The sequence below is a fragment of the Streptomyces tirandamycinicus genome (genome assembly GCF_003097515.1).
GTDB lineage: Bacteria > Actinomycetota > Actinomycetes > Streptomycetales > Streptomycetaceae > Streptomyces > Streptomyces tirandamycinicus.
Genome location: NZ_CP029188.1, coordinates 7,183,088 through 7,240,758, shown reverse-complemented (window position 1 = coordinate 7,240,758; position 57,671 = coordinate 7,183,088). Strand labels below are relative to the sequence as shown.

Genomic DNA, 57,671 nt, shown 5'->3' with positions numbered 1-57,671 from the left:
CCGGCGCACCATGCGCACGTCCAGGTCGCCCGGCGGCGGGAGCACGACCTGCCCGCCGCGCAGCAGGGGCACCCACAGTTCGTAGGTGGAGACGCCGAAGGCGTACGGCGCGAGCGCCAGGACGCGCCGGTGCGCGCCGCCGTCCCAGCCCGAGTCGTCGACGAGGCCGAGCACGCCGCGGTGCGTGACCGCGACGCCCTTCGGCTCGCCGGTCGAGCCGGAGGTGTGCATGACGTACGCGAGCCGGTCCGGGCCCGTCGGCACGGCGGGGTCCGCGGCGGGGTCCGTGGTGGGCTCCGCCGGCGTGTCCGCCGCCGGGAAGACCACACTGCGGGTGCGCGGCAGGCCGCGCAGGCCCATCGCCTCGTCGGCGAGCAGTACGGGGGACCCGGCCCGGTCCAGGGTCTGCTGCATGCGCTCCGGCGGGTGGGCGCTGTGCAGCGGCAGGTAGCAGGCGCCGGCCTTGAGCGCGGCCAGCATCGAGACCACCACGTCCGGCGAGCGCTCCATGAGCACGGCGACCGGGTCCTCCGGCCCGACACCGGACCGCAGGAGCCGGTGGGCGAGCCGGTTGGCCCGCTCGTCGAGCTGACGGTAGGTCAGTGCGGCGGCGCCGCAGGACACCGCCACCGCGTCGGGCGTCCGGCGCGCCTGGGCGGCGAAGCGTTCGTGAATCGAGGTGGAGACCATGTGTTGTCCAATCAGCTCGTCCCCGCCGATCGCAGCCCGCACGACACGGCCTGACGGGTCTGCCGGAACGCTCACACAGCCGGATCCGGGCGTGCATCTCCTGTATTGCCGTCCGAGCCGGTGGCGTGCGGATCCGGGTCACCGGCGCCGGGCGCCCCCCAACACCGCACGGCAGAAGATGGCGCGGCATTCCGGCCATGCCCATGCTGAACGAGCCATCCAGACACAGAGGAGCTCTCCGCAGTGAATCCCAAGCGGGCCGCGGCACCGGCCCACCAGACCAAGCGTGTCGGGGGACTTGACGGTGTCCGCGCGCTGTGTGCCCTCGGTGTGGCGGGTGTCCACACGTCCTTCGCCGCCGGAGTCATGGGCGCCTACACGATGCCGCCGGGCAACGAGGTGCTGGCCACCCTGCTGGCCGGTCTGCGGCCGCTGGCACTGGGCCCCTTCTTCGTGCTCTCCGGCATGCTGCTCTACCGGCCCTTCGCCCGCTGGACCCTCACCGGCGCCGACCGCCCGCGGATCGGCCCCTTCCTGGCCAAGCGCCTGGCCCGGCTGTGGCCCGCGTACGTGCTGCTCGCGCTGGTCTGCGTGTTCCTGCTGAACCTCGACGCCGTCGACGGACCCTGGTACGTCCTGCGGCCGATACTGATGCTCCAGGTCTACGACTACACCTGGATCGCCGGCATGGACCCCGCCTGGACCGTTCCGGCCGAGATGCAGTACTACCTCGCCCTGCCGCTGCTCGCGGCGCTCATGCACCGGCTCGCCAAGGGGGTGAGCGACCCGGTGCGCAAGGCGCGCCGGATGATGGTCCCGCTGGCCCTGGTCACGGTGGGCTCCGCGGTGTGGACGTACTACATCCACCGGCCGGAGATGGGCGTCTACCCGGAGGAGTACTGGTGGCCGCTGGCCGTGGGCGGCGCGTTCGCCCTCGGTATGGCGATGGCCGTCCTGCACGTCCTCGCGGAGATCAAGCCGGACGACAAGCCCGCCCTGTACCGGGTCGCCGGCAACCACCCGCTGCTGTTCTGGGTCGGCGCACTGGCCGTCTACGCCTTCAACTGCACCCAGCCGTTCGGCCGCCCGGGCTACGGCGACTACGAGGGCGTGGGTCTCGCGCTGACCCAGTACTTCCTGCTGCTGGTCTTCTCCTACCTGATGGTGATGCCGCTGTCGATCCCCGGGGCCAAGTCGCGGGTGGTCGACGCGATCGTCGCCAACCCGGTCTCCCGGTACCTCGGCCGGATCTCGTACGGCATCTATCTGTGGCACTTCGCGATCATGTACTTCTGGTTCGAGACCGGCAGCGTCTTCGGCACCCAGCCGGCCCTGATGCACCAGCTGCGGGGCACCATCGGCTTCCCCGAGCTGATGTCCGCGGTGCTCGTCGGCAGCATCCTCGCCGCGACCGTCAGCCACTACCTGGTCGAGCGTCCCATCGTGAACGCCGTCGGGAAGTGGGCCGCCCGCAAGGACCGCCCGGCGACGCCCGCCGCCGGTTCGCGGGACGCCTACACCGTCGCGGGACCGCGCTGACCGGCGCATCCTCCACGGGACCGGAGCCCGGGGGCCCGACGGCCTCCGGGGCTCCGCCTGCCCGCAGTCCGGACTGAGCAATTCCGAAGATGCGCCGGCCCCTGCGCGGTACGCAGGCTGGACGGGTCACACCACCGGACATCCGGTTGCGCACGCCGGCCTCGAGTCTCAGGAGAACAATGAACACGGTCCAGTCCGCTGACGGCACAACGATCGCCTACGACCGCTCGGGCGAGGGCGAACCGCTCATCCTGGTGGGCGGTTCCTTCAGCGAGCGCGCGCATCCGACCATGACGCAGCTGGCCGGGGAACTGGCCCCCCACTTCACCGTCTTCAACTACGACCGCCGCGGCCGCGGGGACAGCGGCGACGCGGCCGAGTACGCCGTGGAGCGGGAGATCGAGGACCTCGCGGCGCTCATCGCCGAAGCCGGCGGCTCCGCCAGGGTGTTCGGCCTGTCGGCCGGTGGCGCCCTGGCGCTGAAGGCCGCCGCCGCCGGTCTCGGCATCACCCAGGTCGCCCTCTACGACCCGCCGTTCGTCGTCGACGAGACCGGCCCGCGCCCGCCGGCCGGCTTCACCGAGAAGCTCGCCGAGCTCAGCGCCTCGGACCGCCGCGGCGAGGCCGTCGAGTGCTTCATGGTCGAGGGCATGGGCGCACCGGCCGAGGCGGTCGCCGGGATGAAGCACGCCCCGTTCTGGGCGGGGCTGGAGGCCCTGGCCCACACGCTGCCCTACGACACCACGATCCTGGGCCAGGACTTCGCCCTGCCGTCCGAGGAACTGGGTTCCCTCTCGGTGCCGGTGTACGTGGTCCACGGCGGCGAGGCCGACGCGTGGCTGCAGGCGTCGGCGAAGGCCACCGCGGAGGCGATTCCGGGTGCCCAGCGCCACACCCTGGCCGGCCAGGGCATCGCCGTCGACCCGGCCGTCCTCGCGCCCCGGCTGAAGGACTTCTTCGCCGGCTGACCCGCGCCGCCCGGCCGGAAGACGGCCGGGCACGCCGGAGGAACGCGCGGCAGCGCCCGGGGAGTGGGGCTCCACGGGCGCTGTCCCGCGTCCGCGATCCCGCAATCCCGCAATTCCGAAGATGCCCCGCGGATGAACACTCGGGACGATGGACCGTCCCCGCCGCGCGGCCGCTCCGCGCGAGGCCGCGGCACGTCCCCTGAAGGAGAACCCATGCGAGCAAGGCTCGAGCGATGTGCCGCCGTGCCCGGCGGCCGTCGCGGAAAATGGCTGGTCCTCGCGACCTGGCTCATCGCGGTGATGGCTTTCGGCGCGCTGGCCGGCAAGCTCGGCGAGGTCCAGGACACCAGCGCCAACGCCTTCCTGCCGCGGGGCGCCGAGTCGGCCCTGGTCAACACGGAACTGGAGAAGTTCCGCACCGACGAGCTGGCTCCGGCCGTCGTCGTCTACAGCACCGAGGGCACCCTCGACGACCGGGTCCGCAGCGAGGTCGAGGCCGACCGCGCCGCCTTCGCGAAGGTCGCCGCCCAGGGCGAGCAGGTGTCGCCGGCGGTCGAGTCGAAGGACCGCAAGGCCCTCATGGTGGTCGTGCCGCTGCTCAACGACGAGCAGGCCGAGGTCGCCGACAGGATCGAAGAGCTCCGCGGCATCGCGGACGCCCAGGCGCCGCCGGGGCTCGACACCCAGGTCGGCGGCCCCGCGGCGTCCATCGCCGACGCGTTCACCGTGTTCGGCCACCTCGACGGCACGCTGATGATGGCCACCGGCTTCATCGTGGTCGTGCTGCTCCTGCTCACCTACCGCAGCCCCGTGCTGTGGCTCTTCCCCGCCCTCGCCGTCGCCTTCGCCTCGGTGCTGACCCAGGCGGGCACCTACCTGTTCGCCAAGTACGCGGGCCTGCAGGTGGACCCGCAGAGCTCGGGCGTCCTGATGGTGCTCGTCTTCGGTGTCGGGACCGACTACGCGCTGCTGCTCATCGCCCGCTACCGCGAGGAACTGCACCGCCTGGAGGACCGTCACGAGGCGATGAAGGCGGCCCTGCGCCGCTCCGGCTCCGCGATCCTCGCCTCCGCGGGGACCGTCGCGGTCGGCCTGGCCTGCCTCGGCTTCGCCGACATCAACTCCTCCCGGTCCATGGGCCTGGTCGGCGTGATCGGTGTCGCGTTCGGCTTCCTCGCGATGGTCACGATCCTGCCGGCGCTGCTGGTGATCGCGGGCCGCTGGGTGTTCTGGCCGCTGGTGCCGCGCCACGGCGCGGCCCCCCGTGCGTCGCGCCCGATCTGGGAGCGCGTCGGCAAGAGCGTCGCGGCCCGGCCGCGCCGCTCGTGGATCGCGTCGCTGGCGGCCACCGGCGCCCTGGCCCTGTGCGCGCTCGGCCTCGACATGGGCCTGAGCCAGACCGACTGGTTCCAGACCAAGCCGGAGTCGGTCGTCGCCCAGGAGAAGCTCTCGGCGCACTTCCCCTCGGGCGCCGCCGACCCGGCGACGATCATCGTGAAGACGGCGGACGCGGACGAGGCCACCCGGGCCGCCCAGGGCACGAAGGGCGTCGTCGAGGTCACCACCGCCGCCCGCACTGCGGACGGCGAGCTCACCCAGCTGGCCGCCGTCCTGGCGGGAGAGCCCGACAGCGAGGCGGCCAAGAGCACCGTCGAGGCCCTGCGCGAGAAGATCGACGGACCCGTCGGCGGCACGGCCGCCCAGGCCCTGGACAAGGAGACCGCCACCGCGCGCGACCTGAAGGTGGTGGTCCCGCTCGTCCTGCTCGTCGTCCTGCTGGTCCTGGTCTGGCTGCTGAAGTCGCTGGTCGCCCCGCTGGTCCTGCTGGCGACGGTCGTCGTGTCGTACTTCGCCGCACTCGGCGCCTCGAACCTGATCTTCGAGAACGTCATGGGATACCCCGGCGTCGACTGGACGATCCCGCTGCTGGGCTTCGTCTTCCTCGTCGCGCTCGGCATCGACTACAACATCTTCCTCATGCACCGCGTGAAGGAGGAGGCGGCCGTGCACGGTCACGACCGGGGCGTCCTGATCGGGCTGAGCAGCACCGGCGGCGTGATCACCTCGGCCGGTCTGGTGCTGGCCGCGACCTTCGCGGTCTTCGCCGGGCTGCCGCTGGTGGCCATGGCCCAGATGGGCTTCGTCGTCTGCATCGGCATCCTGATCGACACCTTCCTGGTCCGCACGGTCCTGGTGCCGGCGCTCGCACTCGACATCGGCCCGCGCTTCTGGGCGCCGGGCGCCCTGTCCAAGGAGCTCGCGGCCCGGGAACCGAAGGCGTCCGCGCGCGCGGAGGAGCGTGAGCTCGAGAACGTGTGACCACCCGTCACCCGCCGGCGCCGCCGCCCCCGCAAGGCCGGGGACGGCGGCGCCCCGTCGTTCCCGGGCCCCGAGTCAGCAGCGCAATAGGGGAGATGGCCGCTCCACGTCCGTCCGCGACGATGAGGGGCACGGGCCGACGGACGCCCGCCGACAAGGGAGGACATGCCGTGTTGAGCGACGAGGGCGGTTCGGCCGCCAAGCTGTGGTCCATGGCGAGCCTGGGCACTCCGATGGCCGTACGGGTGGCGGCGACCCTGCGCATCGCCGACCACCTCGACGCGGGCCGCCGCACCGCGCCGGAACTGGCCGAGACCGTCGGCGCGCACCCCGGGGCACTGGACAGGCTGCTGCGCTACCTCGCGGTCCGGGGCGTGCTGGTGCGCGACGACGCCGGGCGCTACGCGCTCACGCCGCTGGGCGAGCCGCTGCGGGAGGACCACCCCGCCGGGATCCGCGCCTGGTTCGACATCGAGGGCGCCGGCCGCGGCGAACTGTCCTTCGTCGAGCTGCTGCACAGCGTCCGCACGGGGGAGGCGGCCTTCCCGGTGCGCTACGGGCGCGAGTACTGGGAGGACCTGACCGCGGAGCCCGGCCGCGCCGCCTCTTTCAACAAGCTGCTGGGCGAGGACGTGGCGGTGCGGGCGCCGGGTGTGGTCGCCGGTTTCGACTGGGCGGCGCTCGGCCATGTCGTCGACGTCGGCGGCGGGGACGGCTCCCTGCTGGCCTCGCTGCTGGCGGCCAACCCGGCGCTGCGCGGCACGGTCGTGGATCTTCCCGACGCAGCGCAGGCCGCCAAGGAGCGGTTCGCCGCGTCCGGGCTGGGGGAGCGCGCCGACGCGGTGGCCGGAAGCTTCTTCGACCCGCTGCCCGCGGGCGCCGGCGGCTATGTGCTCTCGCTGGTCCTGCACGACTGGGACGACGAGTCCGCGGTCGCGATCCTGCGGCGCTGCGCCGAAGCCGCGGGCGAGGGCGGCTCGGTCCTGGTGATCGAGTCCATCGGCGCCACCGGGGACGCCCCGCACACCGGAATGGACCTGCGCATGCTCTGCGTCTACGGCGCGAAGGAACGCGGCGTCGCCGAGTTCTCCGCGCTCGCGGCTGCGGCCGGTCTCGACGTCGCAGCGGTCCACCCGGCCGGCCCGTCGGCGATCATCGAGCTGACCGTCGCCCGATGAGCCGTCACACCGTCGCTCCCGCACCGACCCTGCGGGACGCCTTCACCGCCCTGGGCACGGCCCGGGGACGCCAGGACCCCTACCCCCTCTACGAGGCGATCCGGTCCCACGGCGACACGGCCTGGCTGAAGCCGGGCCGGCTCGTCGTCGTCGGCTACGAGGAGTGCGACCGCGCGCTGCGCGACACGCGTCTGCACGTCCAGGACGCCGCGGGCTACGACGCGACCTCGCCGGGCTGGCGCGACCACTCCTCGCTGCGTGCCTTCACGAGCTCGATGCTCTACAGCAATCCACCGGACCACGCCCGGCTGCGTGCGGTGGCCGGCTTCGCGTTCGCCCCGCCCAAGATCCGCCGGCTCCGGTCGGTCATCGAGGGGATGGCCGACCGGCTCCTCGACCGGATGGCCGCTCTCGGCGTCGGCGGATCGCCCGTGGACCTCATCGCCGAGTTCGCCTCCCGCCTTCCGGTCGCCGTCATCAGCGCCCTGCTCGGGTTCCCCGAGGAGGACCAGGTGTGGTTCCGCGACATGGCCTCCACCGTCGCCGTCTCCACGGACGGCTTCGGCGACCCGGCCGCCCTGGAACGGGCCGACCGGGCGATGGACGAGATGACCGCGTACTTCACCGAACTCGTGGACCGGCGCCGCCGCGACCCTCACGACGACCTCGTCACGCTCCTGACGCGCGTCCACGACGGCGATCCGCGCCGGCTCGGCCACGACGAGCTCATGGGCACGCTGATGGTGCTGCTCACCGCCGGGTTCGAGACCACGAGCTTCCTCATCGGCCACGGTGCGATGCTCGCCCTGGAGCGGACCGCCTTCGCCGGACGGCTGCGCGCGGAATCGGACTTCGCCCCGCGCTATGTCGAGGAGATCCTCCGCTTCGAGCCGCCCGTGCACGTCACCAGCCGTCGGGCCGCCACCGACACCGAGCTGCTCGGGGCCCCCGTTCCGGCCGGCACCCGGCTGACCCTGATCCTGGCGGCCGCAAACCGCGATCCGCGGCGCTTCGCCGACCCCGGCCGCTTCGACCCGGACCGTCCCGACAACAGGCCGCTGAGTTTCGGGGCCGGCGGCCACTTCTGCCTGGGCGCCCCGCTGGCCCGCCTGGAGGCCCAGATCGCGCTGCCCCGCCTGTTCGCCCGGTTCCCGCGCCTGGCCGCGACGGAACCGCCGGTGTACCGCGACCGCTGGGTGGTCCGCGGCCTGGACACCTTCGCCGTCGCCGTCGCCGGCTGAGCGCCGGGCAGGCCGTCACCGAGTGCGCCGACCCGGGCGTCCCCGGGTGCTGCCGCCGGGCAGGTGCGCGGCGAGGCACGCCGGGGGCCCTGCCTCGGGTGAACGCGAACTTCCGGGTTCTGTCTCGGAAGCCGCACGCAGCGGCCGAAGGCGCCTTCGAGGAGACGGCGTCCGGACCGCCGTCCGTGGGCACGGTCAGCGGGCCGGACGGCGTGACGGCACGGCGGCCGGGAGTGCGGTGGAACCGCTGCCGGCGTCGACGGCGGCAGCGGGGTCCGGGCACGGGATCCCGCACGGCCGGAATCCTCACCCGCCACGGAGCCCCGCCATTCCCCCCTCCGCAGCGCCCGGTTCGGCATCGGTCGCCGAGGCGGCCCGTGCGGGATCCCATTACCAGTTCCGCGCCCGGCGGTCCATCCAGCACTTACGGAGATGCCCCGATCAGTGGCGAGACATGACGATCTAGGGGAGTCAACGGGGCCGGGAGCGGCAGGGGAACCGCGCCGCGAGGGTCCCCGCTGGCGACGGCCGGATCCTTCGTAAGGAGACACCTCGTGACAGCACGGCTGAAGATCCTCGCCATCAGCGGATCGGAACGGGACGGTAACACCGTCGACGTCCTTCGGCACGCGGCCGGGACCGCAGAGGCGCGTGGTGCCGAATTCGAGATCGTCGAGCTGCGCAACATCCGGATGGAGCGCTGCGGCCCCTGCGGCGACTGCAACGACCGCCCGATGCCGTGCGAACTGCGCGACGGTGTGCCCGGCGTGGTGCAGAAGATGATCGAGGCGGACGGGATCGTCTTCGCCGCCCCGGTGCACGGGTTCGGCACCGCGAGTCTCATGCAGACGTTCATCGAGCGCGCCGGTGTCGGCTACCTCCGCTTCGACCGGCCGCTGAGCAACAAGGTCGCGGGGATCGTCTCCGTCGCCCGCCGCTACAGCGCGGGCGAGGTGTGGGCTCAGCTGACCGTCAACGCCCTGCTCAACCGGATGATCCTGGTCGGCAGCGGGTTCCCCGCGACGGTGCACGCCCTGCACCGGGGCGACGCCCTCAGGGACGACGAGGGCCTGAAGAACGTCTCGCGCATGGTCGACCGGATGGTCGACATGATCCAGCTGCTCGACGAGCACCGGCGGCTGACCGGACGCGACGACCTGCTGCCCTCCGGTGACGTCAACGAGCGGGTCGGCCTGGCCCTGAACGAGCGCAACCCGAACGAGCGCAACCCGAACGAGGAGTACCTGAACGAGGGGAACCCGAACGAGAGGAAGGTGCCGGCGTGACCACGGCACCGGTGGCCCCCGCCCCCGAGAGCCCGGACCCGGACGGCTTCCTCGCCTCGTACCGCGGCGTCAGCCGCTCCTTCTACGACTCCTCGCTGACCGACGCCGAACTGGCGGGCTGGCGCGGCGAGCGGCTCACCCGCGTCCTGCGCCACGTCACCGAGCGCTCGCCGTTCTACCGCCGCCATCTGGCGGGCGTGGACATCGCGGCCGTCACTCCCGACGACCTGTCGTCACTGCCCTTCACCACCAAGGACGACCTGCGCCGCGAGATGTACGACGTCCTGTCCGGCCCCGTCTCCGAGGCGAGCATCTACTACGAGACCAACGGGACCACGGGAGCGGCCACTCCGTGCCCGCGCGGAGCGAAGGACATCGCCACCTCCAACGCCGCCGTCGAGGAGTCCTGGCGGCGCCTGTTCCGGGCCCACTTCGGCGACCGCATGCCGGTCGTCGGCCTCATGGGCCCCTCCGAGCTGTACGCGTTCGGCGACGTGTTCACCGCCGTCGCCGCGTCCCTGGGCGCCTGCCACGTCAAGATCTGGCCCGAGTCGCCCCGGGTGGGCTTCCGCAAGGCGCTGCGCCTGATCGAGCAGCTCGGCGTCGAGGTCGTCGTGTGCGCGCCGGCACTGTGCCTGAGCCTGGCCAAGGCCGCGCTGCACTACGGCTACGACCTCGCCCGGCTGCCGGTGAAGCTGTTCCTGGTGCTCGGCGAGATCTGCACCCCGCAGTTCGCGGACAACGTGGCCACCGTGTGGCCGAACGCCGTGGTGCGTCCCGCGCTGTACGGATCGCAGGAAGCGCTGTGCATCGCCACCGGAGCCGACAACGGCAGCCTCCACCTGTCGGTGCCCAACTACCTCGCCGAGATCCTCGACCCGGACAGCGGGGCGGTGCTCGGTGACACCGGCGAGGGCGAACTCACGCTGACCATGCTGGTCGACGGCATCAAACCACTGATCCGCTACCGCACCGGAGACCTCGTCCGCCTGACCGCCGCACCGCCGGGAGCGCCGCTGCCCGGACCGGTCGTCGAGGTCGTCGGACGGGTCGCCGACCGCATCCCGCTGGGCAGGACCCTGCTCCACCCCGGCGAACTGGAGGCCGCGATCCTCACCGGGGTGCGCGGCTGCCTGGGCTACCAGGTCGTCGTCGACCACGCGTCCGACGGCGGCGACGACATCACCGTCCGCATGGACCTGGTGCCCGGATCCGCCGACCCGGACGCCACCGGCGCGGCCGTGGCCGACCGGCTGCGCGCGCTCACCGGTGCCGCGGTCCGCGTCGTCGTCGACAGCGCCCTCGACCCGGTGACGCACACCGGCTCGTTCGTGAGCTGGAAGGCCGCCCGGGTGCTCGACCTGCGAACGGCCCCCGACCCGGCGGCAGAAGCCGCCCGGCAGGTCGCGCACCGCTACGCGATCACCACCTGAACCCGAAGGACCCCGAGATGACCGACCCGCGCCCGGCGCCGGCCTCGATCCGTGTGACGACCCGGACGCACACGCTGCCGCCGGTCCCGATGCTGCCCGCCTACCGCAGTGTGACCGCACGCTTCGGACCCGACGAGGTCTACCTGCTCGAATCGGCCGGCGGGCCGATTCGCGACCGCCGCTACCAGGTCGTGGGCTTCAAGGCGCTGCTGTCCGTGGCGGTCACCGACGGCGTCGTCCGCGTCGAGGGCGTCCCCGCGCTGCGCCGGCCGCTGCTGGAGCGGATCCGGCCGCTGCTCCACGAGGACGCCGGCGGTACCCTCCGGCTGCGGACCCTCGCGGGCCTGTGGCCGCTGCTGCGCGCCGCTCAGGCGCTGTTCGACGCCGAGGGGTCGTCCCACCGCTTCCGGTTCGGTTTCCTCGGCTACTTCGGCTACGACACGGTGCGGTACGTGGAGGAACTGCCGTACCTGATCGAGCAGCGGCCGGACCTGCCGGACGTCCAGATCGTCCTCCACCAGGGCTGCGTGGTCCGCGACCTCGCCGACGGGCGGACCGAACTCCTGCTCCACGAGTCCGACGCCTGGCCCCCGCTGGCCGCACCGGAGATCACGGCCCTGCTGGAGCAAGCCGAGCACACCCACCCGGAGCCCGACGCGGACACCTTCCCCGAGTCGGCGGTGAGCGACGACACCGACCCCGAGGCGTTCCGCCGGGACGTCGGACGCTGCCTGGAGCACATCGCGATCGGCGACATCTACCAGGTGCAGATCGGTCACGAGCTGGCCATGCGCTCCGACGCCGCGCCCGTCGAGGTCTACCAGCGGCTGCGCCGGCGCAACGCCTCCCCGTACATGTACCTGGCCAGCGTGGGCGGCCAGTGCGTCATCGGTGCCAGTCCGGAGCTCTTCGTCCGCATCGAGGACGGCGTCGTCACCATGCGGCCCATCGCCGGGACGCTGCCGCGAACCGGCGACGACGAGGCGGCGGCGGAGCGGCTGAGCTCCGACCCGAAGGAGATCGCCGAGCACACCATGCTCGTGGACCTGTGCCGCAACGACATCGGCCGGATCGCCCGGGCGGACTCCCTCGCGGTACCCGACGAGTTCGTCGTCGAGCGCTACTCCCACGTCCTGCACCTGGTGTCGACGGTGGTCGGGCAGGCCGAGCCGGACAAGGACGCGTTCGACGCCGTCGCCGCCCTGTTCCCCGCCGGGACCATGACCGGCACACCCAAGATCCGCGCCATGGAGATCATCGAGTCCCTGGAGCACAGCCGCCGCGGCCTGTACGCCGGGGCGCTCGGCCTCATCGACGTCGGCGGATACACCAACCTCGCGCTCTGCATCCGCACCCTCTTCCACCGCGACGGCGTCTACCGCACCCGCGCCTCGGCCGGCATCGTCGCCGACTCCGACCCGGCGAGCGAGTGGCGCGAGACGCTCGCCAAGATGAGCGCCGCCCACTGGGCGGTCACCGGAAAGGAGCTGCTGTGACGACCTTCTCCGCCGGGGTGGCCGTCGCCCGGCCACGGATCCTGGTGGTCGACGCCTTCGACAGCTTCGTCGACATACTCCGGCAGTACCTGATGTCGGCCGGAGCCGATCCGGTCATGGTGCGCTCCAACGCCCTGCGGCCGGAGGACATCGGGGCGACGGGCACCGACGCCATCCTGCTCGGCCCGGGCCCCGGACATCCGGACGACTCCGGGCACGTCGAGATCGTACGGGCGTTCGCCGGCAGCCTGCCGCTCTTCGGTGTCTGCCTCGGCCACCAGGCCATCGGCCGCGCCTACGGGGCGAGCGTGGTTCCGGCGCGGCGGCTGATGCACGGGAAGGCCAGTCCCATCGAGCACGACGGGAAGGGACTGTTCGCCGGACTGCCCGCCCGCTTCGCGGCGACCCGCTACCACTCGCTGATCGTGCCGCAGAAGACCGTGCCCGACTGCCTGGAGGTCACCGCGCGGTCCGCCGACGACGGCTATGTGATGGGCCTGCGGCACCGGACGCTGCCCGTCGAGTCCGTCCAGTTCCACCCGGAGAGCTTCCGCACCGACCACGGCATGGTGATGATCTCCAACTTCCTCCACGAGGTACGCGCGTTCTCCGCCGCGGGGGCGGGGGCGCGGGCCGCCTGAGGCAGGGCGCGGAAGACCGCACACGTCGAGATGCACCGCCCGCGACGGCCGTGATGGGCTCGGCGGCGTCGGTGTCGCGCACCACGGAGGCGTAATGGAGTACTGGAACGGCAGAGCGGAGACCATGCCCCGCGAGGAGCTGGAGCAGTGGCAGTGGCGCCGGCTGCGGCGCGCGCTGGACCACGCCCGGCGCAACTCTCCCTTCTGGTCCGAGCGGATTCCCGACGGCATCACCTCGATGGCCGCGTACACGGAACGGATGCCGCTGCTGTACAAGGCGGACCTCCTCGCCTCGCAGCAGGCGGCACCGCCCTACGGCACGTGGCCCTCGCTCGATCCCGTGCACGGTGTGCGCCACCACCAGACCAGCGGCACCAGCGGCAACCCCCCGGTGCGTACGTTCGACACCGAACGCGACTGGAAGTGGATCACGGACACGTTCTGCACGGCCCTGTACGGCAACGGCGTGCGCTCGCACCACAAGGGCCTGGTGGCCTTCGGCTACGGCCTGTTCGCCGGGTTCTGGGGCATGCACTACGCCCTGGAGCGCATGGGCTGCACCGTCGTCCCGGCCGGCGGCCTCGACTCGAGGACGGTGGTCCGGCTGCTGGTCGACTACCGGATCGAGGTCCTCGGCCTCACCCCGAGCTACGCGATGCGCCTGATCGAGACGGCCGGCGAGATGGGCGTGGACCTCACCCGCGACGCCGGTGTCCGGGTCGTGCTGGCCGGCGCGGAGCCCCGCTCCGACTTCACGACCCGGACCATCGAGCAGGCCTTCGGCGCCCGTGTCTTCAACGCGGCCGGCACCACCGAGTTCGGCGCGGTCTTCATGTTCGAATGCCCCTCGCGCCGTGGAGCCTGCCACATCAACGAGCCGACGGTAGTCGAAGAGGTGCTGCACCCCGAGACCAAGGAGCCCGTGGGCTACGGCGAGGAGGGCGTCCGGGTCACCACCGGGCTGTACCGCGAGGGCATGCAGCTCTTCCGCCACTGGACCGAGGACGTCGTGGTCAAGCGGCCGTACCACGACTGCGGCTGCGGCCGGACCTGGGACTTCCTCGACGGCGGCATCCTGCGGCGCGTCGACGACATGCGCAAGATCCGCGGGGTCTCCATCACCCCGGTGATGATCGAGGACGTGCTGCGCGGGTTCGCCGAGGTCGCCGAGTTCCGCTCGTCCATCCGTACGGTCCGCGGGCTCGACACCATCCACGTCCAGGCCGAGGCGGGCGGCGTCACCGGCGAGGCGGCGCGGGAGCTGTGCGCGCGCATCGCCGAGGAGTTCAAGCGCGAGATCGGCATACGTCCGCAGGTGGAGCTCGCCCCGGCGGGCAGCCTGCCCCGAACGAAGTGGAAGGCGGCACGGCTCCATGACGAACGACACCTCGCTCACGCCTGAGCAGGAGGGCCGGCTCCTGGAGAGCTACCGCACCCTGACGGACCTGGCGCGGACCTGCCGCACTCCGGCGGTGCTCGCGGCGCTGCGCGGCGCTCTCGCCGAACTGCGCGTCGCCCTCGACGGGTCGGGGGTGGAGCTGGAGGACTACTACTCCCACGCGCCGGCGGCCGGCGCCCGCGCGGCCTGAGACTCCGTCGCCACCGGCGGTGTTCCGCCCGGCGAAGGCCGGGACACCGCGGGGCGTCCGCGGATCAGGGTGCCGCGGGGCCGCCGGCCGCGGCCCGGTGGGCGCGGCCGGCCGGCGCGGGCGAATCCGCCCCGGGTCGCCGCACGCCGCGTCCGCCGGGCGTGCCCCCTCACGATCTGTGGTGGTCTGTAACCGGTGGACTGATCGGTGGAGTTGCCCGGATCGCCGGAAAGGAGCCCGGCCCGATGTCGAGCAGTGCCCTACGGGCCGCGAAGGGCTGGTCAGGTCATTGTCCGACGCCGATGATGGGCTCATGGCTGAAGACGCTGAGGACAGGGGCGCAGAGGACCCTTGGGAGTTGCGCTGGAGGGCCGTGCCCTTGCCCTGGTTTCTCGAATGCGGGGGATTTCCTTGCCTGGTGCTCGCGCCGCTGACCGTGGTGCTCGCCTTCTTCTCGGCGGGCTGGGCGGTCATGATCGGCGCATTGAGCCTCTGGTGGATCGCCTACTCGGCCCGGTACTGGATCACCGTGTGGCGGTCGGTGGTCGAGATACGGGTGGGGTCAAGAGACCATGGACGGCTGCTGTTGCGGCAGCGGTATGGGCGTACCCGCACGTACCCGCTGACCGCCGTCACCAGCCTGCACCCGATACAGATCGGCAGCATCTCCTGGGCCCTCGTGGGGCCTGGACAGGACGACGAGTACACGGAGGAGGACGAACTGGTGCTGCGGCTGGAGGTGGACGGCGCGGAGTACACCACGTACAACACCCCTTGCACGACAGCCGCGATGCAACCACTCATCGCGGCGCTGCGCCACGCCTGCCCGGAGATGATCGTACACAAGACCGAATCCCGCAGGGCGACCTTCGTTGACGTCGAGCGGGGCATGTCGCCCGGCTGAGTGGTCTGGAAAGCACTGTCGCTGCCGGAGATGGTCACGGTTGTGGGTGGCTTGCGGTGTTCCCGTTGGCGATGATCGGGGGAGCGAGGCGGATGGTGTTGGGCTGCTGCATCCGGAGACGTATGGGCTCGGGCTTTCCGACCGCTGCCCTGCGTCGGCTGCGGAACCCCGGTCCGGCGATGCGCTCAGACTCCACCTCGCACCACCAACGTCACCAGGCTACGAGCCAACATGGTCGATTCTGGCCCCTGCTTCGGCTTGCGGTGCCCGGGGCCACCAACCGGTCCACCAGTTACGGAACGTCACAGACCACCGGATCTGAAACAGCTTCATAGTCGGTATAGCCGACCTCTCCTCCGGCATAGAACGTGGCGGGGTCGGCGGCGGTGAGCGGGAGGTCCTCCCGGTAGCGGCGGACCAGGTCCGGGTTGGCCAGGAACGGCGTGCCGAAGGCGACCAGGTCGGCGTCCCCGGTCCGCACTGCCGACCGGGCGCGCTCGAGGTCGTAGCCGTTGTTGGCGATCGACACGCCGGCGAACCGCGTCCGCAGCGCGCGGTAGTCGACGGACGCCGTCTTCGTCGCCATGTCTCCCTCCAGGATGTGCGCGTACGCCAGGCCGCGGGGACCCAGCCGCCCCAGGAAGTACCCGAAGTGGCCCTGCGGATCGGAGTCCGACATCGAGTTGAAGCCGTTCTCCGGCGTCAGGCGCACACCCACCCGCTCGGCGGGCCACTCGGCGCACACCGCGTCGAGGACCTCGTCCAGCAGGCGCATGCGGTGGGCGGGACTGCCGCCGTAGGCGTCGGACCGGTGGTTGCTCCCGTCCCGCAGGAACTGGTCGATCAGGTAGCCGTTGCCGGCGTGGACCTCGACACCGTCGAAGCCCGCCTGCCTCGCCAGCCCGGCGGCGTGCCGGAACTGCGCCACGATCCGGGGCAGCTCGTCGTGCCCCAGTTCGCGGGGCGTCACGAAGTCCTGCGGGCCGGTGTAGGTGACGGCCTGGCCGGCGGGCCGTATCGCCGAGGGGGCGACGGGCGTCGCGCCGTCCAGCAGGCTCGGATGGGAGACCCGGCCGCAGTGCTGCAGCTGCACGAAGATGCGGCCGCCGTCGGCGTGCACCGCCTCGGTCAGCCGGCGCCAGCTGCTCACGTGGGCGTCGGTGTACAGCCCGGGAGTGAACGGGTAGCCCACCGCCTGCGGCGAGACCGTGGTGGATTCGGCGATGATCAGGCCCGCGGTGGCGCGCTGCCGGTAGTACCTGACCATCAACTCGGGAACGCTGCCGTCCGCGTCGGCCCGGTTGCGGGTCATCGGCGCCATCACCATCCGGTTGGCGAGCTCGAGGCCGCCCAGGGCGAACGGCTCGAACAGGTCGAGAGGCATGAGGAGCTCCAGTTCTGGTACGGGCATCTCTAGGACAGTCGCCCTAGAGGGCCGTCACGCTAGGTCGGCCCCGCCGGGGATGTCAACGTCTTGACGCGTCGGAGCGCGCGGCCTACGGTGCCTCTAGGTCGATTGTCCTAGACGGCTGGGCGGAAGGGGATCCAGGTGACGGCTGTGGCGACCCGTGAGCAGATCGTGGCGGCGGCCGATCGGCTCTTCTACCACCGCGGCTACGAGCACACCTCGTTCGCGGACATCGCGGGGGCCGTCGGACTGTCGCGGGGCAACTTCTACTACCACTTCAAGTCCAAGGACGCGATCCTGGACGCGGTGATCGAGGTCCGCCTGGCCGACACCCGCCGCACGCTGGAGCAGTGGGAGGCCGAGGCACCCACCCCGGCCGGCCGCATCATGCGGTACGTCGAGATCGTGCTGACCAACCGCGCCGACATCCAGCACTACGGCTGCCCGGTGGGCACCCTGACCACGGAACTGGCCAAGCTGGAGCACGCTATGCACGGTCAGGCCGGCCGACTGTTCGCCCTGTTCCGCGGCTGGCTCCGGGAGCAGTTCGTGCAGCTCGGACAGCCCGAGCGGGCCGACGAGCTGGCGATGCACGTACTCGCCTTCAGCCAGGGCGTCGCCGTCATGGCCAACGCGTTCCGCGACGAGGCCTTCATCCGGCGGGAAGTCGACCGGATGCGCGACTGGGTGAGCACCTACGAGAGATGAGAGAGCACATGTTCGTGGTCCTGCTTCGGTTCTCCGACAACGCGGGCGCCGCCGGGCAGCACATGGCCGGCCACCAGGAGTGGATCAAGCGCGGCACGGACGACGGGGTCTTCCTGCTCGTCGGCAGCATCCAGCCCGGTCCCGGCGGCGCGGTCATCGCCCACGGCACCTCCCGCGAGGAGCTGCGCAAGCGCGTCGACGCGGACCCGTTCGTCGCCGAGGGCGTCGTCACGGCGGAGATCATCGAGATCGCGCCGGGGACGGTGGACGAGCGGCTCGGCTTCCTGCTGTGACGACGCCGTTCCCCGGCCCCGGCGGTGCGCCGCGCCGCTCGTGGAGCGGAGCAGCCGGGGCGCGGCACACCGCGTGCCGGCACCCGTGGGCGGACCGCTGACGAAGGGGCGGACGCACCGGTCCGCCCCTTCTGCGCGCAACGCGTCCGGCTACTCCTTGGTGCCCTTCACCGCGTCCTCCAGCTGGGCGCCGGTGTAGGCCTCCGCGTCGCGGAAGTACTCCACGCGCAGGCTCTCGGCGTTGCGCACGCCGTTGCCGACGCGGTCCTCCTCGTACGCGTCGAGCAGTGCCTGGGCCTCGGCGGTGGCCTCGGCGAACCGCTGCACCGGCGCCGCGTCCCGCAGCAGCACGTCGTCCATGGCCCGGGTCATCACGTCCTGCGCTCCCGCGAAGTCGCCGAAGAGGGCCCCCCGGCACGGCGGCACGCCCTCGCCCCCGCCCTCGGGGTACGAGCCCAGCTGCCGGCTCGCCAGCCGGTGGTAGGGGTGGGCGTCGAACCAGCCCTCCTCCTCCAGCAGGCGGTAGGAGGAGCGGGTGACCGGGACGAAGCTGCTGGCGATGTGCCGGTCGGCGGCGTTGCGGGGGTTGTTGAGGAACTGCATGAACGCGAGCGCGCCGTCCTGGGTGGCCTCGTCGAGCCCGTCGGCCAGCCACAGCGAGGTCCCGGCGATGATGTTGCCGCCGTTCGGCTCGCCGTCCCGCTGCGGGAAGCGGCCGACGCTCATCTCGAAGCCCGCGTTCTCGGCGGCCATGGCCATGTAGTTGAGGTCGTTGGAGGAGGTGATGCGCAGGGCCACGGCCTGGTCGGCGAAGGCCTTGATGTTGCCCTCCCAGTCCGGGATCTTCCCGGTGTAGAGGTAGTGGCCCTTGCGGTGCAGCTCGCGCCACCACTTGGCCCAGGTGAGCATCTCCCCGGACGACAGGTCCAGGCGGGTCGCGCGGCCCGCGCGCCCGTTGGCGTTGTCGGCGAGCTCGCCGTTCTGGGCCGCGAGCGCCTGCTGGAAGAAGAGCCCGTGGTTGGCCCAGGTGACGCCGTGCGACGGGCCGCCCTCGAGTGCCGCGACCGCCTCGCAGGCCGCCTCGATCTCACCCCATGTCGTGGGGAGCGAGGAGACGCCGGCCTTGTCCAGCGCCGTCTTGTTGCCGTAGATCAGCATGGCGGTGACGACGGCCGGCATCGAGGCGAGGTCGCCGTCCACCGAGTAGTACTCGCGCACGGCCGGGATGAGGTCGTCGACGACGACCGGCTCCCCGAGGATCTCCGTGCGGCCCGCGATCGCCTTCTGCACCGAGGTGAACAGCGGCCTGCCGTCGCGGGTGCGGGAGTCGCGGGCGGCCTGAGTGACGGCGAAGTAGTACTCCGCGACGGCCGGGGGGCGGCCCTCGTCGGCGGCCTGGGCGATCTGCTGCGACAGCATCCGGAAGTCGCGGCCCTCGATGTTGATCGTGTACTCGGGGTGCGCCTTCTCGAACTCCGCCCCCAGCTTGTGGAGCCGGTCCATGTAGCCGGGGAACGTCAGGTCGGCCACCCAGACGTCGATCACGGTCTTGGCGGACATGCGGTGCCTCATCTCTCTCGTCGAACCAGTCGGGGCGGTCTCGGTGGGGCGCGTCCGGATCCGCGGCAAGGACGCCGCGCCGGGGCGTCAGACCGTCACGGCCGCGGGCCGCAGGGTGCGCACGAAGGCGCGGATGTCGCCGGTCAGTTCGGCCGGCTGCTCCAGCGCGGCGAAGTGGCCGCCCCGCTCGAACTCCGTCCAGTGCGTGAGGGTCGGGATGTCGCGGTCGGCGAGGCTGCGGATGGGCACGAAGATGTCGTCCGGGAAGACGGCGACGCCCACCGGCACGGTCAGCGGCGGGGGCGTGGCCCCGGCGGCCGCGGCGCGCACCCCGGCCGCGCCCTCGTAGTAGAACTGGGCGGAGGAACCGGCGGTGGCCGTCAGCCAGTAGATCGTCACATTGGCCAGCAGCCGGTCCCGGTCGACCGCCTCCTCGGGGAGGTTCGTCGCGCCGGTCCAGTCCAGGAACTTCTCCACGATCCAGGCGAGCTGGCCGACGGGGGAGTCGGTCAGGCCGTACGCGAGGGTCTGCGGGCGGGTCTGCTGGAGTTTCATGTAGCCGGACAGCTCCGCGTCGAAGCGGCCCAGCTTGGCCAGGCGCGCCTGGTCGCGCTCGTCCAGGCCGGCGAGCTCGGCGGGGTCGCCGGACGGGAAGGTCATCAGCATGTTCACGTGCACGCCGATGACGTGCTCGGGGTCGATCCTGCCGAGCTCCAGGGAGATCACCGCACCGGCGTCGCCGCCCTGCGCCACGTACCGTTCGTAGCCCAGACGCGCCATCAGCTCCGCCCAGGCACGGGCGATCCGCGCGGTGTCCCAGCCCGTCTCGGTGAGCGTGGAGAAGCCGTAGCCGGGGATCGACGGGATCACCAGGTGGAAGGCGTCGGCCGGGTCGCCGCCGTGCGCGCGCGGGTCCGTCAGCGGCCCGATCACGTCCAGGAACTCGGCGACCGAGCCCGGCCAGCCGTGGGTGAGCAGCAGCGGGGTCGCGTCCGGCTCGGGGGAGGTGACGTGCAGGAAGTGCACCCGGGCTCCGTCGATCTCCTCGACGAACTGCGGGTGCGCGTTCAGCTCGGCCTCCACGGCACGCCAGTCGAACGACGTGCGCCAGTACGCGGCGAGCTTCCTGAGGTAGTCCAGGGGCACCCCGCGCTCCCATCCGACACCGGGCAGCTCGTCCGGCCAGCGCGTCGCGTCGAGACGGCGGTGCAGGTCGTCGAGCTGGTCTTGCGGGATGTCGATGCGGAAGGGATGCATGAGCGCTCCGGAGAAGGCCGGCCGCCGGCGGCGGGGTCATCGGTGAAGGGATCGAGGGCGGGCTCGCGGAGGGCGGGATCGATCCCCGATCACCTGGAGCGCCCAGCCGTATCGTCCGCTCGCCCGGGGCTCGGCCGCATCTTGCGGATTGCTCGACCTGCCCGGGCCCGGGCGGGCCGGGCGGGCCGGGAGCGACCGGGTGCCGATCCGGCAGGGGACGCCGGCGTCCGCCGTGCCCGTGCGGGCGGTGAGCGCAACAGGGCAGCCCGGAAGATGCGGGGCCCGCGGCGCCGCTGGCAGCGTGGCCGACGCGCGGCACGGGCGTCTGCCGCACCGATCGCACCGATCGCTCGGATCCAGGAGGGACTCGTACATGAACGTTTCCACCGCACCGGTGGCCGCCGGCCTCACCGGGGCCTTCCTCGGGGCCGCGCCGGACGACCTCGCCGGGGAGTTCCGCACGCTGGTGGACGCCCTGTGGGACGCCGGAGAGGCGAAGGCCGGGGCCCTCGCCGCAGTGCCCGACCTGGTGTCCGCGCTGGCCGAGGCGGACCCCGGCCGCAAGGGGCACCTGGCCGTGCTCCTCGGCCTGCTGGCCGAGACCGAGTACCCGGACCCCGACGGCCCGCTCACCCGCGCCGTGCGCGGCCACCTCGGCACCTACCTGGAACTGCTGGGCACCCCGGGCGGCGGCACACCGCTCACCCTGGCCCTGCTCTACCTGCTGGCGCACTTCCCCGGCGACCGCAACCGGATCCTCGCCGCGGCCTCCGCCCGGGAACCGGAGCCCGAGGACCTCTCCCGGCTGGACCGGGCCCTGGCCACCCTCGACCTCGACGCCCCCGACCTGGGCCGGGTCTGGCCCTCGCCGTCGGCGTGGACCCTCAACGAGGACGAGCGCGCCTTCGACCAGGGATGGATCAAGGAGCTGACGCCCGAGCAGCTCACGGCCAACTGGGAGAACGACACCCGCACCGTCCTCGGTTGCACCGGCGCGCGGGCCTACTGGGCGGTCTGCAACGGCGACCCCCGCAACCTGCCCACCGCCCCCGTGCCGGAGCGCCGCGAGGTCACCGCCCCCGTCGCCGACGCCACCCTGTTCGCGCCCCACCTCGACGCGCTGCGCTGCCCCTCCTGCAAGAGTCCCCTCGCGTCCCACGACGGCACCGCGCGCTGCGGCACCTGCCGGGCGCGCTACCCCGTCGCGGGCGGCATCCTCGACCTGACCGCGACCGCCGCCGAGGGGGACGGCGACGCCGCCGCCGACTTCCTGGAGAAGCTGTCCCGGGTCCCCAGCATGGGCCTGTTCTACGAGGCCGTGGCCCGCCCGGCCTTCCTGCGGGTCTCCGGTTCGGACTGGGGCGGTGAGGTCACCCCCGCCGACGAGGACCGGTACATCGCCGAGCACGTCCGGCCCGTGGACGGTCCGGTCCTCGACCTGGGTGCCGGGGCCGGCCGGTGGACCGCCGTCATCGCCGATACGGTCGGCGCCGAGCGGCTCATCGCCCTCGACAGCGCGCTGCCCATGCTCAACGTGCTGCGCGGGCGGCTGCCCGAGGTCCCCTCCGTCCTGGCGTCCGCCGCCGAACTCCCCTTCCACGACGCCGCGCTGGGCGCGGTGGTGTGCTGGAACGCGCTCCAGGCCTTCTACGCCGACGCCGGAGCGGCGATCGCCGAGGTCGGCCGGGTCCTGCGGCCGGGCGGCACCTTCACGCTGATGACCTTCCGGCGCTCCGACGACCCGGTCTACCGCTACTTCCAGTCCGCCCACCGCTTCCCCCAGCACCAGGGCGGCCTCCAGCTCTTCGACCGCGACGACCTGAAGCGCTGGCTGGCCGACGCCGGCCTGACCGTCCGTGAGGAGAGCGGTCCGGGGACGTTCGTGTTCCTGACGGCCGTCCGCGAGCACTGAAGCAGGCAGGAAGAACCTCAGCCATGAACCAGCACGACATCCTCCCGAGGGCGTTCGCGGCACCCGGCACGCCCGAGTACGACGAGGCCGCCGGCGTCTTCAACCTCGCCGCCCCGGCGCGCCCCGGCGCGGCCGTGACCGTCCGCACCGTCGACGAGGTCCGTGCCGCCGTGCGCGAGGCCGGCGCGCGGGACCTGCCCGTACGCGTGCACACCACCGGTCACGCCTCCGGGGCGCGGCACGCCGTCGACGGCGGCCTGCTGGTCCGCACCCGTCTGGCCGGCGGTGTCGTCGTCGACGCGCGGCGCCGCATCGCCCGGATACCGGCCGGGACGACCTGGGGCGAGGTCGTCGCGGCGGCGGCGCCGTTCGGCCTGACCGCCCCGCACGGCTCGGCCGCCGGCGTCGGCGTCGTCGGCTATCTCCTCGGCGGCGGCGTCAGCTTCTACGGCCGGCGGACGGGACTCGCGGCCAACAGCGTGCGCGCGGTCGAACTCGTCACCGCCGACGGCACCTTGGTGCGCGCGGACGCGGAGAACGACCCCGAGCTGCTGTGGGCCCTGCGCGGCGGAGGCGGCGGCTTCGGTGTCGTCACCGCCGTCGAGCTCGAACTCCTGCCCGTGGCGAAGGTGGTCACCGGAGCCGCCTACTGGTCCGCCGCCCACGCGGCGCCGCTGCTCGCGGCGTGGCGCGACTGGGCCGCGGACGCGCCCCGCCGCGCGACGACGTCGCTGCGCGTGATGAACCTGCCGCCGGTGCCGGGCGTGCCGCCCGTGCTCGCGGCCGGGCCGGTGCTGTGCGTCGACGGTGCGGTGGCCGCCGCCTCCCCGGACGAGGTGGCCGAGGCGCGGCGTCAGGCGGAGGATCTGCTCGGGCCGCTGCGCGGTATCGCCCCACCGCTGATGGACACCTGGGCGCTCACGGATGCCGCCGGGGTGCTCGACGCCCATATGGACCCCGCCGAGCCGGTCCCGTTCGTCGGCGACCACCTGCTTCTGGCGGAGCTCGGAGACGAGGCCGCCGCGGCCTTCCTGGGCGTCGTCGGCGAGGGTTCGGGCTCGCCGCTGGCCGTCGCCACACTGCGGCAGCTCGGCGGGGCGTTCGCGGACGCCGATCCCCGCGGCGGGGTCCTGAGCCGGCTGGACGCGCCGTTCGCGTACATGGGTTCGGGCCCGCCGTTCGGTCCGGTCACCGTGGCGGACCTGGAGCGCCACTGCGCCGCGGTGCGCGCCGCGCTGGCGCCGTGGGACACGGGTACCACCGTGCCGTCCCTGGTCGAGGGGGCGGACCGGCCGCAGCGCCATCTCGACGCCGACGCGCTGGCCGCCGTCGACCGGGTCCGCGCGCGGGTCGATCCGCGGGGCCGCTTCGCCGGCGACATCGCCCCGGGGGCGACCGCGTCCGGCTGAACGCTTCCTCCGCGACACCGCGCGGCGCGGACCTTCCGGGGTCCGCGCCGTATGGTGCGCAGCCGTACGGTGTGCCCGCGCCGTACCGTGTGCCCGCGCCGTACGGTGCGCCCGCGCCCGGGCCCGCACGGCGCGCCCGAGCCCCCGGCAGCCGGCCGGCTGCCGGCGTACCGGGGGCTCCGGAAGGGATGTCCGCAGAGCGGGACTACTTGAAGGTGACCGGCTGGCCGCCGCCCTCGCCCGCGTCGCTGCCCAGGCCGACCTGGGTCTGGGTCTTCTTGGCGTCGACGGTGCCCCACACGGCGCCGTCGGACGTCACGACCGCCTCGAAGGAGCTGTGCACGGTGATGGTGGTGTTCACCTTGCCACTGGCGTCCGAGACGACGTCCTTGGCCGTGGTGGCGTCACAGCCGTACTTCTCCGGCTCCACGAACGCGCAGTGGCCCAGGTGGAAGACGGTGTTCGGGGTCAGCCCCGTGGCCGTCACGGTCACCTGCTGACCGTCCGTGAGGTCCGAGGCCGGCGAGACCGAGACGACCGGTGCGGTCGCGGCGGCGAGGGCGGAGGGCTGAACGGCCAGCGCCAGGCCCGCGGCCACGGCGGTGGCGGCGGTGATGCGGGTGGCGAGGCCGAGCTTGTTCTTGACAGTCATTTCGTTGACTCCGCGTCGTATGTAGGAGGGGGGACACAGGAACGTGGGGGGAGGTTCGGCGTGTGCGGGCCGCTTCCCCGCCGTCCTGGAAATGACCTTAGGAGCCCGTGATCACCGCGGGCATCTTCCAAGTTGCTTCATGAAACTCACTCGCGCGGACGGCCAGGACGGCACTCTGCGAGATGCGCGCGCGCAGCCGCCCGGGAGACCCTCGGAGCGGGCGCGCGCAGGCCAAGGGCGCACAGGCGCGACAGCCCCACCACACACGACGACGGGAAGAACAAGCACATGACTGCAGGCGGTGCTCCCAAGGCCGGGCGCAAGGAGTGGATCGGGCTGGGAATCCTCGCCCTCCCCACCCTGCTCGTGGCCCTCGACGTTTTCGTACTGCTCCTCGCGCTGCCGCACCTGAGTGCGGACCTGGGGGCGGACAGCAACCAGCAGCTGTGGATCATGGACATCTACGGCTTCATGGTCGCCGGTTTCCTGGTCCCGATGGGCACGCTGGGCGACCGCATCGGCCGCCGCAAACTGCTCCTGATCGGTGGCGCGGCCTTCGGCGCCGCGTCGCTGCTCGCCGCGTTCGCGACGAGCCCGGGCATGCTGATCGCGGCCCGGGTGCTGCTGGGCATCGCGGGCGCGGCCATCAGCCCGTCCACCCTGGCGCTGATCTCCACCATGTTCCAGGACGCCAAGCAGCGGGCCGCCGCCATCGGCATGTGGGCCAGCTGCTTCACGCTCGGCGCCATCATCGGCCCGATGCTCGGCGGCATCATGCTGGAGCACTTCTGGTGGGGCTCGCTCTTCCTCCTCGGCGTCCCGGTCATGGTCCTGCTGCTGATCGCCGGCCCGAAGGTGCTGCCCGAGTCCGCCAACCCCGAGGCGGGCCGCATCGACCTGCCCAGCGTCGCGCTCAACCTGGGTACCACCCTCCCGGTCATCTACGGCGTCAAGGAGATCGCCCGCAACGGCTGGAGCCCGCTGTCGGGTGCCGCCATCGTGGCCGGCGTGGTCCTCGGTGTGCTGTTCGTCCGCCGCCAGCGGGGGCTGGCCTCCCCGCTGCTCGACGTGACCCTCTTCCGCCACGGCCGCTTCAGCGCCTCGCTGCTCGGCCTGCTCGCCTACAGCCTCATCGGCGGCACGGTCATGCTCCTGATGACCCAGTACTTCCAGGCCGCCCAGCGCATGACCCCGCTCGAGTCCGGCCTCGGCCTGCTCCCGGGCATGGCGGCCGCGACCGTCTCCTTCATGGTCTGCCCGATCATCGCCCGCAAGATCCGCCCCGCCTACGTCATCGGCGCGGGCATCGCCGGCGTGGTCGCCGTCCTGATCGTCTTCTCGCAGCTCGGCGCCGACACCGGGACCTCCACCCTGATCGTCGGCTTCGCCGTCTTCTCCTTCTGCGGCGCCCCGCTGGTCGCGCTCGGCACCAACATGGTCGTCGGCGCCGTCCCGCAGGAGAAGGCCGGTTCGGCCGGTGCGCTCTCCCAGATCAGCAACGAGTTCGGCGCCGCCCTCGGCGTCGCGACGCTGGGCACCCTGGGGCTCGCCGTCTACCGCGCCGAGGTGGAGAACGCCGTCCCCGCTGGCATCCCGGCCGATGCGGCCGAGGCCGCACGCGACAGCGTCTCCGGCGCCGCGGCCGCCGCGCAGGGCCTGCCCCAGCAGCTCGCCGACGCGCTGATGGAGCCGGTCCGCGTCGCCTTCACCGGCGGCATCCACACCGTCGCCGCCGTCAGCGCAATCCTGATCGCGGTCGCCGGCGTGTTCTTCGTGGCCCTGATGCGGCACGTCCCCCCGATCGGCCAGGAGGAGGTCCCGGCCGAGGGCACGCCGTCCGGCGAGCAGACCCTCGCCGCCTGACTCCACCCCGTACCACGGGCAGCGCCCCCACCCGGTCCGGCCGGGGTGGGGGCGCTGCCCGTGGTACGCGCGGTTCAGCGCAGCTCGACGTCGGTGTGCTTGGCGAGCGAGGTGAGGAACTCGCCCCGCGACAGCGCCGCCGCCACGAGCTCCACGTCGTCGGCCATGTACCGGTCCACGCCCAGCGTCGGCACCAGGGAGCGCACCGCCTCGTACGTCGCCCGGGAGGCCGGGCTCAGGTCGTCGAAGCGCTGCGAGACGTCGACGGCCTGGGCGGCGGCGAGGAACTCCACCGCGAGGATGCGGTTGTTGTTGCCCAGCACCCGCCGGGCGTTGCGGCCGGCGATCAGCCCCATGCTGACGACGTCCTGGTTGTCGCCGTTGGACGGCACGGACTGGGTGGAGGCGGGGCCGATGGTGCGGTTCTCCGCGACCAGGGCGGTCGCCGGGTACTGCGCCCCGGCGAACCCGCAGTTCAGGCCGGGATCCGCGGCCACCAGGAACTCCGGCAGGCCGTAGCTCAGGTGGCGGTTGAGAAGCCGGTTCAGCTGCCGCTCGGCGAGGACGCCGAGCTGGGTGAGGGCGATCGTCACGAAGTCCAGCACGAACGCGATCGGCTGGCCGTGGAAGTTCGCGCCGTGGAAGATCTCCTCGCCCTCGAAGAACAGCGGGTTGTCGTTGGCCGAGTTGAGCTCGATCTCCAGCTTGCCCTGCGCGTGGTACAGGGTGTCCCGCACCGCGCCGAGGATCTGCGGGACGGCCCGCAGCGTGTACGCCTTCTGCAGATACGTTTCGGTCCGCTGGACCTCCCTGCCGTCCTCCTTCACGTCCTGCACCTGCCGGCGCAGCTCCGCGTGCTCGGCGACCAGCCTGCTGCCGGCCAGCAGGGCCCGCATGTTGGCGGCCGAGTCGATCTGGCCCCGGTGCGGGCGGGCTACGTCGTGGCCCTCGGCGAGGAAGGGGCTGGCCGAACCGCACAGCACGTCGTTGAGCAGCGCGGAGACCAGTTCGGCCTGCCGGGTCTGGGCCAGTGCGCGGTTCACGACCAGCGAGCCGAGACCCGTCATCGCCGACGTGCCGTTGATGAGCGCCAGCCCCTCCTTGAAGCGGAGCTGGAGCGGCTCTATGCCCTGCTCGGCCAGGACCGCCGCCGTCTCCACACGACGGCCGTCGCGCAGCACGTACCCCTCGCCGATGAGCGTGCCGGCGATGTGGGAGAGAGGGACGAGGTCGCCGCTGGCACCCAGGGAGCCGATCTCGGGGATGGCCGGGATGATGCCCCGGTTCAGGTAGAGGGCCAGCCGCTCGAGGATCTCGGGGCGCACCGCGGAGTGCCCCTTGGCGAGGGTGTTGAGGCGGGCCGCCACGATGGCCCGGGCCTCGTCCTCGGCGAACAGCGGCCCCACCCCGGAACTGTGGCTGCGCACCAGGTTGGTCTGCAGTTCGACTTCCTTCGACTTGTCGATCTGCATGTAGATCATCTCGCCGTAACCGGTGGTGACGCCGTAGATGGGGACGTTCTGCCCGGCCAGCTCCTCCAGCATCGCCCGGCTGCGCAGGGTCTTCGCGACCGCCTCGGGGGCGACGGCGGCCGGCGCGCCCTCCTCGGCGACGCGCCGGACGGCGTCGATGGTGAGGGTCTGGCCGTCGAAGGAGACGGCTGTGGAGGTTTCGACAGAGGTCAACGCTTTCACTCCAGGCAGAGGCGGGGTGCGGAACGGGCGGGGTGCGGAACAGGCAGGATGCGGAACAGGCGGGGCAGGAAGGGCGGCGGCCGCCCCGGATCAGCGCAGGGCGTCCTCGGCGGCGAGCGCGCGGACGGTGCGGCGCAGCAGCTTGCCCGTCGGATTGCGCGGCAGCCGGGCGACGAAGGTGACGTCCTCCGGCACCTTGTACCAGGTCAGCGACGAGCGGCAGGCGCCGAGAAGCTCGTCGCGCAGCGCCTGTTCGGCCGTCTCGTCCAGAGCATGGCGCAGGACGGCGTGGGCACGCAGCACAGAGATGCCCGAGTCGCGGCGCACCGCGCACACCGCCGCTTCCTCGACGGCCGGGTGGGCCATCAGCCGGTCCTCGATCTCCGCCGGGTGGACGTTGATCCCGCCGACGATCTCCACGTCGTCCAGCCGTCCGTGGACCCGGACGAATCCGTCGGCGTCCACGGTGGCGGCGTCACTGGTGGAGTACCACTCGCCCGGCGCGAGCCGGACCGGGTCGTCGCCGCCGCGCGGGACGCCGAGACCGATGGTCGGACCCGACACCTCCAGGCGTCCCTCGACTCCCGCCGGGACCGGCACACCGGCGTCGTCGACGACCCGCAGCCGGTACGGGTCCAGGGCCCGGCCGAGCGTGAACTCGCGTACGGAGCCGGGACCGTTCGCGAGCACCGCGTGCCCGATCTCGGTCGTCCCGTACACGTTCAGCAGCCGCGGGCCCAGGATGTCCCGCAGCCGGCGCTCCAGTGAGTCGGGCAGCACCTCCCCGGCCACCACGGCCGTCCGGAGACCACCCAGAACCCGCCGGGCGTCCGGGTGACCGAGCATATGGGCGAAGAAGGTCGGCTGACTGTAGAAGACGGTCACGCCGTACTTCTCCAGGACCGCCAGCGAGTCGCCCGGCGCGAGCCGACGGGGGGTGAGCACGGCCGCGCCACCGGTCATCAGCGGGAAGAAGAGGGAGTTGCCCAGGCCGTACGCGAAGTTCATGCGCGGCACCGAGTAGCTCACGTCGTCCGCGGTGACGCCGACGGCCGCACCGGCCGCCCGGGTCAGGACCTCCGGGTCGCCATGGGTGTGGAAGCAGAGCTTGGGGCCGCCGGTGGTCCCGGAGGTGAAGGCCGCGAACGCGGGGGTGTCGTCCGTCGCCGGGGCGTACGGCGGCACCCGCGCCTCGCTGCGCAGCGCGTCCGGTGTGAGCACGGGCACCGTGAACCGGCCCGCGAACCCGGGATCGGACACCACGGCGGCGGGCTGGGCGATACCGGCGGCCTGGCGCATCTCGTCGGGATGGAACATGGAGTTGACCGGAACGGCCACGGCTCCGATGCGCATGGCCCCGAGGAACGCCCAGACGAACTCGATGCCGTCCGGGAGGGCGATGAGGATGCGCGCGCCGGGTCCCAGGCCGCGGGAGGCGAAGGCCGCGGCGGCGCGGTCCGCACCCGCGAGCACGTCCTCGAACCGGTGGACGCGTTCGTCCACGTGGTACGCGGGGCGCTCCAGCCAGCCCCGGGACAGTGCGGTCTCCGCCAGCCGCCGGACGAAGTTGGTCATCTGCAGATCCCTTCGATCTCCACGAGCAGGTCGGGACGGCAGACGCCGACGTTGAAGCAGGCGACGTCCGCGTCCGCGCGGAACGCCTCGGCGCAGTGGGCGCGGGCCGCGGGCAGGTCCCGGGCGTCGCGGACGTACACCTTGACGCAGTCGAGGTCCGCCAGGCGGAAGCCGCCCGCCAGGCCGTGCCGGGCGAGGTTCTCCGGGGAGACGAGGGCCTCGATGTTGGCGAGCGTGACGGCGCACTGGCGCCCGAAGTCGTCGGGGTGGACGGTGTCGTCGCCGACGATGCTGGCCGTGCCGGACACGTACAGGACCGGCCGGGTGCCGGAGCCCGGCTCCAGGAGCGTGGCGCGGGCGAAGCTCGGCGACTTGGGGCCGTACCGGGCCGGGTACCGGTGTGCCGGCGTCTGGCGCGGGTTCTCCAGGTGCCGCGCCCGGCCGGTGCGGCAGGCCAGGAAGTACAGGTCGATCCCGGGGCGCAGGGAACCGATGCCGGTGGCGGCGGGCATCCCGCCGATCCGGTCCGACCAGGACTCGAACGCCTGGGCCCGGCCCACGCAGAAGTCCCGGTAGGTCTCCATGCCCTGGGCGTTGGGGCCGGTGATGTCACCGACGAGGTTCCACATCCGCAGCGGTTCGGTGTAGCCCAGCCGCCACATCAGCGTGAACGCCGCCTCGTAGGCCTGCCGGACCGTGTCCCGGTAGACGCCGCACGCGTCGATCCGGACCGCGCAGAAGAAGTGCTCGCCGTCCTCGGCGTACACCAGGCCGCCGTCCCGGCCGGAGCGCACCGGCCGGTCGGTGGTCCACACCTCGGTGATGCGCTCGGTCGCCGCGTCCGCCATGGCGGTGCGGACCAGCGGTGCGCCGTTGTGCAGCGTGGGCGGCCGGCCGCTGTGGCCGTAGGTGACCCTCCCGAGCACCTGCCGCCCGGCGGTGCGGGCCCGCTCGTCCTCGCCGGGCCTCACGAAGAAGCAGTCCAGGGCGGCCGTCAGAGCCGGCGCGCCGGGGTGGGTGAGCGTCACGATGTCCTTCCCGCCGCGACGACCGCGGCATGGGCGGGGGCGAATGCCGGCCGTTCACGCGGCCGGCGGCTGCCACGGCAAATCCCGGGGGGCGAAGCCGTCCGCGTCCACCCACAGCGCCCGCAGTCCGCGCAGCGCGGCGGTGGGACGGTAGGACGGGCTGCCGAGGGCGAAGCGCGGTGCCAGGGCCCGCTGAGCGAAGCGCACCAGCACGGTCCGCGCGATCAGCCGGGCCAGCGGTGCGCCGGGGCAGTGGTGGGGGCCGGCGCCGAACGCCAGGTGCGGCGAGGCGCCGCCCGGCGCGAAGACGTCGGGGCTGGCGGCCACCGCCGGGTCGCGGTGCGCCGCCGCGAGCAGCAGCACCGTCACCGTGCCCCGCGGCACCCGGGTGCCGGGCAGGTCGAGGTCGGTGCCGGCGCGTCGCCGGACGACCTGGAGCGGCGGGTCGAGCCGCAGCGTCTCCTCCACCAGATGCCGGGCGTGGGCCGGGTCGCGGCGGAGGGTGTCGATCTCGTGCGGGGCCCGCAGCAGCGCCAGGATGCCGCCCGAGACGAGGGCCGAGGTGGTCTCGTACCCGGAGGCGAGCAGGAGCAGGCCGGCCGACACGGCCTCGGCGTCGTTGAGCCGTTCACCGTGCTCGTCCGCCCGGATCAGCCGGGAGAGCAGGTCGTCGCCGCCGGTGCGTCGCCGCCGGTCGGCCACCGCCTCGGCGAGGTACGCCGCCAGCTCGGTCTCCGCCCGGCGGGCCGCCGAGTCCCCGGAGGTCTCCGCGCCGGTGGGCGCCTGGCCGAGGTCCAGGGCCGGGGCCAGCGCCGAGGCCCGCCGGTGCAGCCACTGCGCGTCGCCGGCCGGCAGACCCAGCAGGTGCGACAGGACGGCCATCGGCACCGGATGGGCGAGGTCGCTGACCGCTTCGAGACGGCCGCGCGTCGCCACCGAGTCCAGGCGGTCGTCGACGAGGGAGCGGACCAGGGGGGCGAGGCCCGTCACGGCGTCCGCGGGGAACGCGCGGTCCACCGCGCTGCGCAGCCGGGCCGCGGAGACCGGGCAGCCGGCGGCGGAGGCGGGCGCATCCTCCGCCGCGTGCAGGGCGGCCTCGCAGTGGGCGTGCGAGGAGAGGACGACGACCCCGTCGCCCAGCCACACCGGGCCCGCCTCGCGGATGCGGTTCAGCAGGGGGTACGGGTCGGCACGGACGTCGCCGTCGAGGAACCGCAGCACGAGGCCGCGGGCGTCCTCCTGATCGTTTCCCGTGCCGGGGGAGGGGCGCACCGCCGAACGACCGCTTTCCATGGCAACAGCCTCTCTGCGTCGGTTGCGTCGGCAGGATGTGCGGCCGGCCGGCGACGCGTCCACGGCGAGTTGCGCAAGCCTCCACCGGGCAGGCCGGCCCGCGAGGACTCAGCCAAGTCCGCTTGCCGCGCACCCGGTCCGCTCCTGGGATGTCCGCAGGACACGGGAGGGGACGGCGGAACATGGCAGAGGAACTCGTCGGCGCGGCGACCGGGGCCCGGCTCGGCGGCCACCGGACCGCCACCGGCCGTGACACCGCTCCGCCCCCGCCCAACCCGCGCCGGCGGCAGGCGCTCGCGCTGCTGCTGATCGGCCCCTTCCTCTCGCTCTTCGACCAGTTCTGCGTCAATCTCGCGGCGCCGTCGGTCGGCGAGTCGTTCCGGCTCACACCGTTCGAGTTCCAGGCCGTGGTCGGGGGCTACGGCCTGGTCTACGGCCTGGGGCTGATCACCGGCGGCCGGCTCGGCGACCTGTTCGGGCGACGGCGCATGTACCGGGCCGGCATCGCCGTCTTCGCGCTGACCTCGCTGGTCTGCGCGCTCGCCTGGTCCCCCGGGTCGCTGATCGCGGCCCGGCTCGCCCAGGGCGCGGCCGCGGCGATGCTGCAGCCGCAGGTCCTGGCCCTGATCCGGACCCAGTTCCCGCCCGGTGAGCAGCAGAAGGCGCTGTCCTGGTTCGCCGTGTCGATGAGCCTGGGCATGGTGTGCGGCCAGGTCCTCGGCGGTGCCCTGCCGGCCTGGGACCTGTTCGGCCTGGGCTGGCGCACGGTCTTCCTCGTCGCCGTGCCGCTCTGCCTGGCGGCGTTCCTGCTCCTGCCGGCGACGCTGGACGCGGACCGGCCGGCGCTCTCCGGGCAGGGGGTCGACGTCACCGGCGCGGTGCTCGGCGCCCTGTCCGTGGCCTGTGTGCTGCTGCCGCTCGCCGCGGCCGGGGAGTGGCCGTTCCTGCCCACCGGTCTGGCCGTGTGCGCCGCCGGATACCTGCTCGGGACCGTCTTCGTACGCCATCAGCGCGCCCGGGCCCGCGAGGGACGGCCGGCGCTGCTGCCGCTGGGCCTGTTCTCCGTGCCCGTCTTCGCGTACGGCGTCCTGCTCAACTTCCTGCTCTACACCGCCACCGTGCCCTTCGCCGTCGTCCTCGCCCTGTACCTCCAGGACGAGGCGGGCCTGAGCTCGGCCGAGGCGGGCCTGGCGTTCACCCCCGCGGCCGTCGCCATCGCCGTGGGCTCGAGGATCGCCGTACCGCTGCGGGCGCGCTTCGGCGACGGGGTGCTCGTCTCCTCCGCCGCCCTGATCGCCCTGGGTCTCGCCGCGGCGCCGGCCGCCGCGGCCCTGGGGGGAGGCGGCGCGTCCCTGGCACTGCTGCTGGCCGGCATGGCCGTCTACGGAGTGGGCAACGGCATGATCGTCCCTCTGCTGACCGGCGCCGTGATGAGCAGGGTGCCGCCCCGGGACGCGGGCGCCGGAGCCGGCGTCCTGGCCACCACGCAGCAGCTCGCCGCGGCGCTCGGCATCGCCCTCGTCGGCATCGTGCTCTACCCGCCCTCGGCGGAGCTCCCGCTGCGCTACCCGGCGGCGATGGCCGCCGGGGTCGCGGTCGCCGTCCTCGCCGTCGTGGCCGCCGCCCGCCTGGCCGCGGTCGCACGGCAACCGACGGCTGACGGCGCATCCGGCTGACGCAACTCGACCGGCGGCGCACCCGGCCGGCGCGGCATCGGCTGACGGAACTCGGCCGGCGGCTCACCCGGCTGACGCGGCACCGGGCCCCGGGGCGGGCGCCCGCCCGGCCAGGGATGCTCCTATGGCTGTCAAGCCGCTGGAGCCAGGTCGGTTTGAGTGATTTGTTCGGTTGGTGTGCTGGTCAGAGCGGGGTAGACCTCGCGGGCGACGAATCGCTTGAGGCAGCGCATGATGTCCTTCTTGTTCAGCCCTTCCTTGGTGCGGCGTTCGACGTAGGCGCGGGTGCGTTCGTCGAAGCGCATGCGGGTGAGGACGATGGTGTGCAGGGCGTTGTTCGCCGCCCGGTCGCCACCGCGGTTGAGGCGGTGGCGGTGGGTTCGTCCGGACGAGGCCGGGATCGGTGCGACCCCCGCCAGGTGCGCGAACGCGCCCTCGGACCGCATCCGCTCCGGGTTGTCCCCAGCCGAGGCCAGCAGCTGGCCGGCGGTCTCGGGGCCGACGCCGAACAGCTCCGGCAGCTGCGGGGCGGCCCGTTTGACCAGCGGGCCGATCTCGGTGTCGAGGTCGGCGATCTCGGCGTCAAGTGCCTGGTGACGCCGGGCCAGGCGGCGCAGCGATGCCCGGGTCGCCGTCAGCGGCCGCGACAGATCGTCTCCGGGCCGCAGCCGGGTGAGTGTGCGTATCAGTGCGGCCCGGTCCAGACCGGCGACCTGTTCACGCAGCATCGCGGGGGCTGAGACGAGCAGGCCGCGTATCTGGTTCATCGCCTGGGTGCGGGCCTTGACCGCGCTGCGGCGGGCGAGTCGCAGGACACGCACGGCCTCGACCACGCCGTCCCGACTCGGGGGTTGAGGAACATCCGTGTCAGATCGTGCGCTAAGCCCTCGCGGTCCTATTCGGCGCTTTGACCTGGGCTGATCGTACGGCGGAGCCTTCGCGGGTCGATGTTGTCGATCTTCGGAGGCCCTCGTGGCGGTCGAGTTCTTGTCGGATCAACAGGCAGCCCAGTACGCGGCGTTCAACGGAGTGCCGTCCCGTGCGGAGCTGGAGCGGTATTTCTTCCTGGATGACTCGGATCTGGAGAAGGTGCAGGCCAAGCGGCGTGCACACAACCGGCTCGGGTTCGCGGTCCAGCTGACGAGTGTGCGGTACCTGGGCCGGTTCATGCCGGACCCGCGGCAGGTGCCGGCGGAGGTCGCCGAGTATCTGGCCGAGCAGCTGGGGATCGCGGATGCGTCGTGTTTGAAGGAGTACGGCGAGCGGGACGGGACGGCGCGTACGCACGCCGGGGAGATCCAGGAGGCCGGGGGCTGGCGGGACTTCGCCGAGGTGCGGGACGAGCTGAGCGAGTGGCTGGATGCGCGGGCCTGGACGACGGGCGACGGGCCGAAGTCGCTGTTCGACGCGGCGGGCGGGTGGCTGCGCGAGCGCCGGGTGCTGCTGCCCGGGGCGAGCCGACTGGCCCGGCTGGTGGGCACGGTGAGGGAGGCGGCGAACAACCGGCTGTGGGACACCCTGTACGGCCTGCTGAGCACCGGTCAGCGGGCCGTGCTCGACTCCCTGTTGAGCGTGCCGCCGGGTGCCCGGGTGTCGGAGCTGGACCGGCTGCGGCGGGGCCCGGTGCGGATCTCCGGGCCTCAGATGAAGTGGGCGCTTCAGAGGGCGGAGGAGATCGCCGCTTTTGGGATGGGTGAGGTGGACGTGTCCGGGATACCGCCGCGGCGGCTGGCGGAGTTGTCGCGGTACGGGGTCGACGGCAAGGCGTCGCTGCTCAGGCGGCACGGGGACTCCCGGCGGCTGGCCACGTTGCTGGCCACCGCGGTTTACCTGACGTCCCGCGCGGTCGATGACGCCCTGGACCTGCTCGAAGTGCTCATCGCCACGAAGCTGCTGGCCAGGGCCGAGCGGGAGACGATGAAGGAGAAGCTGAAGACCCTGCCGAAGGTGGAGCGGGCCTCGGCGAAGCTGGCCACCGCGTTCCAGATCGTGTTCGACACCACGTCCGAGCAGGTCGACACCGACACCGGGGAGATCACCCCGCCCGAGGTGGAAACGCTGGATGCGATGTGGGCGCGGATCGAGCAGGTGGTGCCGCGCCACGAGCTGGCGGCCGCGATCGCCGCGCTGTTCGAGCTGACCCCGCCGCTCGACTCGGACGCGGACGAGGCATGGCGGACCCAGCTGGTCACCCGGTTCGCCGTCGTACGGCCGTTCCTGAAGCTGCTGGTGGACGTGGTCGACTTCGACGCCACTCCGGAGGGCCTGCCGGTCCTGAACGCGCTGAAGTCGCTGCCGGACCTGATGGGCCGCAAGAAGGTCGGCCCCGCCGAGATCGACACCGGTCTGCTGGCCGGTTCGTGGCGGCGGCTGGTGCTGTCCGCGCCGCACCTGGAGCCGGGCACGGTGGACTGGAAGGCGTACGCGTTCTGCGTGCTGGAGCAGCTGCACCGGATGCTGCGGAGCAAGCAGGTATTCGCGAAGAACTCCTCCAAGTGGGGCGACCCGCGGGCCAAGCTCCTCGACGGTGAGGCGTGGCAGCAGACCAAGCCCACCGTGCTCGCCTCGCTCAACCTGCCCGCCACGGCCGGGGAGCACCTGGCCGCGCGGGCGGCGCTGCTGGACGGCACCTACCGGGAGGTCGCGGCCCGGGTGCCGACGAACTCCCAAATCGTGTTCGACGACGACGGGCGGCTGCACTTCGCCGCCCTGGAGCCGGAGCCCGAACCTGCCTCCCTGCGGGCCCTGCGGGAGGCGGTGGAGGCGATGCTGCCCCGCGTCGACCTGCCGGAAGCCCTGCTGGAGGTGTTCTCGTGGACCGGCGCCGACCAGGCGTTCACCTCGGTCACCGGCAGCGAGGCGAGGCTGAGGGACCTGCACGTGACGATTGCCGCGCTGCTGGTCGCGCACAGTTGCAACGTCGGCTACACCCCCGTCATCGGCGCCGCCGACCCGCTGAAGTACGGCCGTCTGTCCCACGTCGACCAGACCTATCTGAGGCTGGCGACGTACCGGGCGGCGAACGCCACGCTGATCGACTATCAGGCGTCCGCTCGCGCAAGTCTGGGGCGGTGGCCTGGTCGCTTCCGTGGACGGCATGCGGTTCGTCGTCCCCGTCCCCAGCGTGTACGCCCGGCCGAACCCGAAGTACTTCGGCCGCCGGGGCGGGGCCACCTGGCTCAACATGATCAACGATCAGGCGGCGGGGCTGGGCGGGAAGGTGGTGGCCGGCACCCCGCGCGACTCGCTGTATGTGATGGACGTCCTCTACGACCGCGACGGCGGCAAGCGCCCCGAGATGATCGTCACCGACACCGCGAGCTACAGCGACATCGTCTTCGGCCTGCTCACTCTGGCCGGGTTCGCGTACGCGCCGCAGCTCGCGGACCTGCCCGACCAGAAGATGTGGCGCATCGACCGCACCGCCGACTACGGCGCCTTCCAGGACGCGGCCCGCGGCCGGATCGATCTCGCCCGGATCGAACGCCACTGGGAGGACATCCTGCGGATCATCGGCTCCATCCACACCGGCGCCGTCCGCGCGTACGACGTAATCCGCATGCTCTCCCGCGACGGGCGCCCGACCCCGCTCGGCGACGCGATCGCCCACTACGGGCGGATCTCCAAGACCCTGCACATCCTGCGCCTGGCCGACGAGCCCGGCTACCGCCGGCAGATCAAGGTGCAGGCCAACCTCCAGGAGGGCCGCCACGCCCTCGCCCGGAAGATCTTCCACGGGAAGCAGGGGCAGCTGTACCAGCGCTACCAGGACGGCATGGAGGACCAGATCGGCGCCCTCGGCCTGGTCCTCAACGCCCTCGTGCTCTTCAACACTCGGTACATGGACGCCGCGGTCAACCAGTTGCGCGCGGACGGCTTCGACGTCCGCGACGAGGACGTCGCCCGCCTCTCACCGTTCGTACGGCACCACATCAACATGCTCGGCCGGTACTCATTCCAGCTCCCTGACCTGCCCGGCGGCCTGCGCCCGCTGCGCGACCCGGACGCCGCTGGCGACGAGTGAGTGACCGAGCTCCGCCCACTTGTCCAGGCGTTGGCCACGGGGTCCTCCGGGATGCCGGAGGACCCCGTCCATGAAGGTCAGGAACCGATCTCCCGGCGGAGAACGGGGACGCTGACCCCGAAGGCCGTGAGACCAGCAATCGTGGCGGTCGAGACCTGACGGGTGCCGAGATACGTCAGGCACCCGATGCCGACACCGATGATCACAGCAATCGTCAGCACGAGCGCGGAGTGGGCGCTGAGCAGCGGAGCACGGCTCGTGTCATCCGGGGAAGGAGGCAGTACATTGGTCAAGCTCGTTTCTACCTTTCGAGCATTTGGCGGAAGCGGCCCCGGGTGCATCCGGGGCCGTTCGCGTTGGTGCGAACGGCGTGCCGCCGAGTTCTGCCGAGCGGGGCACTCTGCCCCTGCAAGACCAAGTCTGTATGGCTTCCGGTACCCTCCAGCGGGTATGAATCGACGCTTTGACCCGCATCGGAGAGTTACAGGTTACCTCTTCGATGCGGGTCAAAGCGGCGAGGTTAAACCGTCAAAAATGAGGTGCGCGTGGACCGGGACACGGAGTCGCTGGAGCGCCGGATACGGCGTCTGCAGAAGCTGGAGAAGGACAACCTGTTCCGGGGAGTGAACGGGACGCTCCGCGAGGTGTGGCAGGAGGGGAAGCAGCCGGCCGCACTTCGCCTGCGCCACAACTTCGTGATCGACAAGGTGGACGTGGACAGGCAGCCCCCCGCGTCGCGGCTGCTCAACCCGCGCGGCATCGCACTCCGCTTTTACCTGCTCGCGCTCTTCGAGGCGCAGTGTCGCCTTGATCCAGGTGCCGAGTGGACCGGGGACCGTACCTTCCGCGGTCGTCACGGGTGGAAGGACTTCGTCGCCATCGACGTGGGATACAACAGTGCGACAGGCACGTACACCTGGGCACCGCCCCGCGCACAGGAGACCAAGCGGATCCGCCAGGTCAAGGGTGCGTTGTGCACCCTTGAAGACCTGGGTGATCAGGCGCTGGTCGAGATACCTCGGAAGAAGGGCGGACACCGGGATCACAGAGCCTTCAGGCTGATGCGCGAGACGGGGAGAGGGACCGCCCTCGCTGCCGACTACTACGTTGTGCCGACAGCTGACGACACAGTGATCGAAGTCCCGATCAACTTCTTCCTCCAGGGCTGGGTGCAGGTGCTGTACCCCTCGGAGATCTTCACCTGGCTCAGCCTCCGCTTCCTGCGACTCAAGTTCCCCGGCGAGCATCAGGAGTCCGGAAATTACCTGTACGCGAAGAAGCGGGAGTACTTCCACCTACTCCGGGACTCGTACGAGGACAGCTGCCAGACACTCGTGGAGCTCGGACTGATCCGCCGTATGCCGACCGCAGCGGAGAGATCTGCACCTGCACCTGGCACCTTCGAGAGCCTGTTCCAGCAGCCCAGACAGCCCGGCGGCCGGGCTGACCGCTACGAGCCATACCGGTACCAGCTGATCGACGAGGGACTTGCCGTGGATGCCCTGGAGAAGTGCATGAGGGAACTGGTGCTCAGGCAGAACGGGAAGGACTGACGCGCTCACCTATGTGGCGGATGTCCCTGGTTCGTGAGGCACCACATCAACATGCACGGCCGGTACTCGTTCCAACTCCCCGAGCTGCCCGGCGGCCCGCGTCCGCTGCGGGCCCCGGACGCCACTGACGAGGAATGACGGGCCCTAACGGGACGTCTTCGGGAGCTCGCCTGATCCGGCTGCGTGGTCCCAAAGCCGTTGTATGACGCGCCATAGCGCCGCACTGTGCCGTTGCTCCTACGGTCGATCAGACGGAAGAGGTATCGATGACCGACTGGTGGGCAACTGGGACGAGCATTGCGGGCGCGGCCGCCACGGTGGGAGCGGTCGGCGTTGCTCTGTGGGTCGCGATTCGGGAAGGCCGGCAGCGCGATGCTGAGAGACGAGATGCTGAGGCGGGGCAGGCGCGGCTCGTGACCTGCCGCATGCAACTCGGGAAGATCGGAAGTCGCAGGGGCAGCTGCGTGATCCACAACTTCAGTCGGCACGCCGTCGTCGACATCGAGCTGTGCTCCGTGACAGCGGTGGATCCAGCAACTGGTGAACGATGGACAACCGCCGAGACAGCCGGGCGGCGAACGTGGGCCGAGGGGGAACCCCTCGGCCCAGGACTGAGCTACGAGTTCGATCTCCTCAACTGGGTTCAGGAGGGCTCTACGGAGCCGAAGGACGACTGGATGCCGCGCGGTGGCTGGCACACCGCGCGGATCAAGTTCGTGTATCGCTTCACCGATGCTGCTGGCTTGAGGTGGGAGCGGCGGAACGATGAGCCGCCAGTGCGGGTTCTGGGCGACGACTGAGTACCAAGCACAACAGTGTCCCTCCGCTACTCGTCTTGGGAAACGTGCGGCGGCAGCTGTAGCTCTGTGGGGGTCTCGGCAAGACGACTGAGTGCCTGGAGCTGATCTGGGGTGATGGCAGCGAAGAGCTCCCCAGGGGAAACGGGTCCGCCGCGAGTCTGGTCAACGGCCCACTGCACAAGATCTGCATGTGCTTCCATCTGCCGCGCCTGCGCCTCCATCTGGCGCGCCCGGGCGTTCTCTTGGCGCGCTTCGGCTTCCCCTCTGTCCGCCTCCGCCTCGATCCGGCGGGCGCTCGCTTCGTCAGCTCGTCGCTTGTTGCTCCAGTCACGGACAAGCTCGGCGATCTTGATGGATGGTGTCCCGTCGAGTGGTGTAGCAGCGATCTCCGCATAGCCCCTGGTCATGGGGCGGCCATCGCGCAACTCTCCGAGTAGCGAAGCTCGTTGAGAGAGGTGACGCGATGGCCTTGTCCCAGCATGACTTACTCCGGCTGATGGAGTCACTGCGTACGGCGGACGGAATCGAGTTGATCAGGGTCCTGGCCCAGCGGATCCTGCAGGAACTCATCGAGGCCGAGGCCACCACCCACATCGGCGCGGAGCCCGGCGAGCACGCCGAGACCCGTACGACCTGGCGCAACGGTCACCGCGACAAAGTGCTGACCACGCAGGCCGGAGACCTGGACCTGGCCATCCCCAAGATCCGCACCGGCACCTTCTTCCCCAGCCTGCTCGAACGCCGCCGCCGTATCGACCGGGCCCTTTACGCCGTCATCGTTGAGGCATACGTCCACGGAGTGTCCACCCGCAGCGTGGACGACCTGGTCAGGGCCCTGGGCGCGGACACCGGGATCTCCAAGAGCGAGGTCTCCCGGCTCTGCGCCGGACTGGACGCCGAACTCACCGCCTTCCGCACCCGCCCGCTGGACCACACCCGATTCCCTACATCTACCTGGACGCGACGTACTGCAAGGCGCGGGTGAACCACCAGATCGTGTCCCAGGCCGTGGTGATCGCCACCGGCATCACCGAGGACGGCGGAACTCGGTCCTGCACACGATCGCGATCTGCCAGATCCGCGACGGCGGCCGCGGCCAGGACTACTACCTGCGCAAGATCGCCGAGGGGAAGACCCCGTCCGAGGCCCGCCGGGCGCTCAAACGACGGCTGTCCAACGTGGTCTACCGGACCATGAAACGAGACCATCGGAGCCAACTCACCGAAGCCGCTTGACACACAGAGGCGCTATGAAGTCACAAACGCCCGTCCGGCCGCGTGCGTGGTGACGCCCGGCGGGCCGACGAATCCCAAACAGGACAGTCGAGACGTCAGTCAGCCGAGGGGTCACACCCACCAGCAGCGTCACCACGTCACATCCTCACTGTCAGCCGATGTCGAGCCCCGCCCTGAACCAGGCCTCCGCCACCCTGATCCGCGCCTCCGTCTCGGCCCGGTCCGCGCCGGTGACCACGAACGCGGCGAGGAAGTCGCCGGAGTGCGAGGCGTCCCGGACGCTCTGCCCGACCTCCGCGTACGTCGTGTACTTCACGACGCCCGGCGGCAGGGCCGCCGGGTCCGGGAGCGCCCGCAGCACGCCGGGGCGCTTGGTGAAGAGCAACTGCCCGGCGAGCCGCTCGGGATCACGGCGCTCCCCGGCGTCCACGGGCAGGCCGAGCTGCCGGCGCACGGGGTACTCCATCGGGTCGAAGCCGAACAGGACGCGCTGCACGTCCCGCACCCCCGCGCCACCGGCGCGCGAGGCGGCCTCGCACAGGACGAGCTCGCCGTCAGGGGTGTGGAACACCTCGATGTGGAAGGCGAAGTGCTCCGGCCCGCCGAACGCCTCCAGCACCCGCTCGCCGAACGCGACGAGCCGGCGGGCCAGCGGGTCGGCGGTGTCGAGCGCGATGTCGACGCGGCCCTTGCGGTCCCGGTAGTCGGCCAGTGCGTACTGGTACTGCGAGGGCCACAGGGTGGCGATCCGCCCGTCGAGGACGGTGCCGTCGATGTGGCACATGGAGCCCTCGACGAACACCTCGGCCAGCCACTGCGGTTCGCCGTCAGGACCGGCGATCTCGGCGGTGCGCAGCCAGCCGGCGAGCTCCTCGCGGGTGCGCAGGACGGACACGCCCACGGAGAGCGCGCCGCGCCGGGGCTTGACCACGAGCGGCAGGCCGTGGCGGTCGGCGAAGGCGCCGAGGTCGTCCGCCGAGCGCAGCAGCGCATGGTCGGCGACGGGGATGCGGGCCCGTACCGCCGCCTGCTTCATCCGCCACTTGTCGCGGTACACGAGGGCGGAGCCGGGCCGCTGGCCCGGCAGGCCGTACCGTTCGCGGAGGGCGGCGGCCCGCTCGATGTCGAACTCCTGGCAGGCGACGACGTCGGTGACGCCGAACCTCTCGACGAGCTCGGCTGCCCGCTCGGCCACGTGCGGGCCGGTGTCGTAGCCGGTCAGCGCCTCGGCGTGCAGGTACGGCGCTTCGGTGGGCAGTTCCTCGCCGAACAGGGCGAGCTGTTCGGCCGACGCCAGCAGCACGATCTTCTCGCCGTGGTCGGCGAGCCACCGCTCGTACGGGTTGGCGCGCAGCGAGCCGCGGTGCAGGACGAGCGTGGTCATATGGCGGTCCTCTCGTTCCAGATGCTGACGTAGCGTTCCCCGGTGTCCGGCAGGACCGTGACGATCGTCCGGCCCGCGTACTGCGGGTCCCGGGCCAGCAGGGCCGCGGCGTGCACCGCGGCACCCGAGGAGAGCCCGGCGAACAGGGCCTGCTGCCGGGTCAGCGCGCGGGCGGTGGCGAGGGCGGCCTCGTCGGAGCAGGTGAGCACGCGGTCGATGAGCGACACGTCCGTGGTGGGGGAGACGAAGCCGCCGTTGAGGCCGGGGATGCGGTGGCTTCCCGCGTACCCGCGGGACAGGACGGGTGAGCCCTCCGGCTCCACCGCGACGATCTCGACCCCCGGGTTGCGCTCCCGCAGGAAGCGGCCGGCGCCGGTGAGCGTGCCACCGGTGCCCACCCCGGCGACGAGGACGTCCACCCGGCCGCCGCTGTCCGCCCAGATCTCGGGACCGGTGGTCTCGTAGTGCGCCCGGACGTTGTCCGGGTTCTCGTGCTGGCGCACGTACCACGAACCGGGGATGGCGGCCTGGACCTCCTCGGCCTTGGCGATCGCGCCGGCGAACCCCTCCTCGCTGGGTGTCTGCACGATCTCCGCGCCGAGCGCGGTCAGCAGGCCGATCCGTTCCGGGGTGGCGCTGTCGGGCAGTACGACGACGCAGCGGTAGCCGCGTACCGCGCTCAGCGCGGCCAGGGCGATGCCGGTGTTGCCCGAGGTGGACTCCACCACCGTGCCGCCGGGGGCGAGTTCGCCGCGCTGCTCGGCGCCGTCGAGCATGGCCAGGGCGGCCCGGTCCTTGCTGCTGGCGAAGGGGTTCGCGGACTCGATCTTGGCTAGGACCTCGGTGCCGGGTGCGGCGTCGGGGACGGCGAGGCGGACCAGGGGGGTGTTGCCGATGAGTTCTTCGAGGCCGGCGGCGATGTGCCGCCCGGCGGGTGCGGTGAGGAGGTCGGTGGTCACGGCGGGACTCCCGGGGTCGTCGGGGGAAGGGGCGGGGCGGCGGTTCACCAGGACCCCGCGGAGGCGAGTATCCGTACGGCATCGGGAGTGCCGGGCGGGCCGGCGAGTCCGGTGGCGTCCCCGACGGGCCGCAGACCGGGCGCGGGGCGGACGACGGAGCGCGGCGCGTACACCCGGGCCCCGGGCGGCAGGTCCTCGGTGACGGTGGCCATGGCGCCGATCAGGGCGTGGTCGCCGACGGTCACGGGGCCGAGCACCGTGGCGTTCGCGCCGAGGACCACGCCGTTGCCGACGACCGGGTGCCTGCGGGCACCCGGAGGGCGGCGGTTGTCGGTCCACCAGCCCACCGCCCCCAGCGTCACCTGCTGGTAGATCGTCACGTCGTCGCCCACGACGGCCGTTTGGCCGATCACCACGGACGCGCCGTGGTCGATGAAGACGCGCCGGCCCAGCACCGCACCGGGATGGATCTCGACTCCGGTGCGGCGGCGGGCGACCCGGGCGACGGTGCGCGCCGCGGTGCGCAGGCCCCGCCCGTACAGCCGGTGCGCCACCCGGTGGGCCCACAGGGCTGACAGCCCGGTGTGGCCGAGCGCCTCCCGGCGGCCGGTGAGTGACGGGTCCCGGGCGACGACCACGGCGAGGTCCTCGCTCAGGGTGCGCAGCAGTCCGGGTTGTGGGGACATGACAGGTCAACTCCTCTCGGGCGGGCGGCCGGCGCGCCGGGACGGACCGCGGGCCGCATACCGCCGTGTGCGTTCAGGCGGCTCGCGCCCGTGCCGCCGCGGCCGCGGGCTCGACATCGATACGGATCGCCTCCCGCACCAGGCGCTCGCACAGCTCCACCGCGGCGTCGGTGTCGCCGGCCGTGACGACGACGCTGCCGAGCCGGTCCCAGTTGTCGCGCAGCGGCCGTACGGTGTCCCCGGGGCGTACGGAGACCTGCGCGGCCAGCACGTCCGGCCGGGCCCGGACCTCCTCCACGCCCGAGACGGAGGTGACGGTGCCCGGTTCGCGCAGCACGGCGCGCATGGCGGCGGCGCCCTTCGCCTCCGGCGGGGAGGTGAGCGGATCGGTCAGGCCGAGGGGCCACGCCGCGCCGTAGGCGACCATGTCGATGCCGTACGCGGCCTCGACGAGCTCCACGATGTTGCCGCCGCCGAGCCGGTTGTGGGACTCGATGACGACCGGGCCGCGCGAGGAGAGCCGTATCTCGGTGTGGCTGGGGCCGTCGGTGACGCCCATGGCGGTCAGGAACTCCTCGACGGCGGCGGTCAGCCGCTGCCGGTCGGCGCCGGGCAGGCGGGCGGGCACGGCGTGGCCGAGCTCGGCGAAGTGCTCCTCGCTGGTCAGCTTCTCCGTCACCGCGACGACGACGTGGCGCCCGGCGAAGCTCAGCGCCTCCACGCTGAACTCGGGGCCGTCGATATAGGACTCCATCAGGTAGCCGTCGACGGTGAACATCGTCGAGCCGCGGTCGGTGCGGCCGCCGTCCAGCTCCCGCACCCGTGCCCACACCCGGTCCAGGTCCTCGGGGCTCTCGGCGCGGACCAGGCCGAAGCCGGCGGTCGTCGAGACCGGCTTGAGGACGAACGGGTAGCCGGCGCGCTCGCCGAAGGCGTCGAGCGAGGCCCGGTCCGTCACCAGGGCGGTGTGCGGGACCGGCAGGCCCCGCTCGGCGAGATGACGGCGCATCAGCCACTTGTCGCGCATACGGCGGCTCACCTCGTGGCGCCGCCCGTCGGTCAGCCCGAACAGGTCGCCCAGCCGGCTCGCCGGGTTCAGGCCCGGCTCGGTGAGCGAGACCACGGCGTCCACGCCGTAGACCGCGCGCGCCGCCTCGGCGAACGGCCGTACGACGTCCCAGTCGGTGTAGTCGACGACGAGCAGCACGTCCGCGGCGCGCGTCTGGTAGCCGGTGACCTTGTCGGGGTGCTGGATCAGGACGACGGTGACGCCGAGCGCCTTGAAGCGCTCGAGATGGGCGTCGACGCCGCCGATCAGCAGAACGGTTCTGCCGGTGCTCAACGGTGGGCTCCCTTCGCGGTGGCCGGAACGGCTTCGCGGACGTCCGCGCGCAGCAGCCCGCGGACGCGGGCGATGCGGTCGGCGGCCTCGGCGGGCGATTCCGCGTCGACGACGACGTAGCCGTGGCGGGTGGACGAGTCGGTGGTGCGCGGCAGTTCGTCCCCCGGGGCGAAGGGGAAGTGCAGCGCCTGGACGTAGGGCAGGGCGCGGATGGCGTCCAGTCCGCCGACGGACCGCAGCCGGCCGGCGGGCAGGAGGAAGAAGCCGACGGACGCCGTGTGCCGGGGCACCGGCGCCTCGAGGGGCGCGCCGGCGAGGGTCCGGAAGATCGCGGCCTCGATGTCGAAGTCGGAGGCGGTCTCGATGAGCAGCGGGATGCGGTCGCCGCCCAGCCGGGTCTGGGACTCGACGATGCGCGGGCCGCGGCCGGTGAGGATCACCTCGGTGTGCGCGGGGCCGAAGCGGTATCCGGCCAGGTCGAGCAGCCCGATGACGACCGCGTGGATCGCGGTCCGCTCGTCGTCGCCGAGCGGCGCCGGATGGACGTGCGAGGTCTCCACGAAGAAGGGGGCGCCCGTGGTGTGCTTCGCGGTGATGCCGATGACGTGGTGCACGCCGTCGGCGGAGAGGGTCTCGACGCTGTACTCGGGACCCTGGAGGTACTCCTCGACCAGGTACGGGCCGCCGAGACCGGCCCGCGTGACCCGGTCGGTCCACTCCTGGAGGTCGTCCGCGTCGCGGATCAGCGCGACGCCGCGGCTGCCGGAGGCACCGACCGGCTTGACCACGGCGGGCAGCGGCAGCCGGGCCGCGGCCGCCGCCACCTCCTCGACGGTCGCGGCGGACTCCGAGCGGACCACGGACAGGCCGTGCCCGGCGAGCAGCCCGCGCATCGCGGCCTTGTCGTTGAGCCGGGTGACGGCGGAGGCCGGGTTGGGGGAGACGCCGAGCGCCTCGGCCTCCGCGACGGCGGGGGGCATCGACTGCTCGGCGCCCAGGTGCAGGACGGTGCCGATGCCGTGGGTGCGGACGGTGTCGGCGATGAGGGCGCGTAACCCGGCCTCGTCGGAGAAGTCGGTCAGCAGCAACTCCCGGGCGTGCTCGGCGACCTGGTCGAGGTACTCCCGCTCGCGCAGCGCCGGGTCCCAGATCGCCCAGACCTCGAAGCCCGCCTTGGCGGCCTTGCGGACGAACTGGCTGTAGGGCATCACCATCAGCAGCCGGTCGGGCGCGGCGGTGGATGTCATGACGGGGTGCTCCGTTCTCGTAGGGCCCCGCGCCGCTCCGCTCCGCGGGCGCGCGGTCCCTGTCCGGTGGCGACTTCACGAAGACGCGGCGAGGGTCTGCCGGCCGCTTACGGTGAGGGGGCGAGTCGGTATCGTGGCGTCAGATGTCGGGACAGGGCCCGGTCGGGAGCACTGTCACCGGTGGGGGAGGCCTGACCGCGGGCGTTCCCGGCCGAGATCCCCGGTCGTCGGGTCACACGGCGATCTTGTTGAACCGGCTGACGAAGCGTGCCCCTCGAACGGTGAGGACGCGGTGGAGCGCCTCGTGGTCGTGCAGGTCGCCCGTGTCCAGGGTGAACAGGGCCCGGGCGGCGCCGAGTCCGCGCAGCTCGGCGAGGGCGGCGGTGAGCAGGGCGAGCCCGATGTCGAGGCCGCGGTAGGCGGGGGCGACGCCGAGGTCCAGGACGCGTCCCTCTCCGACGGCGGACTGGGCCAGGACATGGCCGACGGGATGGCCGCGCACCTCCAGCAGCAGCGCCACACCGCCGCTCTCGCGCAGCCGCCGCAGCCGTGCGCGAAAGTACGCGGCGTCCTCCGTCTTGGGCCCCTGGGTCATGCTGCGCAGGTGCAGCATGTGCAGGGCCGCGGCATCGTGCGGGCCGGCGGGGCGGATGCTTCCCCCGTCGGGGAGCAGCGGCGGCAGCGGCGGGACCGCCAGATCGATGTCGTACTGACCCGCCGTGGCGCCGTGGACGAACCCCGCCTCGCGGAGGAGGGAGGGGACCACCAGGTCGCCGCGGAGCACCCCGCCGACGGTGACGGTGCAGGGCCTGCCCCGCTCCCTCACGAGCTCGTCGGCCCGGTCCAGCAGCAGGCACAGCAGGGTGCGTGCCGCACTCTCACCGTGCGGGCCCGGCATCGATGTCAGCGCGGCGTCGAGGACGTCGCCGCGCGGAGTCAGCGCCGCCCAGGCGAGCACCACGTCGCCGGGGCCGGTCAGGCACCAGCTGTTCTCCTCGTACCCGGGGTTGCTCGTCTCCAGCAGGATGTCCTCGTGGGTGCAGGTGGCGACCCCCGTGATGTGCTCCTCGTAGGACCGCACCAGGCGCACCAGGCTGTCCACCGGGACGTCGGCCGGTCGTTTGACGGCGAGCCGTCCGTGCAGGGTCATGGTTCGTACCCCCCTTCCTGGGGAGGTCGGGTCCGGCGGTCGGGCCGGAGCGTTCGGGTCGCCGGCGCCGGGTCGGCGGCGCCGGGTTCGGGCCGGGGTCAGACGGGCGCGGGCAGCGCCTCCTCGCGGAGCGGGGCGGATTCCCGGCACCGGGTGCCGGTGCGAGCCGGCGCCCGCTCCTGGTCGCGGAGCGGGTACGCGCCGTCCCGCGGGCCCGGCGGGAAGGGCCGGACATCCGCCCGGCGCACCGTCACGTCGGCACGCGTGCGGGCCGCCCGCGCCGGCCCGGTGAACGCCTCCCGGCCGAACGGCCCGCCGGCCGGAGCGAGCACCGTGCGCCGCCAGGCCGTGCCGGGCACGATCCGCCGCCGGGGCGGGCCGTCGGCGAGCATGATTCCGGAATCCAGACGAATCGTGGAAAGGAATTCGCCAAAACAACGGAATTCGCAGGAGTTCACAGCGGTTCTCCTTTCTCCTCGACCGGCTGGATTCCGGCGCCGGTACGGGGGATGTTCCCGGCGTACTCCGGAATGCTACTTGCCGTCCCGTCCGGCTCGTTCTCCGAGAATGCTGACCGGGTCCGGCCCCCTCCGAGGAGAGAGCGGGTCCGACCTCTTCCGAGGAGAGCACGAACCGAGATGCGCCCCGTGCCGTAGCGGGAGACGCTTTCCGACCGGGCTCGAACGTCACGGGCGGGTGCAAGGGGGTTACGCGCATGCAGAGCGGCATCATGGAGGCGACGCACGAAGCGGCGTTCCCGCAGGCATCCGCCGGTGGGTCGGTCCCCGCGCCGAGGTCCCGTCCCCTGGTGGGCGCGCTGGTCCCGGGACTCGTCGACGCGGTCCTGCGGCACCGGGACGAATTGCTCTCCGCCCTCACCCGCGTCGCCACCGCACGGGCCGCCACCGACGAGCTCTTCCGCTCGCTTCGCGCCCTCTCCGGCGCCCCGTGGGAGATTCTGCGCAATTCCCCGCGGCGCCTCGGACGGCTTGCGACGTTTCTGCCGTCGAACAACCTGCTGTACTCCTACGTCCTGTTCGGCGTGATTCCCTCGCTCTACACCGAAGAGGTCCGAATCCGGCCCTCCGCGCGGGTCGCGCCCGCCGCCATGGCCGTACACGAGATCCTCGAACCGCACCTGCGCGGCCTCGGCGGCGGCCGGATCGTCATGGCGCCCGTCTCGCAGCGGGAGTTCCTCGCCCACTGCGCTCGCTCCGACGCCGTCGTCTTCACCGGGCAGCCCGACAACGGCGAGGCCGTCGCCGCCCACCTGCCCGGTGACGCACTGCTCCTCGCCTTCGGCTCCGGGCCCAATCCGCTGGTCGTCGGCCCCCGGGCCGACCCCGGCGCCGTCTGCCGCACCGTGCTCGACGCCCGGTTGTACAACTCGGGCCAGGACTGCCTGTGCACCGATGTCGTCTTCGTCCACCGCTCGCTCGTCGGCGAGCTCCTGCCGCGGCTCGCCGACGCGCTCACCGCCGTCCCCGTCGGCGACCGCCGCGACCCCGGCACCCTGGTGGCGCCGCTGGTGTACCCCGACGCGGTGGAGGGCGCGGCCGGATTCCTCGCCGGGCACCGCGAGTTCACCGTCTGCGGCGGCCGTGTCGACCCGGCGCGGCGGATCGTGGAACCCACCCTGGTCCACCTGCCGTGGCAGGACGCCTTCCATCCGCCGGAGTTCTTCTCCCCGGTCGTTCTCACCGTGGAGTACGACTCGCCCGGGCAGATCACCCGCTGGCTGCACTCCCGCGAGGAGACCGCCCGGGGCATGTACGTCTCGGTCTTCGGGGAGCCGGCCCTCGCCGGGTCGGCGCGGATCGCGACCAGCGTGGTCTGCGAGGAGCGCATCACCTTCGACGCGGAGGACGGCAACCGCCCGTTCGGCGGCTACGGCCCCCGGGCCGGCCATGTGCGCCGTCACGGCACGGCCGCGGGCCGCCCCCTGCTGCTGTCCGCCGAAGCCGGCGCCGGGGCCGTGTCGTGAAGGCCGTCCCGGGCCCGCCGGCCGCCCGCGGCCGCGCTCTCGGCGACCCGCCCGTGCCGCCCGCCACCGGAGCCCTCCGCCCGGTCGCCGTCCCGCGCGTGCGCCCCCGCCTTCGCTTCCGTTCTCCTTCAGGTCCCCGCCTCCGCTTCCGTCCCCTCCCAGGCCCTCGCCTCCGCCTCCGTTCCCTGCCCGGCCCCCCTCTCCGCCTCCGTCCCCTCCCAGACCCCGTGTCCTTCGAGGTCCCCGCCTCCATCCCCACGATCCCGCCGAGGAGCAGCAGCCGTGAACGTGACCGATGAGGCCCACCCTTGGCACGTCGCCGCCGGGACACTCGCCGACGCCGGATGCGACGCCGTGTTCGGGCTGCCCTCCGACGAGCCGGGGCTGATGGACGCGGCACGTGACGTGCCCGGGCTGAAAGTCGTCGGGGTGCGGGACCAGCGGGCGGGGGCCTGCGCGGCGATCGGGCACGCGGCCGTCTCCGGCCGGCCCGCGGTACTCGCCGTCACCTCGGGACCGAGCTTCGCCAACGCGCTCACCGGCCTGCTGGAGGCGTCGTCCCTCGGCGCCCCGGTCGTCGTCGTCACCACCCGCGTGCCCGCCCTCGGTATCGGCCGCGGCGGCTTCCAGCACACCGACCAGGCGGCCATGGCCCGGCCGCTGACCAAGTGGGACTTCCTCGTGGAGGACCCGCGGCAGCTGACCTGGGCGCTGCGCAGGGCCGTCCACCTCGCGGTCAACGGCGGCCCGGGCGTGGTCCTGGTGGAGGTCGCCGACGAGGTGCTGCGCGCCCCGGCGCCCGAGCGGCGGCCCGCCCCACCCGTGCGGCGCCTGCGCTTCGCCGCCGAGACCGGCGAGGTCCGCCGGGCCGCGGGGCTTCTCGCGGGTGCCCGCCTGCCGGTCGTCGTCGCCGGCGGCGGCTGCAAGCCCGCGGGCGCCGGGCCCGCCGTGCGGCACCTGGCCGAGCTGCTGGGCGCGCCCGTCTTCACCACCGCCGCCGGGCGCGGTGTCCTCGACGAGGAACACCCCCTCGCCTGCGGCCTGGTGGGCCTGTACACCACGCCTCCGGCGGACGGGCTGCTCGCCGACGCGGACGTGGTGCTGGCGATCGGCTCACGCCTGGAGGAGACGGCCCGCATGGGCTGGGACGGCCTCCGGGACAAGACGCTCGTACACGTCGACGTCGACCCCGCCGCGTTCCTCACCGCCCTGGAGCCGGAGGCCGCCCTGCTCGGCGACGCCGCGGTGGTGGCCGGCCAGCTCGCCGCCGCGCTGGAGGCGGAGCCACCGGCCGGGACGGCGGCCGGCGTCGCCCGGCTGGGACGGGTGACGGCCGTCCGCCGGGAGGCGCGTGACCGCCGCACCCCTGCCGCCGCCGACGGCCCGGACCTGACCGTGGCCGCCGCGCTGCGGCTGCTGCAGGAGTCGGTGACACGCGACGCCACCCTCGTCCAGGAGAACGGGCTGCACGACATGTGGGGTTACCACTGCCCCGTGGTGTCCGTCAGCGAACGGGCCCGGGTCGTCACCCCGGGCGAGCAGACCATGGTCGGCTTCGGTCTCCCGGCGGCCGTCGGCGCGGCGCTCGCGGACCGGTCCCGGCGCACCGTCCTCGTGTGCGGTGACGGCGCCTTCGAGATGGGGCTGGCCGCGCTGCCCACCGCGGCGGAACTGGGGCTCGGACTGACCGTCCTGGTGCTGGACAACCGCGGATACGGCTGGCCCCGTTTCGTACGCGCCGAGGAGGGCGCGGCCGACGGGCTCACCCGCTTCACCGCGCCCGCGCACACCGACGCCGCCGTCCGCGCGCTCGGCGGGCGCACCGCGTACTGCACCACCGCCGCCGAGCTCGCCGCCGCCCTCGACGACGCGGCCGAAGCCCACGCCGACGGCCGTACGACCGTCATCACGGTCCCGGTCCGGGACGACGACGTCCCCGTCGGCGTACGCCGCGTGTTCGCGGCGTCCGCGCCCGCCGGGGCCGCCGCATGACACCCCGCCCGGGGGCACTCCGGCTGCCGCGCCTGACCGTCGACGGCGAACGCGTCCCGCGCGCGCACCTGGCGCGGCTGGTGGCCCGTACCACCCGGGAACTCGCCGCGGCCGGGGCGGGCCCCGGGCGCGCCGCCGCCCTCGCCTGCGACCATCCGCTGACCGCCGTCGTCGCCGTCCTCGCCGCCGAGGCCGCCGGCGCACCGCTGCTGCTCGACGGCCCGGCCCCGGCCCGGCGCATCGCCCCCGCGGCCCTCGTCCACGCCGGCCGCTCCGGGGATCCCGTCGTGGCGGGCGCGACGGCCCGGCCGCTGGACGTCCCCGAGGAGACCGCCGCCGTCTTCTGGACCTCCGGCAGCTCCGGCGATCCCAAGGCCGTCGCCGTGCCCACCGCGGCCCTCGCCCACCAGGGCGGCGCGACCGCCGCGCGGATGTGCGTCACCGCCGACGACCGGCTGCTGCTCCCGCTCCCGCTGCGCCACGCCTACGGGCACAGCGTCCTGGGGGTGTGGCGCGCCACCGGCGCGCACCTGTACGCCGAGTCGGGGTTCCGGCTGCGCGGCCTGCTGTCCCGGCTCGCGGCCGAGGGCATCACCTCGCTGGACGGCGTGCCCACCATGTACCGGGTGCTCGCCGCCGAGGCCGCCAAGGACCCCGGAGCGGCCCGTCTGCTGCGGGCCCTGCGCGTCCGCGGCTGCGGCGGCGACGTTCTCACCCCCGCCCTGTACGACGACTTCCTCGCGGCCACCGGGGCGCCCCTGCACGACGGCTACGGGCTCAGCGAGGCCGGACCGAACGTCGCTCTCTCCGCCCCGGAGGTCCTGCGGCCGGGCACCGTCGGGCGCCTTCTCGACGGCGTCCGGGTCCGCCTCGCCGGTCCCGACCGCGAGATCCAGGTCGACAGCCCGAGTCTGATGCTCGGTTACCTCGACCCTGCCACGGGCGCTCTCGACCGCGGCGCGTTCACCCCCGACGGCTGGCTGCGCACCGGCGACACCGGCGCGGTGACGGCCGACGGGTGGCTCACCGTCGGCGGTCGCGTCAAGGAGGTCCTCGTGGTCCACGGCGAGACCGTCGCCCCCACCGTCGTCGAGGACGCCGTCCGTGCGGCGGACGGTGTCGTGGACGCGGCCGTCGTCGGTGTCCGCCGCGGCGACCGCGGCGACCGCGGCGACTCGGTGTGGGCGTTCGTGGAGAGCCCCGAAGCCGACCGGGCGACGGTGGCCGTCCGGGTCACCGAGGCCTGCCGGCGCCGCCTGCCCCCGCACGCGCGCCCGCGCTCCGTCCGCGTGGTCGCCGCGCTGCCGCGTACCGGCAGTGGCAAGTTCGACCGGGTACGGCTGCGGGCCTGGGCCTCCGACGCGACGGCTGCCGCGGCATGACGCCGCACACCGCGCCAGGGCCCGCCGGTCACGCCTACGCCCTCCGCGGCACCGGCGTGGCGTAGGCGCGGCCCGGAGGCGTCCGGCGGGTGTCTGCGCACTTCGGCGGAGCGGACGGCGGAGTTGCCGTAGGCCGCGGTGTCTCCGGCGACTCCGGTGCCTCCGAAGGCACCCGCGTGTTCCGGACTGCTACGGCACGACGCGGCCGGGCCGCCGCGCGTCGACCGTGACGGCCCGGTCCAGGAGCCCGGCCACGGCCACCGGTTCGAAGTTCACGGCGCTGGACCAGCCGCCGGCGGTCAGCCTGAACCAGACGGAGCTGGTGATCACGCCGTCCCGGTGCTGGTCCTCGACCACCTCGTCGCCCGGCGACCAGCCTTCGGACTCGTACGAGACGGAGGCGTCGGGCTGGACCAGCCGGATCACCGGGCTGTCCAGAGACGGCCCGGACCGGATGTTGGCGTCACGCCACACGGGCCCCAGCCGGGCGGTCAGGGCGTGGTACTCCGGGGACGGTGCGGACACGGCTCTCTCACTCTCCCCGCGCCTGTCGCGCGGTGGTTGACGTTCGCGGGAACCACGGGCCCCGTGGCCGCGGGGCTCAGCGGGCTCAGCGGGCTCAGCGGGCTCAGGGTGCTCAGGCGACGGCGCCCAGGGCCTCCGGCAGGACGGCGCCCCGCGCCCTGCCCAGCCAGACCACCTGGCCGACCATCTCGACCAGTCGCGCGGCGTCGGGCGCCGCCTCCACAGCGCCGGGGACGGGCTCCTCCGGTGCCTGCGCGACGGCCACGCCCACGGGTGTCGGCCATCCGCGCAGGGCGTGCCCGATGGTGCGCAGCGTGGCCAGCGTCGAGACCGCGCCCTGCACGGCCGAGCCCACCGCGACCGTGCCGATCGCGCGTCCCTCCAGGTACGGCACCGGGCCTTCGATGTCGTTGACGTAGTCGAGGGCGTTCTTCAGCAACCCCGAGACGGTGGAGTGGTACGTCGGCGACACGAGGATCACGCCGTCGGCCCGGCGCAGTGCGCCGAGGAAGTCCGCGACGGCCGCGTGGGTCCCGGCGAGCCCCGGCCGGTACGCCGGGAAGTCGATCTCGGCGCCGGTGAAGACGCGTGCGGAGGCGCCCTGTTCGGCGCAGCGATGGGCGCACCACGCCGCCACCCGGTCCGAGGTGGATCCCGCGCGCAGCGATCCGCTGATCACGACGATGCGTGGTGCTCCCATGGTGCTGTCCTCTCCGGCGGTACGGACGGTGCTCGGCGGGGCCGGTGCGGTGGCCTGCTGCCGGCGGGGCCCCGGCCGCCAGGCGAGGACATCGGCGAGTTCCGCGTCCTTGCGTCCGGCGGACCTCATGCGGGCGTTGCGCCGCTCCTCACCGGCGCGGTCCGCGCCCTGGTCGAGTGCGCCCTGGCGGCGGGAGGCGAGCACCACGGCCGCGGCCCGGTCCACGCGCTCGCGGGCGTAGGCGGCGAGGGCGGCCGGGATTTCGGTGTGCGAGCAGAGCGCGTCGGCCAGCACGGCCGCGTCCTCGAGCGCCATGTTGGCGCCCTGGCCGAGGGCCGGGACCATCGGGTGCGCGGCGTCGCCGAGGAGCGCCACGCGGCCGTCCACCCAGCGGGGGGAGGGGTCGCGGTCGTGGATGTCGGTGACCACGACGTCCTCCGGGTCGGCGTCGCGCACCAGGTCGACCACGGGCGGGTACCAGCCCTCCAGGGCGGCGAGGAGGGCGTGCCGGGCGCCCGCCGCGCCCATGGCGGGCCACACCCCTTCCGGTGCCGTGATCTTGGCGGTCCAGTACAGGGTGTCCCCGCCGACGGGGGCGATGAACAGCTGGATTCCGCGGCCGTTGACGACGTGGCCGCGCTGCCCCAGGACGGATCCGGTGGTGCGGCCGCGTACCGAGGTGTAGCCGCGGTACTGCGGCGGCCCGTCCCCCAGCATGCGCGCGCGCACCGCCGAGTGGATGCCGTCGGCGCCGACGAGCGCGTCGCAGTCGACGGTGGTCCCGTCGGACAGTTCCACGGCGACGTGTCCGGGGCGCACGGTGTAGGTCTCGACGGGTGTCGCCAGGCGGACGGCCGCGCCCGCGGTCAGCGCCTCGTCGAGCAGCGCCCGGTGGAGGGCGGAGCGCAGCACCGGGATCGGCGGGTCGCCCGGGGTGCCCGCCGCGGCCCCGAGCGGCTCCTCGGCGAGCACCGTTCCCTCCGCGTCCATCAGCACCCGGACCTCGCCGGGGCGGGTGACGTGCCCGACGGCCCGGATCCGGGCCCCGATGCGCTCCCCCAGGGCGTCGGCGGCCCGCATCCCGTTGGGCTGGATCATGAGCCCGGAGCCTCCGGCGCCGATCTGCCCCGCCCGTTCGACGACGGTGACGTCGATGCCTCGCGCGGCCATGCCGGCAGCCGCCGCGAGCCCCCCGACACCACCGCCCGCCACCACCACGGACCATCTTCTGACCATGCGTCACCCCTCCCCGGCGGCCGGTGCCGCCCCGTTCGTCGTGTCCACCGGGTCCGCGGCCGGCAGCAGGCGGCCGTCGTAGGCGCCGAAGGTCCCCGAGGCGGCGTCCCACACGGTCCGGCCCGCGCGCAGGGTGCGCTCGACGCGCCCGGTGAACGTCCATCCCTCGTAGGCGGACCAGCCGCACTTGCTCTCCACGTCGTGCGCCGAGAGCATCCAGGGCGTGTCGGGCGCGAAGACGACCAGGTCGGCGTCGGCGCCCGGCGCGATCCGGCCCTTGCCGGGCAGCCGGAACAGCTCGGCCGGCCGCTGCGACAGGTGGCGGGCCAGACGGGTCGCGGCGGTGTCGGGATCCTCGTCGGGCCGGCGGCGGCGCATCCCCGTCCAGACGGCGACGGCCAGTTCCTGCACACCGGGCAGTCCCGGCGGCGACCCGGCGACGGTGCCGGTCTTCTCGGCGACGGTGTGCGGGGCGTGGTCGCTGCCCAGCGTGGTGAGCTGACCGTCCACCAGCGCGCGCCACAGCCGGTCCTGGTCCGCCCGTCCGCGGATCGACGGCGACAGCCGGGTCCGGGCGCCCAGTCGGCGGGTGTCGTCGTCGGTGAACGACAGGTGGTGGCCGGTGACCTCGAAGGTGACGGGGTACCCGGCCGCCTGCGCGGCGCACACCAGGTCGGCCTCCTCGGCGCTCGACAGGTGCAGGATGTGGGCGCGTGTGCCGTACCGGCGCACCAGTTCGACGACCTTGGCGACGGCGACGATGCCGCCGGTGCGCGGGCGGCGCCGCTCGTACTCCAGATAGCTGCCCGGCTCCCCCCACCAGGCGTCCAGCAGCGCGAACAGCCCGTCGTCCTCGGCGTGCAGGACGAGCTGCACCCCGCCCTCGGCCGCCGCGGCGAACGCCTTCTCCAGCGCCGCCGGGTCGCGGACGACGGTGGGGGCCGTGTGGTGGCCCGCCATGAAGACCTTGGCGCTGGTCGCCACCGACGCGTCGAGGTCCGCCAGCAGTTCGGGCCGGGCGGGGTCGAGCCCGATGTGGAAGCGCATGTCCACCAGCGAGCGGCCCGCCACCTGGCGGGCCTTGGCGAGGAGGGTCTCCGGGGCGAGCGTGGGCGGCACCGTGTTCGGCATGTCCATCACCGTGGTGACGCCCCCGCGGACCGCCGCCCGGCTGCCGTGCTCCCAGTCCTCCTTGTGTGTCAGGCCGGGTGTGCGGAAGTGCACATGGGAGTCGACGAGCCCGGGCAGCACGTAGTGGTCGCCCGCGTCGAGGCGCCCGGCCGACGCGGGTGCCGTGTCGGTGTCCGTGATCGCGGTGATCCGCCCGCCGGAGATGAGCAGATGGCCCCGGCGCACCCCCTGCGGCGTCACCAGCCTGCGGCCGCTGACGACGAGGTCGGGCACGGGGGTCGCGAGGTCGGGCACGGAGGTCAGCCGGTCCACGACGCCGCCAGCAGGTCCCGGCACAGGTCGTTGGTCGGACCCATGAACGCGATGCCGCGCGCGTCGGACAGCAGCCGCCCGATCCGGTCGCCGGCGCGGTACCCGGCCGAGCCCAGCATCCGGGCGGCGTCCAGGCAGATCTCCTCGGCGGCCACGCTCGCGTGCAGCTTGCTGTGCAGGGTGGCCGCACCCGGGTCGGCCGAGGCGCGCGCGCCGGCCCGTTCCACGACGGCCCGCGCGGCCTCCAGCCGCGTCGCCAGCTCCACGAGCCGATGCCGCACGGTGGGCAGGTCCAGCAGGCCGTGCCCGCGCGCGTGGCGGACGGCCAGGTCGAACGCGGCCCGGGCGATGCCCACGGACACCGCTCCGAGACTGGCCCCGGACTCCCGGACGCCCGCGATGACCGCGGCCGCCCCG

The 57,671-nt window shown here is 73.1% G+C and carries 45 protein-coding genes and 3 pseudogenes (2 of these 48 running past the window's edge); 25 read left to right on the top strand and 23 right to left on the bottom strand.

The genetic code is table 11. The annotated features are described in order from the left end of the window. Nucleotides 1-690 carry the 5' portion of a non-ribosomal peptide synthetase gene (locus DDW44_RS31355; RefSeq protein WP_108908660.1) on the bottom strand. The gene continues 1,083 nt to the left of window position 1, outside the view, so only the first 690 of its 1,773 coding nucleotides appear in the window; the start codon lies at nt 688-690; the stop codon falls past the left edge of the window. A gap of 243 nt (nt 691-933) precedes the next feature. Here DDW44_RS31355 and DDW44_RS31350 point away from each other — a divergent pair, with 243 nt between their 5' ends. From DDW44_RS31350 to DDW44_RS31295, 12 genes are all read left to right on the top strand, one after another. Further along, a complete protein-coding gene (locus DDW44_RS31350; protein ID WP_017949471.1) occupies nt 934-2,229 on the top strand; it encodes an acyltransferase family protein in 1,296 nt (431 codons plus the stop codon). A gap of 179 nt (nt 2,230-2,408) precedes the next feature. Continuing rightward, on the top strand, nt 2,409-3,197 hold the full coding sequence (locus DDW44_RS31345) for an alpha/beta fold hydrolase (RefSeq protein WP_017949472.1): 789 nt from the start codon (nt 2,409-2,411) through the stop codon (nt 3,195-3,197). A gap of 213 nt (nt 3,198-3,410) precedes the next feature. Next, nucleotides 3,411-5,516, top strand: coding sequence for an MMPL family transporter (locus tag DDW44_RS31340; protein WP_244224172.1), 2,106 nt, complete (start codon nt 3,411-3,413; stop codon nt 5,514-5,516). A 173-nt stretch (nt 5,517-5,689) separates the two neighbouring features. Continuing rightward, nucleotides 5,690-6,694 (top strand): methyltransferase, encoded by a 1,005-nt coding sequence (locus tag DDW44_RS31335; protein WP_108908658.1) that lies wholly within the window; start codon nt 5,690-5,692, stop codon nt 6,692-6,694. Then, nucleotides 6,691-7,935, top strand: coding sequence for a cytochrome P450 (locus DDW44_RS31330; RefSeq protein ID WP_108908657.1), 1,245 nt, complete (start codon nt 6,691-6,693; stop codon nt 7,933-7,935). The genes DDW44_RS31335 and DDW44_RS31330 overlap by 4 nt, the downstream gene beginning before the upstream one ends. Before the next feature lie 554 nt (nt 7,936-8,489). After that, nucleotides 8,490-9,221: a flavodoxin family protein gene (locus DDW44_RS31325; RefSeq protein WP_017949476.1), complete on the top strand. Its 732-nt coding sequence runs from the start codon at nt 8,490-8,492 to the stop codon at nt 9,219-9,221. Then, a complete protein-coding gene (locus tag DDW44_RS31320; protein ID WP_108908656.1) occupies nt 9,218-10,654 on the top strand; it encodes a phenylacetate--CoA ligase family protein in 1,437 nt (478 codons plus the stop codon). Before DDW44_RS31325 ends, DDW44_RS31320 begins: the two co-directional genes overlap by 4 nt. A 17-nt stretch (nt 10,655-10,671) precedes the next feature. Next, the gene (locus DDW44_RS31315; protein ID WP_108908655.1) at nt 10,672-12,150 is read left to right on the top strand and encodes an anthranilate synthase component I family protein; all 1,479 of its coding nucleotides are present in this window, start codon (nt 10,672-10,674) and stop codon (nt 12,148-12,150) included. Beyond that, a complete protein-coding gene (locus tag DDW44_RS31310; protein ID WP_017949479.1) occupies nt 12,147-12,791 on the top strand; it encodes an anthranilate synthase component II in 645 nt (214 codons plus the stop codon). The genes DDW44_RS31315 and DDW44_RS31310 overlap by 4 nt, the downstream gene beginning before the upstream one ends. A 94-nt stretch (nt 12,792-12,885) precedes the next feature. Further along, nucleotides 12,886-14,193 carry a phenylacetate--CoA ligase family protein gene (locus DDW44_RS31305; RefSeq protein WP_027734750.1) on the top strand — a complete coding sequence of 436 codons (1,308 nt, stop codon included), beginning with the start codon at nt 12,886-12,888 and terminating at the stop codon, nt 14,191-14,193. After that, nucleotides 14,165-14,380: a DUF6052 family protein gene (locus tag DDW44_RS31300; RefSeq protein WP_027734751.1), complete on the top strand. Its 216-nt coding sequence runs from the start codon at nt 14,165-14,167 to the stop codon at nt 14,378-14,380. The genes DDW44_RS31305 and DDW44_RS31300 overlap by 29 nt, the downstream gene beginning before the upstream one ends. 418 nt (nt 14,381-14,798) lie before the next feature. Then, nucleotides 14,799-15,284, top strand: a complete 486-nt coding sequence (locus tag DDW44_RS31295) for a hypothetical protein (RefSeq protein WP_134407339.1) — start codon at nt 14,799-14,801, stop codon at nt 15,282-15,284. Between the two features lie 292 nt (nt 15,285-15,576). Here DDW44_RS31295 and DDW44_RS31290 read toward each other — a convergent pair whose 3' ends face one another. After that, nucleotides 15,577-16,695, bottom strand: a complete 1,119-nt coding sequence (locus tag DDW44_RS31290) for an alkene reductase (RefSeq protein ID WP_244224171.1) — start codon at nt 16,693-16,695, stop codon at nt 15,577-15,579. Nucleotides 16,696-16,833: 138 nt separating this feature from the next. Between DDW44_RS31290 and DDW44_RS31285 the strand changes: the two genes are divergently transcribed. Together DDW44_RS31285 and DDW44_RS31280 are read left to right on the top strand one after the other, a co-directional pair. After that, the gene (locus tag DDW44_RS31285; protein WP_108908652.1) at nt 16,834-17,400 is read left to right on the top strand and encodes a TetR/AcrR family transcriptional regulator; all 567 of its coding nucleotides are present in this window, start codon (nt 16,834-16,836) and stop codon (nt 17,398-17,400) included. Further along, nucleotides 17,397-17,693 (top strand): YciI family protein, encoded by a 297-nt coding sequence (locus DDW44_RS31280; protein ID WP_240800729.1) that lies wholly within the window; start codon nt 17,397-17,399, stop codon nt 17,691-17,693. The genes DDW44_RS31285 and DDW44_RS31280 overlap by 4 nt, the downstream gene beginning before the upstream one ends. A gap of 150 nt (nt 17,694-17,843) precedes the next feature. Here the strand turns inward: DDW44_RS31280 and DDW44_RS31275 are convergent, their stop codons facing one another. Together DDW44_RS31275 and DDW44_RS31270 are read right to left on the bottom strand one after the other, a co-directional pair. Next, the gene (locus tag DDW44_RS31275) at nt 17,844-19,253 is read right to left on the bottom strand and encodes an extracellular solute-binding protein (RefSeq protein WP_108908651.1); all 1,410 of its coding nucleotides are present in this window, start codon (nt 19,251-19,253) and stop codon (nt 17,844-17,846) included. A gap of 87 nt (nt 19,254-19,340) precedes the next feature. Then, entirely contained in the window at nt 19,341-20,510 is a 1,170-nt protein-coding gene (locus tag DDW44_RS31270; RefSeq protein ID WP_108908650.1) for an epoxide hydrolase family protein, read from the bottom strand. A 373-nt stretch (nt 20,511-20,883) separates the two neighbouring features. On the opposite strand from DDW44_RS31270, the gene DDW44_RS31265 reads away from it, so the two are divergent. Beyond that, nucleotides 20,884-22,422 carry a class I SAM-dependent methyltransferase gene (locus DDW44_RS31265; protein ID WP_108908649.1) on the top strand — a complete coding sequence of 513 codons (1,539 nt, stop codon included), beginning with the start codon at nt 20,884-20,886 and terminating at the stop codon, nt 22,420-22,422. A gap of 23 nt (nt 22,423-22,445) precedes the next feature. After that, complete coding sequence (locus tag DDW44_RS31260) at nt 22,446-23,831, top strand: FAD-binding oxidoreductase (RefSeq protein ID WP_108908648.1); 1,386 nt, start codon at nt 22,446-22,448, stop codon at nt 23,829-23,831. A 205-nt stretch (nt 23,832-24,036) separates the two neighbouring features. Here DDW44_RS31260 and DDW44_RS31255 read toward each other — a convergent pair whose 3' ends face one another. Beyond that, on the bottom strand, nt 24,037-24,483 hold the full coding sequence (locus tag DDW44_RS31255; RefSeq protein WP_108908647.1) for an enediyne antibiotic chromoprotein: 447 nt from the start codon (nt 24,481-24,483) through the stop codon (nt 24,037-24,039). A 288-nt stretch (nt 24,484-24,771) separates the two neighbouring features. Between DDW44_RS31255 and DDW44_RS31250 the strand changes: the two genes are divergently transcribed. Beyond that, a complete protein-coding gene (locus DDW44_RS31250; protein ID WP_108908646.1) occupies nt 24,772-26,346 on the top strand; it encodes an MFS transporter in 1,575 nt (524 codons plus the stop codon). Between the two features lie 74 nt (nt 26,347-26,420). Here DDW44_RS31250 and cmdF read toward each other — a convergent pair whose 3' ends face one another. The 4 genes from cmdF to DDW44_RS31230 all read right to left on the bottom strand — a co-directional run bounded on the left by cmdF (nt 26,421) and on the right by DDW44_RS31230 (nt 31,936). After that, on the bottom strand, nt 26,421-28,031 hold the full coding sequence (gene cmdF / locus DDW44_RS31245) for a tyrosine 2,3-aminomutase (RefSeq protein ID WP_108908645.1): 1,611 nt from the start codon (nt 28,029-28,031) through the stop codon (nt 26,421-26,423). 99 nt (nt 28,032-28,130) lie between these two features. Next, nucleotides 28,131-29,615 carry a class I adenylate-forming enzyme family protein gene (locus DDW44_RS31240; RefSeq protein WP_108908644.1) on the bottom strand — a complete coding sequence of 495 codons (1,485 nt, stop codon included), beginning with the start codon at nt 29,613-29,615 and terminating at the stop codon, nt 28,131-28,133. Then, the gene (locus tag DDW44_RS31235) at nt 29,612-30,643 is read right to left on the bottom strand and encodes an FkbO/Hyg5 family chorismatase (protein WP_108908643.1); all 1,032 of its coding nucleotides are present in this window, start codon (nt 30,641-30,643) and stop codon (nt 29,612-29,614) included. Before DDW44_RS31235 ends, DDW44_RS31240 begins: the two co-directional genes overlap by 4 nt. A 54-nt stretch (nt 30,644-30,697) precedes the next feature. Beyond that, nucleotides 30,698-31,936 (bottom strand): cytochrome P450, encoded by a 1,239-nt coding sequence (locus tag DDW44_RS31230; protein WP_244224170.1) that lies wholly within the window; start codon nt 31,934-31,936, stop codon nt 30,698-30,700. 182 nt (nt 31,937-32,118) lie between these two features. Here DDW44_RS31230 and DDW44_RS31225 point away from each other — a divergent pair, with 182 nt between their 5' ends. After that, nucleotides 32,119-33,612: an MFS transporter gene (locus tag DDW44_RS31225; RefSeq protein ID WP_108908641.1), complete on the top strand. Its 1,494-nt coding sequence runs from the start codon at nt 32,119-32,121 to the stop codon at nt 33,610-33,612. A gap of 131 nt (nt 33,613-33,743) precedes the next feature. Here DDW44_RS31225 and DDW44_RS31220 read toward each other — a convergent pair. Further along, a pseudogene (locus DDW44_RS31220) lies at nt 33,744-34,463 on the bottom strand (transposase); the annotation flags it as partial. A 121-nt stretch (nt 34,464-34,584) separates the two neighbouring features. On the opposite strand from DDW44_RS31220, the pseudogene DDW44_RS31215 reads away from it, so the two are divergent. Beyond that, nucleotides 34,585-37,636: pseudogene (locus tag DDW44_RS31215) on the top strand (Tn3 family transposase). A 77-nt stretch (nt 37,637-37,713) separates the two neighbouring features. Here DDW44_RS31215 and DDW44_RS31210 read toward each other — a convergent pair. Beyond that, complete coding sequence (locus DDW44_RS31210; RefSeq protein ID WP_244224169.1) at nt 37,714-37,929, bottom strand: hypothetical protein; 216 nt, start codon at nt 37,927-37,929, stop codon at nt 37,714-37,716. 252 nt (nt 37,930-38,181) lie between these two features. Here DDW44_RS31210 and DDW44_RS31205 point away from each other — a divergent pair, with 252 nt between their 5' ends. Beyond that, complete coding sequence (locus DDW44_RS31205; RefSeq protein ID WP_108908639.1) at nt 38,182-39,189, top strand: hypothetical protein; 1,008 nt, start codon at nt 38,182-38,184, stop codon at nt 39,187-39,189. A 266-nt stretch (nt 39,190-39,455) separates the two neighbouring features. Continuing rightward, a complete protein-coding gene (locus tag DDW44_RS31200) occupies nt 39,456-39,989 on the top strand; it encodes a hypothetical protein (RefSeq protein ID WP_108908638.1) in 534 nt (177 codons plus the stop codon). A gap of 26 nt (nt 39,990-40,015) precedes the next feature. Here DDW44_RS31200 and DDW44_RS31195 read toward each other — a convergent pair whose 3' ends face one another. Further along, entirely contained in the window at nt 40,016-40,396 is a 381-nt protein-coding gene (locus DDW44_RS31195) for a hypothetical protein (RefSeq protein ID WP_108908637.1), read from the bottom strand. A 56-nt stretch (nt 40,397-40,452) separates the two neighbouring features. Here DDW44_RS31195 and DDW44_RS31190 point away from each other — a divergent pair. Then, nucleotides 40,453-41,030, top strand: a pseudogene (locus DDW44_RS31190) (transposase); the annotation flags it as partial. Nucleotides 41,031-41,375: 345 nt separating this feature from the next. On the opposite strand, the gene DDW44_RS31180 reads toward DDW44_RS31190, so the two are convergent. The 7 genes from DDW44_RS31180 to DDW44_RS31150 all read right to left on the bottom strand — a co-directional run bounded on the left by DDW44_RS31180 (nt 41,376) and on the right by DDW44_RS31150 (nt 48,384). Next, nucleotides 41,376-42,608, bottom strand: coding sequence for an ATP-grasp domain-containing protein (locus DDW44_RS31180; protein ID WP_108908636.1), 1,233 nt, complete (start codon nt 42,606-42,608; stop codon nt 41,376-41,378). Further along, on the bottom strand, nt 42,605-43,567 hold the full coding sequence (locus DDW44_RS31175; RefSeq protein ID WP_017949497.1) for a PLP-dependent cysteine synthase family protein: 963 nt from the start codon (nt 43,565-43,567) through the stop codon (nt 42,605-42,607). The genes DDW44_RS31180 and DDW44_RS31175 overlap by 4 nt, the downstream gene beginning before the upstream one ends. Before the next feature lie 44 nt (nt 43,568-43,611). Further along, nucleotides 43,612-44,253, bottom strand: coding sequence for a serine O-acetyltransferase EpsC (gene epsC / locus DDW44_RS31170; protein WP_017949498.1), 642 nt, complete (start codon nt 44,251-44,253; stop codon nt 43,612-43,614). Nucleotides 44,254-44,326: 73 nt separating this feature from the next. Beyond that, on the bottom strand, nt 44,327-45,595 hold the full coding sequence (locus tag DDW44_RS31165) for an ATP-grasp domain-containing protein (RefSeq protein ID WP_108908635.1): 1,269 nt from the start codon (nt 45,593-45,595) through the stop codon (nt 44,327-44,329). Continuing rightward, nucleotides 45,592-46,842 carry an ATP-grasp domain-containing protein gene (locus DDW44_RS31160; protein ID WP_108908634.1) on the bottom strand — a complete coding sequence of 417 codons (1,251 nt, stop codon included), beginning with the start codon at nt 46,840-46,842 and terminating at the stop codon, nt 45,592-45,594. Before DDW44_RS31160 ends, DDW44_RS31165 begins: the two co-directional genes overlap by 4 nt. A gap of 232 nt (nt 46,843-47,074) precedes the next feature. Next, entirely contained in the window at nt 47,075-47,992 is a 918-nt protein-coding gene (locus DDW44_RS31155; RefSeq protein ID WP_108908633.1) for a GNAT family N-acetyltransferase, read from the bottom strand. A gap of 98 nt (nt 47,993-48,090) precedes the next feature. Beyond that, complete coding sequence (locus tag DDW44_RS31150) at nt 48,091-48,384, bottom strand: hypothetical protein (protein WP_108908632.1); 294 nt, start codon at nt 48,382-48,384, stop codon at nt 48,091-48,093. A gap of 323 nt (nt 48,385-48,707) precedes the next feature. Here DDW44_RS31150 and DDW44_RS31145 point away from each other — a divergent pair, with 323 nt between their 5' ends. The 3 genes from DDW44_RS31145 to DDW44_RS31135 all read left to right on the top strand — a co-directional run bounded on the left by DDW44_RS31145 (nt 48,708) and on the right by DDW44_RS31135 (nt 53,350). Then, complete coding sequence (locus tag DDW44_RS31145; protein ID WP_108908631.1) at nt 48,708-49,976, top strand: aldehyde dehydrogenase family protein; 1,269 nt, start codon at nt 48,708-48,710, stop codon at nt 49,974-49,976. A 282-nt stretch (nt 49,977-50,258) separates the two neighbouring features. After that, nucleotides 50,259-51,968, top strand: coding sequence for a thiamine pyrophosphate-binding protein (locus DDW44_RS31140; RefSeq protein WP_108908630.1), 1,710 nt, complete (start codon nt 50,259-50,261; stop codon nt 51,966-51,968). Further along, a complete protein-coding gene (locus DDW44_RS31135; RefSeq protein ID WP_108908629.1) occupies nt 51,965-53,350 on the top strand; it encodes a class I adenylate-forming enzyme family protein in 1,386 nt (461 codons plus the stop codon). Before DDW44_RS31140 ends, DDW44_RS31135 begins: the two co-directional genes overlap by 4 nt. A gap of 189 nt (nt 53,351-53,539) precedes the next feature. Here the strand turns inward: DDW44_RS31135 and DDW44_RS31130 are convergent, their stop codons facing one another. The 4 genes from DDW44_RS31130 to DDW44_RS31115 all read right to left on the bottom strand — a co-directional run. After that, the gene (locus tag DDW44_RS31130; RefSeq protein ID WP_017949506.1) at nt 53,540-53,875 is read right to left on the bottom strand and encodes a hypothetical protein; all 336 of its coding nucleotides are present in this window, start codon (nt 53,873-53,875) and stop codon (nt 53,540-53,542) included. A gap of 112 nt (nt 53,876-53,987) precedes the next feature. Further along, on the bottom strand, nt 53,988-55,811 hold the full coding sequence (locus DDW44_RS31125; protein ID WP_108908628.1) for an NAD(P)H-dependent oxidoreductase: 1,824 nt from the start codon (nt 55,809-55,811) through the stop codon (nt 53,988-53,990). Between the two features lie 3 nt (nt 55,812-55,814). Beyond that, nucleotides 55,815-57,254 carry a dihydroorotase gene (locus tag DDW44_RS31120; RefSeq protein WP_108908627.1) on the bottom strand — a complete coding sequence of 480 codons (1,440 nt, stop codon included), beginning with the start codon at nt 57,252-57,254 and terminating at the stop codon, nt 55,815-55,817. Then, nucleotides 57,242-57,671: the final stretch of an acyl-CoA dehydrogenase family protein gene (locus tag DDW44_RS31115; RefSeq protein WP_108908626.1), read on the bottom strand. The gene runs 671 nt beyond the window's last position; only the last 430 of its 1,101 coding nucleotides appear in the window; its start codon lies beyond the right edge, outside the window; it ends in the stop codon at nt 57,242-57,244. Before DDW44_RS31115 ends, DDW44_RS31120 begins: the two co-directional genes overlap by 13 nt.

Bases quoted from the DNA above. Each gene is read 5' to 3' on its own strand.
- DDW44_RS31345 (WP_017949472.1), top strand. From the start codon at position 2,409: ATGAACACGGTCCAGTCCGCTGACGGCACAACGATCGCCTACGACCGC.
- DDW44_RS31340 (WP_244224172.1), top strand. From the start codon at position 3,411: ATGCGAGCAAGGCTCGAGCGATGTGCCGCCGTGCCCGGCGGCCGTCGC.
- DDW44_RS31330 (WP_108908657.1), top strand. From the start codon at position 6,691: ATGAGCCGTCACACCGTCGCTCCCGCACCGACCCTGCGGGACGCCTTC.
- DDW44_RS31315 (WP_108908655.1), top strand. From the start codon at position 10,672: ATGACCGACCCGCGCCCGGCGCCGGCCTCGATCCGTGTGACGACCCGG.
- DDW44_RS31305 (WP_027734750.1), top strand. From the start codon at position 12,886: ATGGAGTACTGGAACGGCAGAGCGGAGACCATGCCCCGCGAGGAGCTG.
- DDW44_RS31300 (WP_027734751.1), top strand. From the start codon at position 14,165: ATGACGAACGACACCTCGCTCACGCCTGAGCAGGAGGGCCGGCTCCTG.
- DDW44_RS31290 (WP_244224171.1), bottom strand. From the start codon at position 16,695: ATGCCCGTACCAGAACTGGAGCTCCTCATGCCTCTCGACCTGTTCGAG.
- DDW44_RS31280 (WP_240800729.1), top strand. From the start codon at position 17,397: ATGAGAGAGCACATGTTCGTGGTCCTGCTTCGGTTCTCCGACAACGCG.
- DDW44_RS31275 (WP_108908651.1), bottom strand. From the start codon at position 19,253: ATGTCCGCCAAGACCGTGATCGACGTCTGGGTGGCCGACCTGACGTTC.
- DDW44_RS31270 (WP_108908650.1), bottom strand. From the start codon at position 20,510: ATGCATCCCTTCCGCATCGACATCCCGCAAGACCAGCTCGACGACCTG.
- DDW44_RS31265 (WP_108908649.1), top strand. From the start codon at position 20,884: ATGAACGTTTCCACCGCACCGGTGGCCGCCGGCCTCACCGGGGCCTTC.
- DDW44_RS31260 (WP_108908648.1), top strand. From the start codon at position 22,446: ATGAACCAGCACGACATCCTCCCGAGGGCGTTCGCGGCACCCGGCACG.
- DDW44_RS31255 (WP_108908647.1), bottom strand. From the start codon at position 24,483: ATGACTGTCAAGAACAAGCTCGGCCTCGCCACCCGCATCACCGCCGCC.
- DDW44_RS31250 (WP_108908646.1), top strand. From the start codon at position 24,772: ATGACTGCAGGCGGTGCTCCCAAGGCCGGGCGCAAGGAGTGGATCGGG.
- DDW44_RS31240 (WP_108908644.1), bottom strand. From the start codon at position 29,615: ATGACCAACTTCGTCCGGCGGCTGGCGGAGACCGCACTGTCCCGGGGC.
- DDW44_RS31230 (WP_244224170.1), bottom strand. From the start codon at position 31,936: ATGGAAAGCGGTCGTTCGGCGGTGCGCCCCTCCCCCGGCACGGGAAAC.
- DDW44_RS31225 (WP_108908641.1), top strand. From the start codon at position 32,119: ATGGCAGAGGAACTCGTCGGCGCGGCGACCGGGGCCCGGCTCGGCGGC.
- DDW44_RS31200 (WP_108908638.1), top strand. From the start codon at position 39,456: ATGACCGACTGGTGGGCAACTGGGACGAGCATTGCGGGCGCGGCCGCC.
- DDW44_RS31195 (WP_108908637.1), bottom strand. From the start codon at position 40,396: ATGACCAGGGGCTATGCGGAGATCGCTGCTACACCACTCGACGGGACA.
- DDW44_RS31180 (WP_108908636.1), bottom strand. From the start codon at position 42,608: ATGACCACGCTCGTCCTGCACCGCGGCTCGCTGCGCGCCAACCCGTAC.
- epsC (WP_017949498.1), bottom strand. From the start codon at position 44,253: ATGTCCCCACAACCCGGACTGCTGCGCACCCTGAGCGAGGACCTCGCC.
- DDW44_RS31160 (WP_108908634.1), bottom strand. From the start codon at position 46,842: ATGACATCCACCGCCGCGCCCGACCGGCTGCTGATGGTGATGCCCTAC.
- DDW44_RS31155 (WP_108908633.1), bottom strand. From the start codon at position 47,992: ATGACCCTGCACGGACGGCTCGCCGTCAAACGACCGGCCGACGTCCCG.
- DDW44_RS31150 (WP_108908632.1), bottom strand. From the start codon at position 48,384: ATGCTCGCCGACGGCCCGCCCCGGCGGCGGATCGTGCCCGGCACGGCC.
- DDW44_RS31145 (WP_108908631.1), top strand. From the start codon at position 48,708: ATGCAGAGCGGCATCATGGAGGCGACGCACGAAGCGGCGTTCCCGCAG.
- DDW44_RS31135 (WP_108908629.1), top strand. From the start codon at position 51,965: ATGACACCCCGCCCGGGGGCACTCCGGCTGCCGCGCCTGACCGTCGAC.
- DDW44_RS31125 (WP_108908628.1), bottom strand. From the start codon at position 55,811: ATGGTCAGAAGATGGTCCGTGGTGGTGGCGGGCGGTGGTGTCGGGGGG.